Origin of the sequence: Micromonospora sp. NPDC049274, from assembly GCF_040678875.1 — a bacterium.
GTDB lineage: Bacteria > Actinomycetota > Actinomycetes > Mycobacteriales > Micromonosporaceae > Micromonospora.
This window is the reverse complement of sequence record NZ_JBFAQS010000002.1, coordinates 126,865-184,401: the sequence shown is the minus strand read 5'-3', so window position 1 is coordinate 184,401 and position 57,537 is coordinate 126,865. Positions and strand designations below refer to the sequence as shown.

Genomic DNA, 57,537 nt, shown 5'->3' with positions numbered 1-57,537 from the left:
CCCGAGGCGGCGTGGTCAGGGGGTTTGTTCGGCGTTGCGGGCGATGTTGCGGGCCATGCCGCCGAAGACCACCGCGTGGAACGGGGCCACCGACCCCCAGTAGGCGTGGCCGGCCAGCCCGCGGGGCAGGAAGACTGCGCGCTGCTGGTAGCGGCTGCGACCGCCGTCGACGGGCAGCGCCCGCATCTCCAGCCAGGCACGGCCGGGCAGTCGCATCTCCGCGCGCAGCCGCAGCAGCTCGCCCGGGACGATCTCCTCCACCCGCCAGAAGTCCAGCGCCTCGCCGACCTGGAGGCGATGCGGGTCACGCCGGCCCCGCCGCAGTCCCACCCCGCCGACCAGCCGGTCCAGCCAGCCGCGCACCGACCAGGCGAGGGGGAACGAGTACCAGCCGTGCTCGCCGCCGACGCCCTCGATGACCCGCCACAGCGCCGCCGGTGACGCGTCGACCGTGCGCTCCCGGACGTCGGTGTACGCGGTACCGCCGGACCAGTCCGGGTCGGTGGGCAGCGGCTCGGCCGGCGCGTCCGGGCCGCTCGCGTTCGACCAGCGGGTCTCCACCTGGGCGTCGCGCACCTTGGCCAGCGCCAGCGCCACCGCGTCGTCGAAGCCGGTGAGGCCGTCCGGTGGGTCGGGCACGTACCTGGCGATGTCGTGTTCGTGCGCCACGGCCTCGTGGATCAGGCTCTCCACGAGTGGGCGGGCGATGGCGTTCGGCACCGGGGTGATGAGGCCGACCCAGTGCGAGGACAGCGACGGGGTGAGCGGTCGGACCGGCACGATGATCCGTCGGCGCAGGCCGGCCACCCGGGCGTACCGCTGCATCATCTCCCGGAAGGTGAGGACGTCGGGCCCACCGATGTCGAAGCCGCGATTGACCTCGGGCGGCAGCGCGGTGCAGCCGGCCAGGTAGCGCAGCACGTCGCGGACCGCGATCGGCTGGATCCGGTTGCGGACCCACCGTGGGGTGATCATGGCGGGCAGCCGCTCGGTCAGGTAGCGCAGCATCTCGAACGACGCCGAGCCGGAGCCGATGATCACCGCGGCGCGGAGCACCGCGGTGGGCACCCCGCTGGCCAGCAGGATCCGACCGACCTCGGCGCGTGAGCGCAGGTGCGGCGAGGGGACCTCGGCGTCGGAGGCCGGCTCCGGGCCGCCCAGGTAGACGATCCGGCGTACGCCTGCCGCGCGGGCCGCCTCCGCGAAGTTGGTCGCCGCCGTCCGGTCTGCCGCCTCGAAGTCGGACCGGCCCAGCGAGTGCACCAGGAAGTACGCGACGTCCACGTCGGCGAACGCGGCGAGCAGGGTCTCCGGGCGGCTCAGGTCGCCCTCGACGATCTCGGCCGCCGAGGCCCAGGGCACGTCGCGCAGCCGTACCGCCTTGCGGGCGAGGCAGCGTACGGTGTGGCCGTCGGCGAGCAGCAGCGGCGTCAGCCGCCCGCCGATGTATCCGGTAGCGCCGGTGACGAGGCATCTCACAGCTCCCAGTCTGCGGCCCCCTAGACTCGTTCGCTGTGGAGACCGAGACGAGCACCTTCTGGGGGCCGGATTTCGCGCAGCTCAGGGCCACCGACCCGGAGATCGCCGGGGTGGTCCTCGGCGAGCTGGACCGGTTGCGCGGCGGCCTGCAGCTCATCGCGAGCGAGAACCTGACCTCACCGGCGGTGCTGGCCGCGCTCGGCTCGACGCTCACCAACAAGTACGCCGAGGGCTATCCGGGTCGGCGCTACTACGGCGGCTGCGCCGAGGTGGACCGGGCCGAGGAGATCGGCATCGCCCGCGCCAAGGAGCTGTTCGGGGCCGAACACGCCAACCTCCAGCCGCACTCGGGGGCGAGCGCCAACCTGGCCGCGTACGCCGCGCTGGTGCAGCCGGGCGACACGGTGCTGGCGATGGACCTGCCGCACGGCGGGCACCTGACCCACGGCAGCCGGGTCAACTTCTCCGGCAAGTGGTTCCGCCCGGTCGGTTACCCGGTCCGGCCGGACACCGAGCTGATCGACTACGACGAGGTTCGCGACCTGGCCCGGACGCACCGGCCCAAGCTGATCATCTGCGGTGCCACCGCGTACCCGCGCCTGATCGACTTCGCGCGCTTCCGGGAGATCGCCGACGAGGTCGGCGCGTACCTCATGGTGGACGCCGCGCACTTCATCGGCCTGGTCGCCGGGCGGGCGATCCCGTCCCCGGTGCCGTACGCCGACGTCGTCTGCGCCACCACGCACAAGGTGCTGCGCGGGCCGCGCGGCGGCATGATCCTCTGCCGCGAGTCGCTGGCCCAGCGGATCGACAAGGCGGTCTTCCCGTTCACGCAGGGCGGCCCGCTCATGCACGCGGTCGCGGCGAAGGCGGTCGCGCTGCGCGAGGCGGCCCAACCCGAGTTCCAGACGTACGCCGGCCAGGTGGTCCGCAACGCGCAGGCGCTCGCCGCCGGGCTGGCCGACGAGGGGATGCGCCCGGTGTCCGGCGGCACCGACACCCACCTCGCCCTGATCGACCTGCGGGAGCTGGGCGTGACCGGCGCGGAGGCCGAGGCCCGCTGCGACGCCGCCGCGATCACCCTGAACAAGAACGCCATCCCGTACGACCCGCAGCCGCCGCTGGTGGCCTCGGGGCTCCGGGTGGGCACGCCGAGCGTCACCACCCAGGGCATGCGCGAGGGTGAGCTGCGGCAGGTGGCCGCCCTGATCGCCCGCGCGGTGCGGACGGACCCGGGTGCGGCGGGCGGCGTCGACGAGCTGACCCGGATCGGCGCCGAGGTGGCCGAGCTGGCCGCAGCGTTCCCGGCGTACCCCCGTGGCTGAGCCCGGGGTGGTCGCGCCCGACACCGACCGGCGGTGGCGGTTGCGGCACCTGCCGGTGTTGCTGGGCGCGTCGGTGGGGCTGGCCGTGGTCGCCGCGGTGGTGGGCGCGGTGACCGGCGGCGTGACCGCCGCGCTCGGCGCGGCGGCCGGCGTGGGCGTCACGGTGTTCAGCTACACCCTCACCACTGTGGTGCTGGCCCGGGCCGACCAGATCAACCCCCAGTTGCTGCTGCCGCTCGGGCTGGGCCTGTACGTGCTGAAGTTCACCCTGTTGGGTGTCGTGCTGGTGGCGGTGGCCTCGACCGGCTGGACCGGGTTGATCCCTCTCTGCCTCGGCATCGTCGCCGGGGTGGCAGTGTGGACAGCGGTGCACCTCTGGTGGCTGACCACGGTGCACGCTCGTCGACCGCGGGGCTGACCTGCCGATCGGCCGGTCGTCCCACCCATCGGACGCGCGGGAACGTGTCGGCCTCCGGTCATTCACCGACGGGCGGAAGGGGAGTAGCGTGCCCACAGACGACGCGAGCCCCGAGATGCCCACACAACGATGGTTGTGCGGGGGGTGAGGCACAGCCTCGTCTTCCCGGCTGATATCGTTCGCCCCGTCATGGCTGATGACCAAACCCCCCGTCCCGCCGGTGAACCGGACGACTATCCGTCCGGCGCCGGTCAGGGTTGGACCGCGCTCAGCTACCTCGTCGGAGGCATGCTCGTGTGGGGTTTCATCGGCTGGCTGGTCGACCAGTGGCTCGACACCGGTGGCGTCGCCACCGGCATCGGCTTCGTGCTCGGCATGGCTGGGGGAGTCATCCTGGTCATCCGCCGACTCGGCACGCCTACTTAGGAAGGGACGCGGTGTTCGGACAGGCGAACGTCCTGGCAGCGGGCCAGGCGGAATTCCCACCCAGTGTGGAGGACTTCTACCTGCCCAGCATCCTGCCCTGGGGTGTAGAGAACTCGTATTGGTTCACCAAGTTCACGTTCATGATCTGGATCGCGGTCGGCGTCCTGATCATCTTCTTCCTGGCGACCTACCGGAACCCGAAGTTGGTGCCGACCAAGAAGCAGTGGTTCGCCGAGTCGATCTACGGCTTCGTGCGCAACAACATCTCGGTCGACATGATCGGGCACCAGGGCGTGCGGTTCGCTCCGTACTTCACGACGCTGTTCTGCTTCGTGCTGGTGACGAACGCGTTCGCGATCATCCCGTTGTTCCAGATCTCGCCGAACTCGCACATCGCCTTCCCGGCGATCCTCGCGGTGATCAGCTACGTGCTGTTCAACTACATCGGCATCCGGCACCACGGCTTCGGCAAATACTTCAAGCACGCCCTGATCCCGCCAGCACCGTGGTACATCCTGCCGCTGCTGGTCCCGATCGAGGCGTTCTCGACCTTCATCATCCGGCCGTTCTCGCTTGCCGTACGTCTCTTCGCGAACATGTTCGCCGGCCACATGCTCCTGCTGGTCTTCACGCTCGGCGGCTTCGCGATGCTGAGCGCCAACGCCTGGCTGGCACCGGTCTCGGTGGTGTCCTGGGTGATGACCGTGGCGCTGACCCTTCTCGAGGCGCTGGTAATCGTCCTGCAGGCCTACGTCTTCACGGTGCTGAGCGCCAGCTACATCCAGGGCGCGATCGCCGAAGAGCACTGATCCACGCACCAACCGTTGTCGTCCCGCGTGAGAGTCACGCGTGATAACCAGGAGGAACCACACCAATGGACGCTAGCGTTCTCGCCGAGGTCACCGGTAGCACCGCTGCCATCGGCTACGGTCTCGCCGCCATCGGCCCGGGCATCGGCGTTGGCCTGGTCTTCGCCGCCTACATCCAGTCGACCGCCCGCCAGCCCGAGTCCTCGCGGATGACCCTGCCGTACGTCTGGATCGGCTTCGCCGTCATCGAGGCGCTCGCGCTGTTCGGCATCGCCTTCGGCTTCATCTGGGCCGGCTCCGCAGCCTGATCCAGCCCTTTCGACCGGGAGGTCACCCATGTTGTTCCTCCTCGCCGCCGAGGGTGGTGAGTCAGACCACAACCCGATCATTCCGATCGGGCAGGAGATCGTGGTCGGCACGATCGCCTTCGCCGTGCTCTGCTTCGTGCTGATGAAGTTCGTCTTCCCGCGCATGGAGCAGACGTTCCAGGCTCGGGTCGACGCGATCGAGGGCGGCATCAAGCGCGCCGAGGCCGCCCAGGCCGAGGCGAACCAGCTGCTCGAGCAGTACCGTGCCCAGCTCGCCGAGGCTCGCACCGACGCCGCCAAGATCCGGGACGACGCGCGGGCCGACGCCGAGGGCATCCGGCAGGACATCCTCGCCAAGGCGCGGGAAGAGTCCGACCGGGTCATCCAGGCGGGCAAGGACCAGCTCGCCGCCGAGCGGGCCACCATCGTGCGCGAGCTGCGCGCCGAGGTCGGCACGATCGCGGTGGACCTGGCCAGCAAGATCGTCGGTGAGTCGCTTGCCGACGAGGCGCGGCGCAAGGGCACCGTCGACCGGTTCCTGAGCGGTCTCGAGAGCACGGGGGCCCGCTGATGCAGGCCGCCAGCCGGGAGTCGTACAAGGTCGCGGCCGAGCGCCTCGACGCGTACGTCCGCGGCGCGGAGCCGTCGGCGGTGACGTCCACCGCCGACGCCATCCTCTCCGTGGCGGGGCTGCTGCGGCGCGAGCCGCGGCTGCGCCGGGCCCTGTCCGAGCCGGCTCGCTCCGGCGCGGACCGGGGTGCCCTGCTCGGCGACATGCTGGGTGGGCGGATCGGCGCCGACGCGCTCGACCTGCTCGTGACGCTGGTGTCCGGCCGTTGGTCGGCACCGTCGGAGCTGCTCGACGGCGCCGAGCGCCTCGGCGTGGAGGCGCTGCTCGCCAGCGCCGACTCCGCCGGCGAGCTGGGCGAGGTCGAGGACGAGCTGTTCCGCTTCGGTCAGGTCGTGTCGGGTCAGTCGGCGCTGAGCAACACGCTTGCCGACCCGGTCGCCCCGGTCGAGCAGCGGGCCACCCTGGCCCGCGAACTGCTCGCCGACAAGGCCCGCCCGGTCACCGTCCGCCTCGTCGAGGTGGCGTTGGGCGGGTTCGGCGGTCGCTCCTTCAGCGGGGCACTCACCCGGCTGGTGGAGCTCGCCGCGGAGCGACGCGACCGGCAGGTGGCGTACGTGACCGTCGCGGCTCCGTTGAGTGACTCGGACGAGCGCCGGCTGGGAGCGAGCCTCAGCGCGATATACGGTCGAGAGGTCTCCATCAAGCAGACGGTCGACCCCCTCGTCCTGGGTGGCGTGAGCGTGCGGGTCGGCTCCGACCTGTACGACGGCACCATCCTTCGCCGCCTCAACGAGACCCGCAACGCGCTCGCGAAGCGCTGAGCGGCTTCGCCGCCCAGCAACGCGGTGGCTGCGCTACCTCAGCAATGCGGTGGCTTCGCCGCCTCGACGTTGGGGCGGCTCCGCCGCCGCAGCGCCCGGATTGACAGACGCCATTCGGACCGGTCGGTACTAGGTATCCCGGGCCCCTGAATTTTAAGGAAGCAGAGGATGGCCGAGCTGACCATCTCGACGGAGGAGATCCGCGGCGCCCTGGAGCGCTACGTCTCCTCCTACTCGTCCGACGTCTCCCGCGAGGAGGTCGGCACCGTCGCCGACACCGGTGACGGTATCGCCCACGTCGAGGGCCTGCCCTCGACCATGACCAACGAGCTCCTGGAGTTCGAGGACGGCACGCTCGGCGTGGCGTTGAACCTCGACGTCCGGGAGATCGGTGTCGTCGTTCTCGGTGACTCCGCCAAGTTGGAGGAGGGGCAGCGCGTCAAGCGCACCGAGCGGGTTCTCTCCGTTCCGGTCGGCGACGCCTTCCTCGGCCGCGTGGTCGACGCGCTCGGCCAGCCCATCGACGGGCTCGGTGACATCGCCAACGAGGGCTTCCGCGAGCTGGAGCTGCAGGCTCCGAACGTGATGTCCCGCCAGTCGGTGTTCGAGCCGCTGCAGACCGGCATCAAGGCCATCGACGCGATGACCCCGATCGGTCGGGGTCAGCGTCAGCTGATCATCGGCGACCGTAAGACCGGCAAGACCACTGTCGCCCTGGACGCCATCCTCAACCAGCGGGACAACTGGCGCACCGGCGACCCGAAGAAGCAGGTTCGCTGCATCTACGTCGCCATCGGCCAGAAGGCCTCCACCATCGCCTCGATCAAGGGGCAGTTGGAGGAGGCGGGCGCGATGGAGTACACGACCATCGTCGCCTCGCCGGCGTCCGACCCGGCCGGCTTCAAGTACCTGGCCCCGTACACCGGCTCGTCCATCGGGCAGCACTGGATGTACGGCGGCAAGCACGTCCTGATCGTCTTCGACGACCTGAGCAAGCAGGCCGAGGCGTACCGGGCCGTGTCGCTGCTGCTGCGTCGCCCGCCGGGCCGTGAGGCGTACCCGGGTGACGTCTTCTACCTGCACTCCCGCCTGCTGGAGCGCTGCGCGAAGCTCTCCGACGAGCTGGGTGGCGGCTCGATGACCGGTCTGCCGATCATCGAGACGAAGGCCAACGACATCTCGGCCTTCATCCCGACCAACGTCATCTCGATCACCGACGGCCAGATCTTCCTGGAGACGGACCTGTTCAACCAGGGCGTCCGGCCGGCCATCAACGTCGGCACCTCGGTGTCCCGGGTCGGTGGCGCCGCGCAGGTGAAGCCGATGCGCAAGGTCGCCGGTTCGCTGCGGCTCAACCTGGCCCAGTACCGCGAGCTGGAGGCGTTCGCCGCCTTCGCCTCCGACCTGGACCGCGCCTCGCAGAACCAGCTCAACCGTGGCGTCCGGCTGGTCGAGCTGCTCAAGCAGCCGAACTACTCGCCGTTCCCGGTCGAGCAGGAGGTCGTCTCGGTCTGGGCCGGCGTCGAGGGCAAGCTGGACGACATCCCGGTGGGTGACGTGCGGCGCTTCGAGGCGGAGTTCCTCCAGTACCTGCGGCACAAGCACGAGGGTGTGCTGGCCGGTATCGCCGACAACCAGTGGGGCGACGACATCGTCGGCTCCCTGGAGGCGGCGATCACCGAGTTCAAGCAGGTCTTCCTGGGCAAGGCCGACGAGCGCAAGGTCAACGACGCGCCGGCGCAGCCGCTGGAGGGCGACGAGAACCGCGAGACGGTGACCCGCTTCCGCGACAGCACTACCGACCGCCCGGCCGAGAGCTGATCCGATGGCGGCCCAGGTACGCGTTCTTCGTCAACGGATCCGCTCGGCGAAGTCGATGAAGAAGATCACCAAGGCGATGGAGCTCGTGGCGACGAGCCGGATCGCCAAGGCCCAGGCCCGGGTGCAGGCGTCCCTGCCGTACGCCCAGGCCATCACCGGTGTGCTCACGGCGCTGGCGTCCAACGCGCGGATCGACCACCCGCTGCTCACCCCGCGCGAGCGGGTGCGGCGGGCGGGCGTCCTGTTGGTCACCAGCGACCGTGGCCTGGCCGGCGGTTACAGCTCCAACGCGATCAGGATGGCGGAGTCGCTGATCGCCCGGCTGAAGGCGGACGGCAAGGAGCCGGTGCTCTACGTCATCGGGCGTAAGGGCGTCGGGTTCTACCGGTTCCGCGACCGGCCGATCGAGGCGAACTGGACCGGCTTCAGCGAGCAGCCGTCGTTCGAGGACGCCCGTGCCGTGGGTGAGACGCTGATCAAGGCGTTCACGGCCGGTGCGGACGACGCCGACGGCGGGGCCGGTGCGGACGGGGTGCTCGGCGTCGACGAGTTGCACATCGTCTACACCGAGTTCCACTCGCTGATGACGCAGAGCCCGGTCACCAAGGTGATCGGTCCGATGCAGGTCGAGGACCGGCCGCGCTCCGAGGGGCTGCTGCCGGCGTACGAGTTCGAGCCGGAGGCGGAGGCGCTGCTCGACGCGCTCCTGCCGAGGTACATCAACACGCGGATCTACGCGGCGTTGATCGAGTCGGCGGCGAGTGAGTCGGCGTCGCGTCGGCGGGCGATGAAGAGCGCCACCGACAACGCCGAGGACATGATCGAGAAGTACACGCGCGAGATGAACTCGGCTCGCCAGGCCGGGATCACCCAGGAGATCAGCGAGATCGTCGGCGGCGCCAACGCGCTGGCCGCGTCGGGAAGTGAAGTGTGATGACTGCACCAGTAGAGACCAAGACGGCCACGGGTCGCGTGGTCCGGGTCATCGGCCCGGTCGTCGACGCCGAGTTCCCGCGCGACGCCATGCCGGCCCTGTTCAACGCGCTCAACGTGACGGTGAACCTGTCCGGCGGTGAGAAGACGCTGACCCTGGAGGTCGCCCAGCACCTGGGTGACAACCTGGTCCGCGCCATCTCGATGCAGCCGACCGACGGCCTGGTCCGCGGCGCTGAGGTGACCGACCGCGGCGAGCCGATCACCGTTCCGGTGGGCGACGCCGTCAAGGGCCACGTGTTCAACGCGATCGGCGAGGTGCTCAACCTCAAAGAGGGCGAGACCCTGACCCCGGACGACCACTGGGGTATCCACCGCAAGGCCCCGGCCTTCGCGGACCTGGAGCCGAAGACCGAGATGCTGGAGACCGGCATCAAGGTGATCGACCTGCTCGCCCCGTACGTCAAGGGCGGCAAGATCGGTCTGTTCGGCGGTGCGGGCGTCGGCAAGACGGTGCTCATCCAGGAGATGATCACTCGGGTCGCCCGCAACTTCGGTGGTACCTCGGTGTTCGCCGGCGTGGGTGAGCGCACCCGCGAGGGCAACGACCTCATCGCCGAGATGACCGAGTCCGGCGTCATCGACAAGACCGCGCTGGTCTACGGCCAGATGGACGAGCCGCCGGGCACCCGGCTGCGGGTGGCGCTCTCCGCGCTGACCATGGCGGAGTACTTCCGGGACGTCAAGAAGCAGGAGGTGCTGCTCTTCATCGACAACATCTTCCGCTTCACCCAGGCCGGTTCCGAGGTCTCCACGCTGCTCGGCCGCATGCCGAGCGCCGTGGGTTACCAGCCGACCCTGGCGGACGAGATGGGCGAGCTCCAGGAGCGGATCACCTCCGTCCGGGGCCAGGCCATCACCTCCATGCAGGCGATCTACGTGCCGGCGGACGACTACACCGACCCCGCTCCGGCCACCACGTTCGCCCACCTGGACGCGACCACCAACCTGGAGCGGTCGATCTCCGACAAGGGCATCTACCCGGCCGTGGACCCGCTGGCGTCCTCGTCCCGGATCCTCGCCCCGGAGTTCGTCGGCCAGGACCACTTCCAGGTCGCCACCGAGGTGAAGCGGATCCTGCAGCGCTACCGCGACCTGCAGGACATCATCGCCATCCTCGGTATCGAGGAGCTCTCCGAGGAAGACAAGATCACCGTGCAGCGCGCGCGGCGGATCGAGCGTTTCCTCTCGCAGAACACCTACGCGGCGGAGCAGTTCACCGGCGTGCCGGGCTCGACGGTCCCGATCAAGGAGACCATCGAGGCGTTCCGCAAGATCAGCGAGGGTGAGTACGATCACTTCCCCGAGCAGGCGTTCTTCATGTGCGGCGGTCTCGAGGACCTGGAGCGCAAGGCTGAGGAGCTGATGAAGGGCTGACAGCCCGGATTCGTACCGCAAAAGACTGCCCTGGCAATGTCGGGGCAGTCTTTTGTTCATTTTCGCGTCTTACCATCGTCGCCGTCCGTTACCAGTGGTCGTCGGTCCGGCGGCACGCGAGATACGGTCGGGTCCGCGCGTTCACCAGAACGAGCGCTGACTTCTGCAACCTTTCGACGACGTGCGCCCGTCTCATGTCTGTGGGCGTAACGAACGGAGATGCACGTGGGTAAGGCCGGTAAGCGTGGCCGCAAGTCGTCCATCTGGCGGGGTGTGCCGCGCTGGGCCAAGGTGTGCACCGTCTTCGGCATGGTGCTGACCGTGCTCAGCGGCGGGGTGCTCGTCGGCACCGAGGTGCTGATGGCCCGCTACGAGGGCGCCGTCGGCAAGGCCGACCTCTTCGGTGACCAGGCGGCGGGCGCCAAGGAGAAGAAGAGCGAGATCAAGGGCCCGCTCAACCTCCTGCTTGTCGGCATCGACCCGCGTACGCCGACGGCGGCGCCGCTGGCCGACTCGATCATGGTGCTGCACGTGCCGGCCTCGATGGACCGGGCCTACCTGTTCTCGGTGCCGCGGGACCTCTACGTGCAGATCCCGGCGTTCAAGAAGGCCAACTTCTCCGGCGAGAAGACCAAGATCAACGCGGCGATGTCGTTCGGCAGTAAGGTGCCCGGCAAGAACCCCGATGCGGCGTGGGGCTTCGAGCTGTTGGCCACCACGGTGCAGAACGTGACAGGCATCAAGCGGTTCGACGGTGGCGCGATCATCAACTTCACCGGCTTCCAGAAGATCGTCGACGCGATGGGCGGCGTCGACATGTACGTCGAGAGGGAGGTGCGGTCCGAGCACAAGCAGCCGGACGGCACTGCGCGGCCTGGCAAGACGTACGGAGAGGGTTACGTCGGGCCGCAGGCGGTCTACACGAAGGGCACGCACCACCTGAAGGGGTGGCAGGCGCTGGACTACGTCCGGCAGCGGTACCCGAAGAACGGCGTTCCGGACTCGGACTACGGTCGGCAGCGCCACCAGCAGCAGTTCGTCAAGGCGATGGTCGGGCAGGCGTTCAGCGCCGACGTGGTTGCCAACCCGATCAAGCTGGACAAGGTGCTCCGTGCCGCCGGCCAGTCGCTGATCTTCAACGGTCGGGGCAACAGCGTTGTCGACTTCGGGCTCGCCCTGAAGAACATCCGCCCGAACACCATCCAGATGATCAAACTCCCCGGTGGTGGGGTCTTCGACGGCAAGACCTACAAGGGTGAGCAGTTCCAGGCAGGCGTCCCGGACTTCTTCACCGCCCTGCACAATGAACAACTGGACCCGTTCCTGCTGGAGCACCCGGAATTCCAGAACAAGACCAAGTAGCCGTGGCGTAGCTCTCCCCACCCGCCTTGGGGTCTGCTCGGCGTCACGACTAGACTTTCGGCAATCCGTCGCCGCAGCAAGGAGACAGCGTGGCACAGCAGCTTCACGTCGAGCTCGTCGCCGTCGAGGAGAAGGTCTGGTCCGGTGAGGCCGAGATGGTCGTCGCCCGGACCACCGAGGGCGAGCTCGGTGTCCTGCCGGGGCACGCGCCGCTGCTCGGCCAGCTCGCCGAGCCGGGCGAGGTCCGCATCAAGCTGGCCGGCGGCGAGCAGGTCGCGTACGAGGTGGCCGGTGGCTTCCTCTCGGTGAGCGCCGAGGGCGTCACCGTGCTGGCCGAGAGCGCAACCCCGGTCTCCGCGCAGAGCCGCTGAGTTCACACCGAGGATGGAGATCGTCGAAGGGTTCGGGATCGGCGTCGCCGTCATCCTCGTCGCGCTTCTCGTGCTCTTCGTCCGGCGGGCCGTCGTAACCCGCAGCGGTGGCATCATCCGGCTCAGCGTCCGGGTCACCACAGTCCTCGACGGGCGCGGCTGGTCACCCGGCTTCGGCCGGTTCGCGGGTGACGAGCTGCGCTGGTATCGGATGTTCAGCTTCGCGCTCCGCCCCAAGCGGGTTCTCCTCCGCAAGGATCTCGCGGTCGAGCGCCGGCGGTTGCCCGAAGGGCAGGAACGGCTCTCCATGCCAGCCGACTGGGTGATCCTCCGCTGTACGAGTCACCACGCACCGGTGGAGATCGCCATGGCGCGATCGACCGTCACCGGGTTCCTCTCCTGGCTCGAGGCCGCCCCTCCGGGGGCGGTCTCGCCGCGTATGGCCTCCCAGGACTGGCCGGCTGCCTGAGCGGCTTTTCTGTGGTCGCTCTTGTGGGTTTCCGGGGGAGCCCGGCCGGGCCGTCCGTGGTCGCTCTTGGGGGTTTCCGGGGGAGCCCGCCCGGCTCCGGGCGGTCAGGCTTGATCCCTGCGCCGGGCGGGCTCCCCCGGAAACCCGTCGTTGTCGCTGTGCGTCGCTCCGGCGCTGATGTCATCACCTGCCGTTACCGGTGTGGTTGAGTCGCGCCTTTTCGGCTTGATCGACTCGGTTTTCTTGAATTCGGGGTGTCCCTGTGGCTGGGAGGCCCCGATTTTCATGAACCCGAGTTGATCTTGGCGCTGATCGGCCGGCTGGTCGAGTCGATCACGCGCTGGTTACGCGTGGTTGTGACCAGATGGGGAACCCCACGACCGCACGGCGCTCATCTTCAGCGATTGCCGCCCGGCACCCATAGCACATCGCCTGCCGGATTTGCCGTTCTTGACAGGATGAAGAGCAGATCGGAGAGCCGGTTGAGATACTTTGCCGGGAGCGGGCTGGTCCGGTCCGGATCGTGGCTGACCAGCGCCCATGCCGCCCGTTCCGCACGCCGGGCGGTGGTCCGCGCCACGTGCAGCAGCGCCGCGCCCGCGGTGCCGCCGGGGAGGATGAAGGAGTCGAGCTTGCTCAGGCGTGCGTTGTACTCGTCGCACCAGCCCTCCAGGCGCTCGACGTACGCCTCGGTCACCCGCAGCGGCGGGTACTTCGGCTCCGGCTCGACCGGGGTGGACAGGTCGGCCCCGACGTCGAACAGGTCGTTCTGCACCGACGCCAGCACGCCCCGCAGTTCCTCGTCGAGTTGGCCCAGGGCGAGCGCGACGCCGATCGCCGCGTTGCACTCGTCGACATCCGCGTACGCGGCGATCCGTGGATCGGTCTTCGGAACCTGCTCGTTGTTGCTCAGCCTGGTCATGCCGGCGTCGCCGGCCTTGGTGTAGATGCGCGTGAGGTGGACGGCCATGACGCACAGCCTACGGATACCGGACCTGACGATCCCCGCGCGGCCGGACGCCACTGCCGGCTGGCCGGCGGTCGTGGGCCCCGGCGACGCCGGTGATCCGGCGATCCCCGATGTCGACGTCATCCGGATCTGCGGTGGGGCACGGCTGACCGGAACCGTGCACGTGGTCGGCGCCAAGAACTCCGCGCTGAAGCTGATGGCCGCCGCGCTGCTCGCACCGGGCCGCAGCGTGATCACCAACGTCCCGCGGATCACCGACATCGCGATCATGGGGGAGGTGCTGCGCCGGCTGGGCTGTGACGTCCGGTTCGACGCCGACGACCCCGTGGACCCGATGGTGGCACGGGGCGGAGTCGCCAGGTCCCGTTCAGTGACCATCGACGTACCCGAGCAACCGGGCGCGGACGCGGACTACGACCTGGTCCGCCGGCTGCGCGCGTCGATCTGCGTGCTGGGCCCGCTGCTGGCCCGCCGGGGGTACGTCCGGGTGGCCCACCCCGGCGGCGACGCGATCGGATCGCGCGGGCTGGACATGCACATCTCCGGGCTGACGCGGATGGGCGCGGAGATCTCCGGTGAGCACGGCTTCGTCATCGCCGAGGCCCCACACGGGCTGCGCGGCGCCGACATCGTGCTGGACTTCCCCAGCGTGGGTGCGACCGAGAACCTGGTGATGGCGGCGGTGCTCGCCCAGGGCACCACGATGATCGACAACGCGGCCCGGGAGCCGGAGATCGTCGACATCTGCACGATGCTCAACCAGATGGGCGCGCGGATCTCCGGTGCCGGTACGTCCACCCTGCGGATCACCGGTGTCGCCGGCCTGCACCCCGTGCGGCACGCCACGGTGGGGGACCGGATCGTCGCCGGCACCTGGGCGTTCGGTGCCGCCATGACGCGCGGCGACGTGACGGTGACCGGGCTGGACCCGGCCTACCTGGAGGTCGCCCTGGACAAGGTCGTCGCGGCCGGCGGCCTGGTCGAGACGCGAGGAGACGGCTTCCGGGTACGCATGGACGACCGGCCCCGGGCGGTGGACGTGGTGACGCTGCCGTACCCCGGTTTCGCCACCGACCTGCTGCCCATGGCGATCGGGCTGGCCGCGGTCAGCGACGGCGCATCCCTGATCACGGAGAACATCTTCGACGGCCGCTTCATGTTCGCCAACGAGATGATGCGGCTCGGCGCGGACATCAAGACCGACGGCCACCACGCCGTGGTCCGGGGGCGGGAGCGGCTGTCCGGCGCGCCGGTGCGAGCCACCGACATCCGCGCGGGCGCGGGGCTCATCATCGCGGGGTTGTGCGCGGACGGGGCCAGCGAGGTCTCCCACGTCCATCACGTCGACCGGGGCTACCCGGACTTCGTGGCCGACCTGCGTGCGCTCGGGGTGGCGGTCGAGCGGGGCACGACCCCGGAGGAGCCCGCTCTGGAGATCTGACGCCGCAGCCCGCCTGCCACCCCGGGAGCGGCGACAGTGATCGCGGTGTCAGGCGGCCTTCAGCGAGGCCCGCACGTGCCGTCGCGCGTCGTGGATGCGCGATTTCAACGTGCCGACCGGAATGACGAGATGCTCGGCGATCTCGTCGTAGGTCAACTGGCACAGGTCACGCAATACCAGAGGGGCAACGAGTTCGGGTCGGTGAGCCTCCAGTCGTTCCAGCGCATCCAGCAGGTCGAGCCGGGAGCCCGCGATGACGCTCGTCGTTCGCGGGTCGGCAGCATCGAGCGGAAGCAGTGGCGTGGACTGCTCGTCGGCCCGGCGCTTGAGGCTTCGGTACGTCTGGCGGGCGCAGTTGGCCGTGACGACGTACAGCCAGGTGGAGAACTTGGACCGTCCCGCGAAACCGCCTATGTTGCGGGCGACCTGCAGAAGGGCATCCTGGCACGCCTCTTCGGCGTCCTGCCGGCACGGGAGGAGGCGTAGACACTGCCGCATGACCTGCGGGCCGATCCTGATCAGCAGGGCATCAAGAGCCGCGGCGTCGCCCGTGGCGGCACGGCTGGCGAGTTCCTCGATTTCAAGATCTTTTGACATGCTCAGGCCCCGTTCCTCAGCGTTGCGTCGGTCATACTACGGGCGTGTCAGTGCCCGACAAGATCGGCCGATACCGCGTTCTGCGGCGTATCGGTTCCGGAGCGTTCGCTACGGTGTGGCTCGGCGCCGACGATGCTCTGGACGCCTCGGTGGCGATCAAGGTGCTGGCGGACAACTGGTCCTACCATGCCGATCTGCGGGAGCGCTTCGAGCAGGAAGCGCGGATAATGCGGCGGACGGATTCCAGTTCGCTCGTACGTGTGCTCGACGTCGGTGAGCTGTCTGACGGCCGGCCGTACCTGGTGATGCCGTACGCGGCCGGTGGCACTCTCGCCGATCGGCTCGTCTCGGGGCCGCTGCCGGTACGGGAGGCACTGCTCGTCGCGGCGGACATCGCCAGCGCGGTCACGGTGCTGCACGAGGCCGGTGTGCTGCACCGCGACCTCAAACCGTCCAATGTGTTGTTCCAGCCGGCTCCGGACCGGGATCGGGTGCTCGTCGCCGACCTCGGCCTGGCCAAGGCGCTCGCGAACGCGTCCGGGTTCACCATCGCCGCCGGCACACCCGGCTACATGCCGCCGGAGCAGGCCACGCCCGGTGGCGGCCTGGACATCCGCGCCGACGTGTACGCGATCGGCGCGACCCTGTACCACATGTTGACCGGGAACCCTCCCGACCGGGCCAGCCGTGCGGGCAGGGGTGGGCGGTCGTTGCCCAGGCCGTCTCAGGTACGGACCGGCATTCCGTCCACCGTGGATGATCTGGTGCGACGGGCGCTGCATCACGATCCCCGGCAACGCTGGCCGTCCGCGGCGGCCATGGCCGAGGAGCTGCATCGGGTCATCGCGTCGATCGATCGGGACACGGGCCGTGGCCGGTTCGTGCGGCAGTTGGCGCGGGTTGTCGGCGTCGGGGTGGCACTGATTGCGCTACTGGCGACGGCGGCATCCAGTTCCACGTGGCCGGCACGGTCGGGCTGGGTACGCGTGGACGATGTCTCCGGTGCCCTTTCCATCGCGGTGCCACCGAGCTGGGCCGGCGAGCTGAAGGACGCCGGCTGGGATCCGGTGGCGCTGCGACTTCCCGCGGGCCACGCGCCGGGTCTCGTGGTCGCCCCGGACCTGACTGCCTGGCCGGACCCGGCGAGCGGGATACCCGGTGTGTTCGTCGGTGTGAGCAAAGCCCTGCTTGCCGGTGGCACGGCACCCGCGCTGCCCAGTCACATCTCCTGCGTTCAGCAGCCCGACCGGACCGTGAACGTGGGCGGCAACCCGGCGCGGGTACGACGGTGGACATCGTGTGGCGCCTCGGTCTCGTTCAGCGAGGTGGTGCTCTCCGTGCCGCAGCGCAGCTACGGCGTCTACCTGCAGATCAAGCAGGTCGGCGATGCCGACCTGACCGACGAGCTCCTGGCCGGCCTGCGGATGTCCAACTCGCTGGTGCCGCAGGCCGGCCGGGTCGCGTCCGCTTACTCGTAGCAGTTCTGGTTCGCGTACTGAAGAGTCAGCTCGGTGACGGTGCCGTTTCTCGTCGCGATGCGGTAGACGGCCTTGTCGTTGCCGGGGGTCTTTACGGAGCCGCGCCCGTTTGCCGCGTCTCCGTCGGCCACCTTCCACCCCGGGTAGATCCGAAGCATCCCGGCGCTCGACATGCCGATTCGTGCTCCCTCGGGCGTCTCGATGCTGCCGTACGCGTCGATGGTGGCGATCCCCAGAGTTCGGGAGAGGTTGACATTTCCCTTGTCGGTCGGGGCGGACCGTAGTTGTGCCGGCGCGCACTCGTCCCGGTAGTCGGCGATCGGGCGGAGCATCCCTGTCGCCGTGGCCTGCTGACGGGACATTCCGAGCTTCAGCGAGCCGAGCCCGTTCGGGCCCAGGACGAGGGCGGTGCTGGTGGCGCCGCCGGACGGCCGCGCGGACGGCGAAGACGACGTGGGCGAAGACGACGTGGGCGACGCCGGCGTTCCGGTGGTGGGCGCGCTGGTCGTCTGCTCCGGCGAACCGGCCGGTGCCGCGTCGCCGCTCCGGTGCGCGGGTGACGAGCACGCCCCCACGAGCAGGAGGCAGGTGATAGTTCCGACCACAGGCATTGCACGCATCGTTGGCTCCTGGCTCATTCCACTGGGTTGTTGTCGTAGGGTTCGATGCGCCCGGACGGGATTTTGTTCGCGGCGCGGAGTCGTGAATCCGTCATCCCAGCGCGGCATCATGTCACGGCCGGAGTCGGCCTGACGCGGCCCGTTTTCTGGCCGCCGCTCAGTGCCCGCACGTCTGCACCGTCGGTCACCCTCCGGTGCGTGTCGGGCTGTTCGGCGATGGCACGCCCCTGCGGGTGAGGCGTCGAGGCGTCAGGAGCCCTTAGCCGTCGTTCAGGCTCGCCGACTAGGGTGCAGGCAGGCACTCAATCGCAGCGAGGGAGAAGCAGATGGCGGGTCGACTCGCGGTCGTCGGGGCCGGGCTGATGGGCTCCGGCATCGCCCAGGTGGCGGCGCAGGCGGGCTGGCAGGTGACACTGCGCGACCTGGACGACGCGGCCACCACCCGAGGGCTCGGCGGCATCCGGAAGTCGCTGGAGAAGTTCGCCGAGAAGGGCAAGATCGAGGCGTCCGACGTCGAGGCGACGCTCGCCCGGATCACCCCGACCACCGACCTGGAGGCGGCGGCGGACGCGGACATCGTGGTCGAGGCGGTCTTCGAGCGGCTGGAGATCAAGCACGAGGTGTTCCGCGCCCTGGACAAGATCTGCAAGTCCGACGCGGTGCTCGCCACCAACACGTCGGCAATCCCGGTCACGCAGATCGCCGCGGTCACCGAGCGGCCCGAGGCCGTCGTCGGCACCCACTTCTTCTCGCCGGTGCCGATGATGCAGCTCTGCGAGCTGGTGCGCGGCTACAAGACCAGCGACGCCACGCTCGCCACCGTGCGGGCCTTCGCCGAGGAGATCGGCAAGACGGTAGTGGTGGTCAACCGGGACATCGCCGGCTTCGTCACCACCCGGCTGATCTCCGCCCTGGTGGTGGAGGCGGTCAAGCTGGTCGAGGCGGGCGTGGTGTCGGCCGAGGACCTGGACACCGCCTGCCGCCTGGGCTTCGGGCACGCCATGGGCCCGCTGGCCACCACCGACCTGACCGGCGTGGACGTCCTGCTGCACGCCTCGAAGAACATCTACACCGACACGGCGGACGAGAAGTTCTTCCCGCCGGAGCTGCTCCAGCGCATGGTCACCGCCGGTGACCTGGGCCGTAAGACTGGCAAGGGCTTCTACACCTACTGAGAGTGACGTCGACCGGGGCGGCTGCCCGCCCCGGTCGACCCTCAGCCGTCGCGCTTGGTGGTCCAGCGGAACGTGGTCAGGCAGAGCGCCAGGCCGATCACGCACCACAGGGCGAGCACAAGCGCCACCCGGCCCAGCTCGAACGACCCGCCCGGCTCCTGGGCGCCGAAGCTCTCCGGCAGGAAGACCGCGCGCAGCCCCTGGCACATCCACTTGAGTGGGAACAGCGCCGCCACCTGCTGCATCCAGGTGGGCAGGTCGGTAAAGACGAAGAACACCCCGGAGATGAACTGGAGCACCAGGGCCACCGGCGTGACCACCGCCGAGCCGCTGCGGGCGCTGCGGGCAAGCGACGAGATGGCGATGCCGCACAGGGTGCACGCGGTCACCCCCAGCATGGACACCCAGCCGAAGGTGAGCCACCTCCCGGCGGTGCCGGGTAGGTCGAGGTCGAACAGCGCCACCGCGACGGCCAGCAGCAGCGCCGTCTCGGCGATGCCGATCGCCACCACCATGAGCACCTTGCCGGCGAACCAGACCCACTTCGGCATGGGCGTGCCCCGGTAGCGCTTGAGCACGCCCCGGTCCCGCTCGACCGGGATCCAGATGCCCAGGTTCTGGAAGCTCACAGTCATCAGGCCGGTCGCGATCATGCCGGTGATGAAGTATTGGGTGAACTTGACACCGCCGCCGATCGTGCCGTGGAAGATCGACGCGAAGATCACGATCATGATGATGGGGAAGCCCATCGTGAAGACCACGGACTCCCGGCTGCGCAGGAACTGGGTGATCTCCAGGCGGCCCTGGCGCAGGGCGAGGCTGCCGGCGCCCGGCCGCCGGCCGGGGCTAGCGGTGACAGGCGTCGCCGGCTTCGTCGTGGTCGTCATCGCGCGTGTCCGATCATGGTGAGGTAGACGTCCTCCAGGGTCGGCCGGGTCACGGTGAGCCCGGGGACCTCGCCGTCGTGGCGCGCGGCCAGGTCGGCCACGAGGGCCGTCGGCGTCGCGGTTTGCGCAAGCTCCAGCGTGCCTTCCGGGGTACGCCAGGAGACCGTCGCGAGGGCCTCCTGCCGATTGCCCAGCAGGTTCGGGGCAGCGACCTCGACCAGACGGCCGCCCGCGATCACGCCGACCCGGTCGGCGAGGGCCTCGGCCTCGTCCAGGTAGTGGGTGGTCAGCACGATCGTGGTGCCGGCCGCGGCGAGGTCGCGGATCAGCTCCCAGAACTCGCGGCGGGCCTCCGGGTCGAAGCCTGTCGTCGGCTCGTCGAGGAAGAGCAACTCGGGGCGACCGATGATGCCCAGCGCCACGTCCAGGCGGCGCTTCTGCCCGCCGGAGAGGGTGTGCGTACGGGCCTTCGCCTTGCCGGCAAGCCCGACCCGCTCGATCACCTTCGCCGGGTCGTCGGCGTCGGGGTAGAAGCCGGAGAAGTGCCGGACCACCTCGGCAACTGTCAGTTCGTCGAACTCGCCGGTGCCCTGCAGCACGATGCCCACCCGGGACCGCCAGCCCGCGTCGGGATGGGCCGGGTCCGTGCCGAGCACGGAGACCTCGCCGGCGTCGCGACGCCGGTAGCCCTCCAGGATCTCCACGGTGGTGGTCTTGCCGGCGCCGTTCGGGCCGAGCAACGCGAACACCTCGCCGCGGTGGACGTCGAGGTCCACGCCCGCCACCGCCACGTTCTCGCCGTACGCCTTGCGTAACCCCCGGACGGAGATCGCCAGCTCGTCATCCATGCCGTCAAGTGTGCGCCCTGGACCGGCCGCTCCGGTGCCCCGGGGTGTGGCGACGCGCGCCACTGTCGGCAGTTCGCGCCTGGACGTCCGCGACATGGACCTGTGTGGTTTTCCACAACCCGATCTACTGAACGGTAACTTAGACTCCGGCCATGGATGAGACGCCGAGCCGGTTGCCCGAGCGGGACCGCCCGTGGGTGATGCGCACGTACGCCGGCCACTCGTCGGCCGCGGCGACCAACGCCCTCTTCCGCCGCAACCTCGCCAAGGGCCAGACCGGCCTGTCGGTCGCCTTCGACCTGCCCACCCAGACGGGGTACGACCCGGACCACGAACTCGCCGCCGGTGAGGTCGGCCGGGTCGGCGTGCCGGTGGCACACCTGGGCGACATGCGGGCGCTCTTCGACGGCATCCCGCTCGCCGAGATGAACACCTCGATGACCATCAACGCTCCGGCGATGTGGCTGCTGGCCCTGTACGACACGGTCGCCAGGGAGCAGGGCTGGACCGTCGACATGCTCTGCGGGACCACGCAGAACGACATCATCAAGGAGTACCTGTCGCGGGGCACGTACATCTTCCCGCCGGCCGCCTCGCTACGGCTCACCGCGGACGTCATCGCCCACACGCTGAAGACCATGCCGCGGTGGAACCCGGTCAACATCTGCTCGTACCACCTCCAGGAGGCCGGCGCCACGCCCGTGCAGGAGGTGGGTTTCGCGCTGGCCACCGCCGTCGCCGTGCTCGACGCGGTCCGTGACTCCGGTCAGGTGCCCGCCGAGCGGATGGGCGACGTGGTGCAGCGCGTCTCGTTCTTCGTCAACGCCGGCGTGCGTTTCGTCGAGGAGATCGCCAAGATGCGCGCGTTCGTCGGGCTCTGGGACGAGATCACCCGGGACCGGTACGGGGTGACCGATGCCCGGCAGCGCCGGTTCCGCTACGGCGTGCAGGTCAACTCGCTCGGCCTCACCGAGGCGCAGCCGGAGAACAACATCCAGCGCATCGTGCTGGAGATGCTCGGCGTGACGATGTCCCGCGACGCCCGGGCCCGCGCCGTGCAACTGCCCGCCTGGAACGAGGCGCTCGGCCTGCCCCGCCCCTGGGACCAGCAATGGTCGCTGCGGATGCAGCAGGTTCTGGGGTACGAGTCGGACCTGCTCGAATACCCCGACCTCTTCGCCGGCTCGCACGTGATGACCGCGCTCGTCGACGAGATTGTCACCGGAGCGCGCGTCGAGCTGGCCACGGTGCTGGAGCTGGGCGGGGTGGTCGCCGCCGTGGAGACCGGCTACCTCAAGAGCGCCCTGGTCGCCTCGCTGGCCGAACGCCGCCGCCGGATGGAGTCCGGTGCCGACGTGGTGGTCGGCGTCAACAGGTACGCCGAGACCGAACCCTCCCCGCTGACCGCCGCCGGAGCGGAGGTCGTCGAACAGGTCGACCCCGCGGTCGAGGCGGCGGCCGTCGCCTCCGTACGCCAGTGGCGTGCCGGCCGGGACGACGCGGCGGTCGACGCGGCACTGGCCCGGCTCCGCGCGGACGCCGCGACCACGACGAACCTGATGCCCGCCACCCTGGAATGTGTACGCGCCGGGGTGACCACAGGTGAGTGGGCCGGCGCGCTGCGCCAGGTCTTCGGCGAGTACCGGGCGCCCACCGGCCTGGCCGGCGCCACCGGCAGCGGCGGCGACCCCGGCCTCGCCGCCGTCCGCGAGCGGGCCACCGCCACCGCCCGCGAGCTGGGTCGCGGCCGGCTCCGGCTGCTGGTCGGCAAGCCCGGCCTGGACGGACACTCCAACGGCGCGGAACAGATCGCGGTACGCGCCCGCAACGCCGGCTTCGAGGTCGTCTACCAGGGCATCCGGTTGACCGCCGGGCAGATCGTGGCCGCCGCCGTCGAGGAGGACGTCGATCTGGTCGGGCTCTCCGTGCTGTCCGGCTCACACCTGGCCGCGGTACCCGCTGTGCTCGACGGGCTGCGCGCCGCCGGCCGGCCGGACCTGCCGGTGGTGGTGGGCGGCATCATCCCCGCCTGCGACGCCGACACTCTGCGGGTCGCCGGGGTGGCCCGGGTCTTCACCCCGAAGGACTTCGCCCTCACCGGCATCATCGACGACCTGGTGACGGTCATCCGGCACGCCAACGACCTGCCCTGACCGATCCGCCGGCCGGTGCTCGCCGTGGTCGGTCAGCGACCGGCGTACGTCATGCAGTCGGCCATGTCGTTGTCCGGGCCGACCTTGATCGAAGACGCGTGGCACTCCAGCTGCTCGTTGTGCCGGCAGTCGGAACGCTGGCAGGCGCCCACCTGGGCGGTGAGGCCGTCCACGCCGCCACGAACCGGTGACTCGACGAAGGTGTGGCAGTGCGCGTGGTCCATGCTGCCGATGGTGATCGCGAAGGCGTGGCAGTCACCGCCCTGGTTGTACGCACACGCCGCGACCACACACTCCTGGACCCGGGGCATCTCCATCGCTGTGGTCATGCCAACCTCCTCTAGGCTCTTGCCCCGATCCTAGGCATTTGCCGGTCTCCGGAGACCTGATATGTCCGCCCGCCGATCAGTCCCGGCGGCAGCGCTGATCGGGCCGTCCGCGCTGTCCCGATGGAGTCGTCAGGTTAAGCGTGATCAACACGAGTGCACCGATGTCGGGGTGTCCTGGCGTCCCGGATCACCCGATATCGGCGAACTCGTGTCGATCACCGCCCGACCGCCCGGTACGACCGTCACCGGTGCCCAGCCAGCGCATCGGCCAGCCCGTCCCGGAAGGCCGAGCGGGTCAGACGCGGAAGCCTGCGGCGCGGGCGGCCTCGCGTTCCCTACGGCGAACGGATCGTCGCCGAAGGAACCAGTAGACGAAGACGACCAGGCCCACCAGGACGGCGAGCACCAGAACCGGCAGGATGATCGCGATCAGGGAGACGATCACGCTTGTCGCGTCCTCGGCGGTGCTGGCGACCGGGGCGCCGAACCCGGCGGTGGTCGCGTTCACGACTGGCCGCGCGGCGGACTTGAGCAGGTGTACGCCGAAGGCGAGCAGGACGCCGGTGGCCACTGGCACCCACTGGTGGGAGGTGAAGAAGCTCCCCGGGTCGCTCACGGTCACGGTCTCCGAGGATGACCCGGCGCCGAAGGCGAGGCCACCGGCGGTGGGTCGAACGACGGTCTGCACCACGTCGTTGATGTGGTCGACCACTGGCACCTTGTCCGCCACCATTTCGACGGCGAGTAGGACGGCCAGGATGACGATGACCCAGCCGTTGCCGAGCCACGTCCAGCCGCTGGGTAGGTCGATGAGGTCGCTGTAGCGGGCGAGGAGGCCGAGGATGAGCAGGGGTATGTAGGCGTTCAGCCCCGCTGAGGCGGCGAGGCCGGTGCCGGTGAGGACTTCGAACACCGTCTCAGCATCGCACCGACGCGCCAGTGCCGCTCGGTGGTGGTCGGCGAGTGCTCGGCTACCCTCGTCGGGTGCGGTTGGTCATTGCGAAGTGCTCGGTGGACTATGTCGGACGGCTCTCGGCTCATCTGCCGCCGGCCACCCGGTTGTTGATGGTGAAGGCGGACGGGTCGGTGTCCATCCATGCCGACGATCGTGCGTACAAGCCGCTGAACTGGATGAGCGCGCCGTGTCGGCTGGAGGAGGCCCCCGGCGTGTGGCGGGTGGTCAACAAGGCCGGCGAGGAGCTGCGGATCACCCTGGAGGAGGTCTTCCAGGACACCTCGTACGAGCTGGGTGTGGATCCCGGCCTGCGCAAGGACGGGGTGGAGGCGCACCTGCAGGAGTTGCTGGCGGCCAACCCGGGTGTGCTCGGCGAGGGGTACACGTTGGTGCGCCGCGAATACATGACGGCGATCGGGCCGGTGGACCTGCTGTGCCGGGACGCCAACTCCGGCGCCGTCGCCGTCGAGATCAAGCGGCGTGGTGAGATCGACGGGGTGGAGCAGTTGACCCGCTATCTCGAACTGATGAACCGTGATCCGCTGCTCAGCCCGGTCACCGGGGTCTTCGCGGCTCAGGAGATCAAGCCGCAGGCCCGGGTGCTCGCCGCCGATCGGGGCATCCGGTGCGTGGTCGTGAACTACGACCGGCTGCGCGGCATCGAGAAGGACGAGCTGACCCTCTTCTGACCGGACCCGGACCCCGGACTTGCCGGTCACGCCCCGGTTCGGACCGCGATAAGCGATTTCGGCAGGCCGACCACCCGCTCGACGAGCATCCGCGAGTCGGGGAAGTAGTGGCGCATCTGCGAGCGGTCCAGCAGTTCCGTCCACAGCACCTGGTGGATGGCGGCTTCGTGGCTGCGGGTCGGTTTGTGCCCGAGGGGCCAGCGGCGGGCGAGCGCGGTGCGCAGCCGGACCGGCAGGAACTGCATTCCGGGTGCGATCCAGTGTGGCTCGATGGGGAAGTAGCGGTAGGGCGTCTGCACCCAGTGGCGATCGGCGAGCGACCGGGCGGCGGCGGCGAACCGTAGCCGACGTTCGTGCCCGCCGACGTGCTCCAGCACGGAGTTGGAGAAGACCAGGTCGTAGGTGCCGTTGGCGACGTGGGGTGGCAGGTCGCAGGCATCGGCCTGTTCGACGTGGGCCCATTCCGGCACGCTGGCGGGCGGCTGTTCCAGGTTGACCACCGTCACCCGGGCCGGTCGGACGGTGGCGCGGTGCCAGGTGCCGAGCCGGCCGCCGAGGTCGACGACGTGCATGTCGCCTATGTCGGGGAAGGTGCGCGCCAGCCAGTCCGAACGACGACGCCGCTGCCGGGCGCTCCACGACTGGTCACTGTCAACAAGGCGGTGGCGCAATCGATTGTGGCCCATTTAACGCAATGTACCGCCGGAAGTGCGGCGTATAAACATGTGGATACGCCTATCGGCCTCCAGATCGGCTATCCGACACTCATCTGCCGTACATCACCTTGATGGCCTTGACGAGGCGCGCCATGTCGGTCGGAGTGCGTTCGAAGGTCATCGACGGCAGCAGCGATCGCGCCCGGCGCCGGGTGATGGCCTTGGCACTGCCGAATTCGCGCAGGCCGTCCTCGCCGTGGATCCGCCCGAAGCCGGAGTCACCGACACCACCGAACGGCAGGGTGGACATCCCGGCGAAGGTGAGGGTGGAATTGATCGAGGCCATCCCCGAACGCAGGCGCCGCGCGATGGCGAGCGCCCGCTGCCGGCCGAAGACCGAACCCCCCAGGCCGTACGACAGGGCGTTGGCGCGGGCGACGGCCTCGTCGGCGTCGCGGACCCGGCTGATGGTAAGCGTCGGGCCGAAGGTCTCCTCGCGGACGGCGGCCGACTCCTCCGGGACGTCCACCAGCACGGTTGGATGCACGTACGGGGGTCGCACCGCATCGGGGCCGCCGAGCACGGCGCGACCGCCGGAACTGACCGCGCTCTCGATGTGCCGGCGGATCACCTCGACCTGGGCGGGCATCGTGATCGGGCCGATGTCGGCACCCTCCGGGCCCACGGTCAACCGGCTGGCCCGCGCGACGACCTTGTCGACGAAGGCGTCGAAGACGGGGTCGACGGCGTAGACCCGCTCGATACCGATGCAGGTCTGGCCGGCGTTGGTCATGGCGCCCCAGACGCACGCCTCGGCGGCGGCGTCCAGGTTGGCGTCGCTGTCGACGATCATGGCGTCCTTGCCGCCGCCCTCGATCAGCACGGGGGTCAGCGTCTCGGCGCAGGCGGCCATCACCTTCCGCGCGGTCGCCGTGGAGCCGGTGAAGGCCACCTTGTCGACCCCGGAGCGGCACAGTGCCGCGCCCACGTCACCGAGGCCGTGCACGGCGGCGAACACCTGCTGCTCGGGCACCACCTCGGCGAAAGTGTCGACCAGCCACTGGCCGACGACGGGCGTGTACTCGCTGGGCTTGAGCACGACGGCGTTGCCGGCGGCCAGGGCGTACGCGGCGGAGCCGAGCGGGGTGAAGACCGGATAGTTCCACGGGCCGATCACACCGACCACGCCGTACGGCTGGTATTCCAGGTGCCCGGAGAACTCGGCGAGGATGAGTCGCGACCGGACCCGGCGCGGGCCGAGCACCCGGCCGGCGTTGCGGGCCGCCCAGTCGACGTGCTCGATCGCGGTGACGATCTCGACGATGGCGTCGTTGACCGGCTTGCCGCCCTCGACGTGCATCAGTTCGGCGAGCTGCTCGATCCGTTGGGCGAGCAGCGCCCGCCAGCGCAGCAGCCGTTGCCGGCGGCCGGTGAAGCCCAGGCCGGCCCACCATTCGCTGGCGACGCGCGCCTGGTCGACGGCCTGCCGCACGGCCGCCTCGGTGGCGACCGGAAGGCGGCCGGCTTCGATGCCGGTGGCCGGACTGGTGGAGACCAGCTCGTCCGCCTCGACGAGAGGGGTGCCGGGGGCATGCACAGCCGTCATGGCGGAAGTCTAGACCCGAAGATTACTCATCGGTAGGCCGCGATTCCGGCTACCCGGGGCGGGAGTCGCGTCGGCCCTCCCACTCGTTGATCAGTGCAGGTCAGACCCTGGGTGCCGGAGGCCGACCGCCCGAACCGTCGAACGACGGGTGGCCGGGAGGTGGCGAGGAGGTGACCGGCCGGTCGGTATTGACGATTACCGTCTGATGGCAGGCTGACGCGCGGAGTAACGGTGTGGGGTGGAGGGCTGACTGTCCATGGAGGAACATCCGGAACTGCTGCCGTTGTTGACGGTTGCCGCTGGGCCGATGCGCGGGGCGAGCTTTCGCTTACGGGCGGACCCTCAGGTGATCGGTCGAGCACCGAGCGGGCACGTGGTCATCAACGATCCGCACCTGAGCCGCCGGCACGCCGAGGTGTGGCTGGCCCCGGAGGGCGCGTCACTGCGTGACCTGGGCTCCACCAACGGCACCTGGCTCAACGACCGCCGGATCACCGAGGTGGAGCGCCTCTCCGACGGCGACGTGATCCGGCTCGGCCGCACCGAGCTGCGCCTGTTCGACCCGGGGGTCGCGCACACGGATCCGGTCGGGCTCAGCTTCGGCCCGTCCCGGCGCGACGTCCGGCCGACGCTGCCGCTGCCGCTGGCCACGCCGCCGAGCGCACGCCGCTGACCGTCGGGGCCGTCGCCGTCGTCGACGCCGGGCCGCGTGGCGGTCGACCACACCGGGCGGCGTCGCCGAGTGGCTGACCGGCACCTGGCCCGGCGGAGAACGGCGTGGCAGCATGCCGCGGATGGAGAGCGAGCAGCGGGTCGTCACGGCGAACGGCACCACCCAGGCGGTACGGGTGGCCGGCCCGCCGGACGGCACTCCGGTGCTCCTGATCCATGGCAACTGCTCGTCCTCGCTGTTCTGGGAACCACTGCTCCGGCGGCTGCCGCCGACGCTGCGGGTCGTGGCCCCCGACCTGCGGGGGTACGGCGACTCCGCGACCGCCCCGGTCAACGCCACGCGGGGCCTGCGGGACTTCGCCGATGACATCGCCGCCCTACTGGACGACCCGACGCTCTTCCCCAGCGCCAGCGCCCACGCCAGCGTCGCCGGCAGCACCGGCACCGTAAGCGGCGGCAGTGGCCTGCCCGTGGTGGTCGGGCACTCCCTCGGCGGGGGAGTGGCGATGCAGTTGCTCGTCGACCATCCGCACCTGGTGGGCGCGCTGCTGCTGGCCGCGCCGGTGTCGCCGTACGGCTTCGGTGGCACGCGCGGCCTGACCGGCACGCCGACCACCCCCGACTTCGCCGGCACCGGCGCGGGCACCGCAAACCCGGACTTCGTCGCGCGGCTCGCCGCCGGTGACCGTGACGCCGACGCGCCGGCCAGCCCGCGCGCCGTGCTGCGGGCCACCTACGTGGCCGATCCGGCCGCGCTGGGTACGGACGAGGAACTGCTGCTGGACAGCCTGCTCTCCACGGCGACCGGCGACGACAACTACCCCGGAACCGCGGTGCCGTCGCTGAACTGGCCGGGCACCGCGCCGGGGGAGCGGGGCGTCCTCAACGCGCTCGCCCCGACGTGGTTCCGGCTCGCCGACGAGCTCGTCGCCGTCGTCCAGAAGCCGCCTGTCACCTGGGTACGCGGGGACGCCGACGTGATCGTCTCGGACACGTCGCTGTTCGACCTGGCGTACCTGGGTTCGCTGGGTGTCGTGCCCGGCTGGCCGGGTGAGGAGTTCTGCCCGCCGCAGCCGATGGTCGGCCAGACCCGTGCGGTGCTGGAGCGGTACGCGGCGGCCGGCGGCGCGTACCGCGAGGTGGTGCTGCCCGGCTGCGGGCACAGCCCGCACCTGGAACGTCCGGCGGAGTTCGTCGCGGAGCTGCTGGCGCTGACCGGCGTGCCGGCCGTCTAGGGCCTGTGCCGTGGGCGGTGAAATATGCCACGGCGTCTCGACAGCCGAGCGTCACGTGGCAGACTCGCGCGCATAACCTTAGCGGTCGTTCAGTGGCCGTGGCGGAGCGTTTGGGGAGGCCGATCGTGGCGCGCGAGTTCAGCACCGTGGGTGTGGTGGGGCTGGGCACCATGGGTGCCGGCATCGTCGAGGTCTTCGCCCGCAACGGCATCGACGTGCTCGCGGTCGAGATCTCCGAGTCGGCGCTGGAGCGTGGCCGGGCCATCCTCACCGGCTCCACCGATCGCGCGGTCGCCAAGGGCAAGCTCGCCGAGGCGGACCGGGACGCGCTGCACGAGCGGGTGCGCTTCGCGGTGGGGCTGGACGCCCTGCACTCCGTGGACCTGGTGATCGAGGCGGTGCCCGAGCACCTGGACCTCAAGCAGCGGATCTTCGCCGAGCTGGACCGGGTCTGCCGACCGGACACCATCCTCGCCACCAACACCTCGTCGTTGAGCGTCACCGAGATCTCGGTCGCCACCACCCGGCCCAACCAGGTGATCGGCATCCACTTCTTCAACCCCGCGCCGGTGATGAAACTGGTCGAGGTGGTCCGCACCGTCGTCACCGCGCCCGAGGTGGTCGCCGACGTCGAGGCGCTGTGCGCCCGGCTGGGCAAGGTCGACGTCACCATCAGCGACCGGGCCGGCTTCATCGCCAACGCGCTGCTCTTCGGCTACCTCAACCACGCGGTCGCCATGGTCGAATCGCACTACGCGACCCGGGAGGACATCGACGCGGCCATGAAACTCGGCTGCGGCCTGCCGATGGGTCCGCTGGCGCTGATGGACCTGATCGGCCTGGACACCGCGTACGAGATCCTGGACACGATGTACCGGCGCGGCGGGCGGGACCGCCGGCACGCCCCCGTGCCGCTGCTCAAGCAGATGGTGACGGCGGGGCTGCTCGGTCGGAAGTCCGGCCGGGGTTTCTACACCTACCAGCGGCCGGGCTCCCCTGTCGTCGTACCGGATGAGGCGACGCCGCCCGCGGCGGAGGCGGCGCTCGCCGACGGCGCGCGCGCCATCACGAAGGTCGGCATCGTGGGTTCCGGGACGATGGCCACCGGGATCATCGAGGTGTTCGCGAAGGCCGGGTACGAGGTCGTGTCGGTGACCCGGGGCGCGGAGAAGTCCGCGGCGGTCTGCGAGGCGGTGAAGACCTCGCTCAACAAGGGCGTGGTGCGCGGCAAGCTCGCCGAGGCCGACCGCGACGCCGCGCTCGGCCGGATCAGCTGGTCGGCCACGCTCGACCACCTCGCCGACGTCGACCTGGTGGTCGAGGCGGTCGTCGAGGAGCTGAGCGTGAAGAAGGCGCTCTTCGCCAGCCTCGACGAGATCTGCAAGCCGGGCGTGGTGCTGGCCACCACCACCTCGTCCCTGCCGGTGATCGACGTGGCGATGGCCACCCAGCGGCCGGCCGACGTGGTGGGCCTGCACTTCTTCAACCCGGCGCCGGTCATGCCGCTTGTCGAGGTCGTCCGGACCATCCGCACCTCCCCGGAGGCCACCGCCACCGCGCGGGCGGTCTGCGCCGCACTGGGCAAGACCGGTGTGGTGTGCGGCGACCGGTCCGGGTTCATCGTCAACGCGCTGCTCTTCCCGTACCTGAACGACGCGGTGAAGATGTTGGAGGCCAGCTACTCCACCGCCGACGACATCGACCACGCCATGAAGCTGGGCTGCGGCTACCCGATGGGCCCGTTCGAGCTGCTCGACGTCGTGGGGCTGGACATCGCGGTGGCCATCCAGCGCGAGCTGTACCTGGAGCTGCGCGAGCCGGGCTTCGCGCCCGCGCCGCTGCTGGAGCACCTGGTCACCGCCGGCTACCTGGGCCGCAAGACCCGCCGCGGCTTCCGCGACCACTCGCACCGCTGACCGGGTCAACGCCGGGGGGTCCCGGCCGCGTCTGCATGGTGTGACCTTCGAGGAGTACGTCGCCAGCCGAGGCCCGGCCCTGGTCCGGCTGGCGCGACTGTTGACCGGCGACGAGCACCGGGCCGAGGACCTCACCCAGGACACGCTGTCCCGGGCGTACGTGCACTGGCGCCGGATCTCCCGGGCCGACCGGCCTGACGTGTACGTGCGCCGGATGCTTGTCAACGCCAACAACTCCTGGTGGCGCCGCAGGTCAAGCCGCGAGCTGGCCGTCGACACCGTCGTCGACCGACCACAGCGCGGCGACCTCGGCGGCGAGGTGGCCGACCGGGACGAGATGTGGCGGCTGATCCTCGGCCTGCCGGAGCGCCAGCGGGCGGTGCTGGTGCTGCGCTACTACGAGGACCTCGACGACGCGACGATCGCCCAGATCCTCGACTGCTCGCCGGTCACCGTCCGCACCCATGCGATGCGGGCCTTCGCGAACCTCCGGGAGCGCTGCGGTGCCCCGACCACGAACGGGAGCCGGCCGTGATCGACCTCGACGAACAGATCGCCCAGACTCTGCGGGAGCATGCCGAGGGCGACGTGGACACCCACCGGCTGCTGCGGGCGTCGCGCGCTCGCGGCCGTCGCCGCCAACTCCACCGCCGGGTCGCCGCAGGGACCGCGTTGTCCCTGGTCGGCGTGCTCGGCATCGTGGGCGTGACCGGTACCGGCCTCGACGGTGTGACCGACCGCCTCCCCTGGAGCGCCGCCACTTCGACCGGGGTCACGCCGGTGCCGCCCCGCGTCGCCGGGGTGCCCGGGGCCGCCGCCGACCCGGCGCTGGTCGGCAGCGACCCGAACGTGCTGCACTTCGGCCTCGACCCGTCCCAGGCCCGTTATCTGGGCTGGTCGGTCGTCAGGGGCCACCTCGAGTCGGTACGGCTCAGCGTGCGGGACGGCCAGCAGGTATACGTCGAGGTGACCAGGACGGCGGGGGATCTCTCCAGCAGCGTCGAATTCGACAACGTCGAGGTTGACGTGACCGGCCCAGGGGTCCAGTCCTTCGACGGCACGATCCACCCGCTGAACGGCGGAACGAGTGGGATGGTCACGTCGTGGCATCCCGCGCCGAGCCTGTATGCCCGTGCCGTCATCCTCAACGGGGACGGCGCCGGGCTGGAGCAGGCGGTCGAGGCGCTGCGCTGGAACGAGGCCCGCTCGTGCGCCGTGCCGCTGCGGCTCGACGCCCTGCCCGAAGGCGCACCGATCAACAACTGCTCGGTCGACGTCAGCTCGTACCCGAGACTCGTCACCTCCGACTTCACCATCGGGCGGGCGGCGACCCAGGTCATGTTCGTCAACTACCAGTACGCGAGCGGGGCCGGCACCCGTACCGCGGGAAACCGGACCATCGCTGGCCGGCCCGCGTACCTCTCGCCGGACGGGACGACCCTTGATCTGCTCGGCACCCCCAGGACGGAGGTGCGTGCCGTCTTCGCCTGGGGCTGGGACGGCAAGCAGCCGATCGGTGCCGAGCCCGGCGCGTCGAGTGGCTTCACCGAGGCCGACGCGACGACCGTGCTGGCGGGGGCGCGGGTCGTCGACGACCCGACACGGCCGCAGAGCTGGAAGTGAGCGCAGCCGTCGGCCGGGCCGCACGGGGCTGGTCCCCCCGACGCCCCGTACGCTTGGTGACTGTGAGCCCCCGTCGCAACCGCCCTCGTCGGGACGAGAACGCCAACCTGGACGCCGACCGGGTCCGGCAGGGCGTCGCCTCGGTGCAGCAGTGGACCGACGGCGCCTGGCAGGTCCGCGGCATCGGAGCGGGGGCGTCGGTCAAGACGTACCGCTGCCCCGGTTGTGACCAGGAGATCCGACCCGGAGTGGCGCACCTGGTGGCCTGGCCGGCCGACGGCCTGGGTGACCTGACCGACCGCCGCCACTGGCACAGCGGCTGCTGGCGTGCCCGGGAGCGGCGCGGCCCGGCGGTGCAGCGCGGCCGGGGCACGCCGCGCTACTGAGCGACCTGGATCACCCTGTTCGTGCCTGGGCGGGCGGCGACGGCGAGTTCGCGACAGACTTGGGCGGTGAGCACAGCGATCCGCGCGTCGTCGATCCTGCCCGGCCGCCGGGAGGACATCGAGCTGCACACCGCCGACGGCCTGCGGCTGGTCGGCGAGCTGGCCCTGCCGGCCGAACGGCCGCCGGTGGCCACCCTCGTCTGCCTGCACCCGCTGCCCACCCACGGCGGAATGATGGACAGCCACGTGTTCCGCAAGGCGGCGTGGCGGCTGCCCGCGCTTGCCGATCTGGCCGTGCTCCGGTTCAACACCCGGGGCACGAGCAGCGTGCGCGGCACCAGCGAGGGGGCCTTCGACGGCGCGGTGGGCGAGCGCTACGACGTGGCCGCCGCCATCGAGTACGCGGAGTTCGCCGAACTGCCCGACATCTGGCTCGTCGGCTGGTCGTTCGGCACGGACCTGACCCTGAAGTACGGGTGCGACCCGGCTGTCGCGGGGGCGATCCTGCTCTCCCCGCCGCTGCGCTTCTCCGCCCCGGAGGACCTGGCCACCTGGGCCGCCTCGGGTCGGCCGCTGACGGCGCTGGTGCCGGAGTTCGACGACTACCTGCGCCCGGAAGAGGCGCGGGAGCGGTTCGCGGCGGTGCCGCAGGCCGAGGTGGTCGGGGTGCCCGGCGCGAAGCACCTCTGGGTCGGCGACGCGGAGACGGTGCTCGACGAGATCGTCAAGCGGGTCAACCCGGCGGTCGAGGTGCCGCTGCCGACGACCTGGGACGGGCCGATGGAGGCCGGGGACGTCAGCGCGTACGCCGACCGGACGGTGGCCGCCTTCGCGGACACCCCCGTCCCGGGGCCGGCCGTCGACTGACGCTCAACGGCGCTCCTGGCGAGGGAGCACCACCTCGCGCAGGATCAGTTGCAGCGCGGCCACCGTGGGGATGGCGATCAGCGCGCCCACCACGCCCAGCAGCGCCACCCCGAGCAGCGCGGCCAGCAGGGCGGCGACCTCGTTGACCTCCACCGAGCGCCGCATCACCTTCGGGTAGATCAGGTAGTTCTCGACCTGCTGGTAGATCAGGAAGAAGACCGCGCAGGCGATGCCTGTGGGCAGGCCGGCGGCGAAGCCGACCAGGCTCACGATCACCGCGCCGAGGGTCGCGCCGATCTGCGGGATCAGGTCGGTCACCGCGACGACCACGGCCAGCGCGAACGGGTACGGCAGCCCGACGATCAGCGCGAACACGAAGGTGGTCGCGCCGGCCAGCACGGCGATGCTCAGCGCGCCGACCATGTAGGCGCCGACCTTCGCCAGGATCTCGTCGCCGATCAGCTGCACCCGCTCCCGCCGCGACCGGGGCACCAACGAGTAGCCCAGGGTGCGCAGCTTGTTGAAGTAGGCCAGGAAGTAGATGGTCAGCACCAGCACGGTCAACGTCCGGAACACCGTGCCGAAGATCAGTTGCGCGCCGCCGAGCACCCCGCCGAGCGCCCGGCCGATGGTGTCCGCGTTGGCCGCGCCCTGCACCCGCTCCACCACGTCGTACCGCTCCACCAGGTCGTTGACCGTCGGATTGCGGCGCAACTCGTCGAGCAGGCTCGGAATCTGGTCGATGAACTGCCCGGACTGCGTCACGATCGGCGGGACCAGCGCCACGATGCCACCGCAGAGCAGCAGCACCACCGTCAACGCCACCAGCGTCACCGCCAGGCCGTGGGGCACACCCCAGGTGCGCAGGCGCACCACCGCCGGGTTGAGGCCCACCGCGAGGAAGAGCGCGATCACCACCAGCACCAGGATGCCGCCGGCATTGCGAATCCCCAGATACAGGGTGTACGCCAGCAGCACGCCCAGCGCGCCCGTGAAGCCGATCAGGAAGCTGCTGCGTCGCAGCGGACGTCCCGGCGTGCCGAACTTCCCCGACGGCACCGCAGGCGGCTCCTCCGGGTCGACTCCCGGGGCAGGAACCGGCACCGGCGGCGGAGTCTCCTCCGACGGTGGCGTCTGCGCTGGTGGGGGACTCGGGGTCGTGCCCGGGTCGTCGGCCGACGGGTCGTGCTGTGGCACCAGGGGCCTCCCGGCTCAGGCGGTCCGACGACGGGCGACGGCCACGAACGCCCGCCAGGCGGGCGGCGCGAACACCAGCACCGGACCGGACGGATCCCTGCTGTCGCGCACTCCCACCACCCCGGGCAGATTGTCCGCCATCTCGACGCACTCACTGTTACCGCTGCGAGTGGAGGTGCGCCAAACTGCGCCGCTCAGGTGCATGAACCCACTGCTTCCTTCACGAGGTCGATCGAGTGCCGATGAGAGAGCGAACCGTCTCCCATCGTGAGAGCAGCGTAGCCACGTCACCATCCAGGACTGATCCACTCGGCTTGCAGGAAATCGGGGTGTCCGGGGTAGCCGGACACCCCGATTTCGCTGATGTCGTGTCGATCTTGAGGCCACAGTGGCCTGGTGGCGTACCCGTCAGTCCTTTTCGACCGTGACCTTGCTGGGCTTGGCGCTGCGCTCGTCGGTGGTCGGCTTGCTGGGCCGCTTGCCGTTCTCACCGGTGCTGGTGATCTTCGTCGGCTTGGCGCCCCGGCCACCCTCGCCCGGAACGGCCGCCACGGTGGGCTCGCCGTCCACCCCGGCGCTGGCTGTGCCGCCGTCGACAGTGGTCATCGGCTCGGCCACCGGGCGGGTCGTGGACTGCCCGGACTCGCTGCCCGCCGAGGCGTTCGCCGGCTGCCGGGCGTCGTCGGGCTCACCCGTGCGACCGTTCACGCTGCCGGCATCGGCAAGCACGCCGGCGTCGTCGGGCTCGCCCTTGCGACCGCTCGCCGCGCCGGCGTCGGCGGGTGCGGTAGTCCCGTCGTCACCGATGCCCGACCCGGTCGCGGCCTCGCCGCCCGTCGGCGCGGACACGGACGCGGTCCCGGACGGCGCGTCGCGGCGGCCGTCCGTGGCCGGTGCCGTCGGGCCGTCGATCGGGCCGGTGGTGCCGCGCAGCCGCACCTCGGCCATCTGCCGTTCGAGCTCGTCGGACTCCTGCCGCGCCTTCCAGGTCTCCTGCCGCAGGTCGGCGAGCTGCTGCTGAGCCTGGGCGATCTCCAACATCACCTGGGCGAGCTGCTGTCGGCCGGCCGCCGACTCCTGCTGGGTGGCCGCCAGGTGCTGCTGCGTGGTCGCCAGGTGCTGCTGGGTGGTGGCCGCGTACTCCTCGAACTGGCGGCGCGAGGCCGCGACGTGCTCGTCGGCCTTGCGACGCTTGTCGCCCGCCTCCGTCTCGGCGCGGCGCAACAGCTCGGCCGCCTCCGTCTCGGCGCGCTCGCGCAGGCCCGACGCATCCCGCTCGGCCGCCAGGCGGATCGCCTCGGCACCCTGCTCGATCTCGTTCTTGCGAGCGGTGTACTCGGTCTCCAGCGCGTCCTTGCGGGTCGAGTAATCGGTCTCCAGCTCATCGCGCCGGGCGGTGAAGCTCGACTCCAGCTCGGTGCTGCGCGCGGTCCAGCCCGACTCCAGCTCCTGCTGGCGGGACTCGTGCTGCTTGTCCAGCTCGTCGCGGCGCTTGGCGAACTCCTGCTCGGCGGTGGACCGCAGCTGGGCCAGCTCGCGATCGGCCGCCTCGCGCCGAGAGTTGACCTCCTGCTCCACGCCGGCCCGCCAGGCGCCCAGCTCCTGCTGGGTCTGCGCCCGGGACTGCTGCACGTACGCCTCGGTCTCGCTGCGCATCCGCTGCACGTACGCCTCGGTCTCGGCGCGGCTGCGCTTGGCCGACTCGGACGCCTGCGTGGTCAGCCGCTCGGCCTCCTGCTGAGCCTTGGCGCGCGTGGCCCGGCCGGCCATCGACGCGTCGTCGATGATCTGCTTGGCCTCCTGCTGTGCCTTGGCGTGAGTCGCCCGGCCCGCCTCGGTCGCCGTGTCGGTGAGCCGCTTGGCCTCCTGCTGTGCCTTGGCGTGCACCTCCTTGGCCGCCTCGCGCAGCTCACCGGCCTCCTGCCGGGCGGTGGTCAGCGCCTCGCGGGCCGCCTCGCGCAGCTTGGTGGCCTCCTGCTGCGCGCGGGTGTGGATCTCCTTGGCGGTGTCCCGCAGGTGGGTGGCCTCCTGCTGTGCCTTGGCCAGCTCGTCCTGTGCGGCCTTGCGCAACTTCGCCGACTCGTCCTTGGCCGACCGCAGGGTCTCGTCCGCCTCCGCGCGACGGGAGGCGCTGTGCCGCTCCTCCTCCTGGCGTCGGGCGGCGAGAGCGATCTCGAAGTCCTTCAATGCCCGCGCGGCCTGCTCGCGGGCCTCTTCGATGATGTGCTCGGCGGTGGCGCGACGGGCGTCGATCTCCTCGTTGGCCGCGGACAGGATCTGCTCGGCCTGCTCCTCGGCGAGGGTGAGGATCGACTCGACGCGGGGGCCCAGGTGCCGGAAGGAGGCCCGGTCCACCACGTTCATCTGCTTGCGGACCTGGGTCAGGTCCCGTTGCAGAACCTCGACCTGGCCGGCGAGCTTGTGGATCTGTGTATAGGCCTGTTCCCGTTCGGCGGCGAGGGTCGCGATCTCGTGCTCCGCACGCGCGACGTACCGGTCAACCTGTTTCTTCTCGTACCCCCGCAGAGCGGACTCGAAGCTGGGCTCCGTGGTCACGTCCCCGCCGAGAGCGAACAGTTCCTCGCCGTGCGACATGCCCCCATCCTCACACGCATCGCCCCCTGCTGGGGCGATACGGACGGCCCTTGTGGGACCTACTTCACTCCGTGGCGAGGGCACCACACCAAGGGTTGGGAAACGCACACGGCGCGAGGTCACACCGGTTACCCAGTGTCACCTCGCGCCGTCGATGCCCCAACCTGACGCCTCGCCTCAGCCGGCGGTCTCCGCGGTCACCCGCTCCTGACCACCGTCGGTCTTCTTCGCCTCCGGCTTGGCCGCCGGGGCAGCCGCCGCCGGCACGCCGGGCACGATGCCGGCGAGCCCGGAGAGCATCTGACCGAGCTGCGAGGTGACCGCGTCCTTCTGCCGAGTGAGGTCGTCGACCTCGCGGCGGGCGGCCTGCGTGGTCAGCTCGGCCTCGGTGCGGGCCTCGGTGAGCAGTCGCTGCGACTCGGCCTTGGCCTCGTTGAGCGTCTTCTCGGAGTGCGCCTTGGCCTTGTCGACCGTCTCGGCGGCGTTGCGCTCCGACTCGACCCGACGAGCCTCGGCGCGCTGCTCGATCTCCTTCGCGCGCTCCTGGGCGGCGCGGGCGCGCTGCTCGGCCTCGCTGACCATCTTCTGGGTCTGCGCGACCTGGGCGGCGTGCCGCTCGGACTCCTCGCGCTCGGCCTTCTCGCGCCGCTCGGCCAGCTGCAGCTCCAGTGCCTGGAGGTCCTTGTCGCGCTTGTCCCGCGCGTCGGTGAGCAGCTTGGTGGCCTCGGCGCGCTTCTCCTCGGCCTCGCGGGCGGCCTTGGCCCGCTGCTGGGTGATCTCCCGCTCGGCGGTGGCTCGAAGGGTGGCCACCTCCCGCTCGACTGTCGACTTCAGCTCGGCCACCTCGTGCGCGGTGACCGTACGCAGCTGCTTGGTCTCGCGGTCGGCGTCGGCGCGCAGCGTGTCGGCCTCGCGGCGGGCCTGCACGCGGACCTCGGCGGCCTCACGCTCGGCGGCGGTGCGCAGGTTGCCGGCCTCGCGCTCGGCGCTGGCCTTCATCGCGGCGGCCTCGGCGCGAGCCTTGTCCGTGATCTCGCGAGCCTCGAGGCGGGCGGCGGAGAGGATGCCCTCCGACTCGCGCTTGGCCTCGTTGCGGTGGTCGTTGGCCTGCTCCTCGGCGAGCCGGAGGATCTGCTCGACGCGGGTGCCGAGCCCCGAGAGGGTGGGCCGGCTGTTCTCTTCGAGCTGCTTGTTCGTGTCGGTGAGCTTCTGCTCCAGCGCACTCATGCGCTGTTCGGCCTGGCGGAGGCGACGCTGGGCGTCGTTCATCCGCTGCTCAGCCTCGGCACGGGCCTGCTCGGACTGGGTCAGCGCGGCGGTCATCCGGCCGATGAAGTCATCGACCTGGTGAGTGTTGTATCCGCGCAGGCCAACGGTGAAATCTGGCTGCGAGTTCGCGTTATCGAAGAACGCGAGAGGGGAGGACTGCTGCTGGGGCATTGGGACATACTGGCAGACGCCCCAGGGTGCTTCGCAAGAGCGGTACGGAGCTTTCGTGCCCTCATTACATGGTCAACTGCCCTGGCCGCCGAGGCCGGACCAATCGGCGATCTTGGCAGGTCCCGGGCGGGACGGACGCCACGCAGCGTGACGCGAAAAAGGGCCACGGGTACGCCCCGTGGCCCTTTGTTCGATCCGGATGGGTTTCCGCAAATGGGGTGGGAAGAACAATGGCCGATCACCGCATTGGCCACCGGGCGCTCATCCGTCCGGCCGGTGGCCCGCTCAGTGCCCCCGGAACCTGTTGATCGCTTCCTCGTGCCGCGCCCGCAGCTCCCCGTCGCGGACGCCCAACCCGTCGGTGGGCGCGAGGCAACGGACCCCGACCTTGCCCTGGTGGGCGTTGCGGTGCACCTCGTACGCGGCCTGACCGGTCTGCTCCAACGGGTAGGTGCGCGACACCGTCGGGTGCACCTTGCCGAGCGCGACCAGACGGTTGGCCTGCCACGCCTCGTGGTAGTTCGCGAAGTGGCTGCCCACGATCCGCTTCAGGTGCATCCACAGGTAGCGGTTGTCGTACTGGTGCTGGAACCCGCTGGTGGACGCGCAGGTGACGATGGTGCCGCCACGGCGGGCCACGTAGACGCTCGCGCCGAACGTCTCCCGGCCCGGGTGCTCGAAGACGATGTCCGGGTCCTCGCCCCCGGTCAGCTCGCGGATCCGCTCGCCGAAGCGCCGCCACTCGTCCTGGTCCTGGGTCTGCTCGTCGGTCCAGAACCGGAAGTCCTCGGCCGCCCGGTCGATGACCAGCTCCGCGCCCATCCGGCGGCACAGCTCGGCCTTCTCCGGCGAGGAGACCACGCAGACCGGGATCGCGCCTCCGTTGAGGGCCATCTGGGTGGCGTACCCGCCGAGGCCGCCGGACGCGCCCCAGATCAACACCACGTCACCCTGCTTCATGTTGGCGCCGTGGTGCGAGACGAGCTGGCGGTACGCGGTGGAGTTGACCAGGCCGGGGCTGGCCGCCTCCTCCCAGCTCAGGTGCCGCGGCTTGGGCATCAGCTGGTTGGCCTTGACCACGGCCAGCTCGGCCAGCCCGCCGAAGTTGGTCTCGAAGCCCCAGATCCGCTGCTGCGGGTCGAGCATGGTGTCGTCGTGCCCGGCGGCGTCCTCCAGCTCGACCGAGAGGCAGTGCGCGACGACCTCGTCGCCGGCAGCCCACCGGGTCACCCCCGGGCCGGTCCGCAGCACCACGCCCGCGGCGTCCGAGCCGACGACGTGGTACGGCAGGTCGTGTCGGCGGGTCAGCTCGGAGACCCGACCGTAGCGTTCGAGGAAGCGGAAGGTGGACACCGGCTCGAAGATGCTTGTCCACACCGTGTTGTAGTTGATCGCGCTGGCCATCACGGCGATCAGCGCCTCGCCCGGCGCCAGCTCCGGCGTCGGCACCTCCTGCACGTGCAGCGCCTTGCGGGGGTCCTTGTCCCGGGTGGCCATGCCGTCGAACATCCGGGACTCCTCGGCGCGGACGACCACGCCTCGGTAACTCTCCGGCACGGGCAGTCCGGCGACGCCCGCCAGCTCACGGTCCGGGTCGTTCGATTCCTCCGCTGCCATGATCGCTTCGAGGATGTCCTGCACGGTGACCTCCGGTTCGTCCCCGCACCCGCACCCGCACGGGCCCGGGTGCTGCCATCGTCGGCGCCGGCGGACACGACCACCATGTCGTCATTCGACACATCCGGCCCGGTCGCGCCCCTGTGGGCCGGGACGTTACTGAACGGTAGCTAGGGCCGGAAGTGCTCTGTGAAAAACTGCATCGGCCGATGCGTGAAGGTGTCCGACCACCCCGCCAACCACGCACAGAAGTGCGCGCGGGAGGCGGGAGGCGCGGTCGGGCGCGCGAGGCGGCCGGGCGCGAGGCGCGGTCGGGCGCGGGAGGCGGCAACTTCGGGGATGTTGCTGCCTCAGGTGCGGCGGAGGCAGCAACATCCCCGAAGTTGCGCGGATCTTGCCGGCGGCGGCGGCGGCGCCGGCGCCGGGCGCCAGCGAGGTGGGGCGGGGTGGGGACTCAGTGTGCGGCGGGGGCCGGTTGGACCAGTTCGATCAGGACCCCGCCGGCGTCCTTGGGGTGCACGAAGTTGATCCGGCTGTCGGCGGTGCCACGGCGTGGAGCGTCGTAGAGCAGCCGCATCCCCCGCTCGCGCAACGCCGCGCAGGCCACGTCGATGTCCGCCACCGTGTACGCGACCTGCTGCACGCCCGGCCCGTTGCGGTCGAGGAACTTCGCGATCGTCGACTCCGGGGTGAGCGGGGCGAGCAGCTGCACGCAGCCGCCCTCGGCGGTCGGCCCGACGGTAAGCATCGCCTCCCGTATGCCCTGCTCGGCGTTGGTCTCGGTGTGTACGCAGCGCATCCCGAACGTCCGCTGGTAGAAGTCGATCGCGGCGTCCAGGTCGGCCACGGCGATGCCCACGTGGTCAATCTTGCGAAGCCCGATGTCTGTGACGTAGTCCGCACCGGGCTCGGCGGGGGAGTTCTCAGCCATGGCGCTAGTCTGGCCGAACAATCGTTAAGGCGTACAGCTCGGCACCCCCTCGGAGGCAGGCATGGCTTCGGTGATCGTCAGCGGCGCGCGGACCCCGATGGGCCGGCTGCTGGGTAACCTCAAGGACCTTCCCGCCACCAAGCTCGGCGGTATCGCCATCAAGGCGGCCCTGGAGCGGGCCGGTGTCAGCCCGGACCAGGTCCAATACGTGATCATGGGGCAGGTGCTCCAGGCGGGCGCCGGGCAGATCCCGGCACGGCAGGCGGCGGTCGAGGCCGGCGTGCCGATGTCGGTGCCGGCGCTCACCATCAACAAGGTCTGCCTCTCCGGTCTGGACGCGATCGCCCTGGCCGACCAGCTCATCCGGGCCGGCGAGTTCGACATCGTGGTGGCCGGCGGCATGGAGTCGATGACCAACGCCCCGCACCTGCTGATGGGGCAGCGCACCGGCTACAAGTACGGCGACGTGGTGGTCAAGGACCACATGGCCCACGACGGGCTCAGTGACGCCTGGGACTGCTGCTCGATGGGTGAGTCGACCGAGCGGCTCGGCACGAAGCACGGCATCTCGCGCGAGGAGCAGGACGCCTTCGCCGCGGCCAGCCACCAGCGGGCCGCGGCCGCGCAGAAGAACGGCCACTTCGCCGAGGAGATCACCCCCGTGCTGATCCCGCAGCGCAAGGGTGACCCGCTGGTGATCAGCGACGACGAGGGCATTCGCCCGGACACCACTGTCGAATCGCTGGCCCGGCTGCGTCCCGCCTTCGCCAAGGACGGAACGATCACCGCCGGCAGCTCCTCGCCGATCTCCGACGGCGCGGCCGCGGTGGTCGTCATGAGCATGGCGAAGGCCAAGGAGCTGGGATTGACCTGGCTGGCCGAGATCGGCGCGCACGGCAACGTGGCGGGCCCGGACAATTCGCTGCACTCGCAGCCGTCCAACGCGATCAACCACGCCCTGAAGAAGGGCGGCCTGAGCATCGAGGACCTGGACCTCATCGAGATCAACGAGGCGTTCGCGCAGGTCGGGATCCAGTCCACCCGCGACCTCGGCATCAGCTCCGACAGGGTCAATGTCAACGGTGGCGCGATCGCGCTGGGGCACCCGATCGGCATGTCCGGTGCGCGTCTCGTCCTCACCCTCGCCCTGGAGCTGAAGCGGCGCGGCGGCGGCACCGGCGCGGCCGCTCTCTGTGGCGGCGGCGGCCAGGGCGACGCGCTGATCATCCACGTGCCGGGCAAGGCTGAGTCCGACAAGTGAGCCAAGAAGGCACCACGTCGGTGCGCCGGAGCCGGGACGTGGCGATGCTTGTCGAGCGGGCCCGCACCGGTGATCCACGGGCGGTGGCCCGCCTGATCACCCTGGTGGAGAACGGCGACACCCTCCTACCGGACATCGCGGCCGCGCTGGCCCCGTACGCCGGGCAGGCCCAGGTCGTCGGGCTCACCGGCTCACCCGGGGTGGGCAAGTCCACCACCACGAACGAGCTGGTCCGCGCGCTGCGGGCGCGTGGGCACCGGGTCGGCGTGCTGGCGGTCGACCCGTCCAGCCCGTTCACCGGTGGGGCGATCCTCGGTGACCGGGTGCGTATGCAGGACCACGCCACCGATCCGGGCGTCTACATCCGGTCGATGTCCAGCCGGGGACACCTCGGCGGGCTGGCGGCGGCGACGCCGCAGGCGGTCCGCGTGCTGGAGGGCGCCGGCTGCGACGTGGTGCTGGTCGAGACCGTCGGCGTCGGGCAGGCCGAGGTGGAGGTCGCCTCGCTTGCCGACACCACGCTCGTGCTGCTCGCCCCCGGGATGGGTGACGCGATCCAGGCGGTCAAGGCGGGCATCCTGGAGATCGCCGACGTGTTCGTGGTCAACAAGGCCGACCGGGACGGGGTCGACGCCACCGTCCGTGACATCCAGGGCATGATCGCCCTCGGGGAGCGCGGCCCGGGGCAGTGGCGGCCGCAGGTGGTCCGCGCGATCGCGTCCCGGGGCGAGGGCATCGACGACATCGCCGCCGCCATCGACAAGCACCGGGGCTGGCTGGTCGAGCACGGCGAGCTGCGCCGCCGCCAGGAGGCGCGGGCCGCCGCCGAGATCGAGGCCATCGCGCTCGGCGCCCTCCGCGCCCGGATCGGCTCACTGCGCGACGGTACGGAGCTGAGCACGCTCGCCGCCAAGGTGGCCGAGGGTGGCCTCGACCCGTACGCGGCGGCGGACACCCTGCTCGCCCAGCTGGCCCGCTGACCGTCCACCGGGGACAGCCTCGCGCTACCCGACCCTTGTAGGCTCGCACCGCCCCACGGCGGTGGGGCCGGCGTGAGGAGCAGGGGAGTGGGCATGGATCACGAGGCGACCCAGGAGCTGAGCGCGGCGTCGGTTCCGGCCGGCGGCACGACGCACGTCTCCGACGAGGTGATCGAGAAGATCGCCGTCGCGGCGGCCCGCGCGGTGCCCGGGGTGGCCGAGCTGGGCGGGGACGTGGCCCGGTTCTTCAACTCCGTCCTCGACCGGGTCGGGCTGGACCAGGTGGGCGACGCCCGGCGCGGCTGCTCGGCACACGTGACAGGCGACGCCGCGGTGGTCAACCTGGTGTTGGTGATCGAGGCCGGTCGTGCGGTGCCGGAGATCACCGCCGAGGTGCGGGCCCGGGTCACGGAGGCCGTCGAGGCGTACGGGCTGCGGGTCGACGAGGTCAACATCCGGGTCGACGACGTGGCGATGGGCGCTCCCGCCGTCTGACCTGGTTACCCGCCGGTACGGTCTTACTTAGCGATCGTTCAGGCGAGGGCTCTACACTCGACGTGCAGTCGAGGAACCGAGGAGGAGCCCTGCGCATGGACGCCGACGAGATCGACGCCGGACGGGCACGCTGGCAGGCCCGGTACGACTCCGCGCGCAAGCGGGACGCCGACTTCACCACGCTCTCCGGGACGCCTGTGGAGCCGGTCTACGGGCCGCCGGAGGGCAGCGCGTACCCGGGCTTCGAGCGGATCGGCTGGCCGGGCGAGTACCCGTACACCAGGGGTCTTCATCCGACCGGCTACCGCGGGCGGACCTGGACGATCCGGCAGTTCGCCGGCTTCGGCAATGCCCAGCAGACGAACGAGCGCTACAAGATGATCCTCGGCGCCGGCGGCGGTGGCCTCTCGGTCGCTTTCGACATGCCGACCCTGATGGGCCGCGACTCCGACGACCCGCAGGCGCTCGGCGAGGTCGGCCACTGCGGCGTCGCCATCGACACCGCCACCGACATGCAGGCGCTCTTCGACGGCATCGACCTGGCCGACGTCACCACCTCGATGACCATCTCCGGCCCGGCCGTGCCGGTGTTCTGCATGTACCTGGTCGCCGCCGAGCGGCAGGGCGCCGACCTGTCCAAGCTGGACGGCACCCTGCAGACCGACATCTTCAAGGAGTACATCGCGCAGAAGGAGTGGCTCTTCGACCCGGAGCCGCACCTGCGCCTGATCGGCGACCTGATGGAGTACTGCGCGGCCGAGATCCCGCGCTACAAGCCGCTGTCGGTCTCCGGCTACCACATCCGCGAGGCCGGCTCGACGGCCGCGCAGGAGCTGGCGTACACCCTGGCCGACGGGTTCGGCTACGTGGAGCTGGGCCTGTCGCGCGGCCTGGACGTGAACGTCTTCGCGCCGGGGTTGAGCTTCTTCTTCGACTCCCACCTCGACTTCTTCGAGGAGATCGCCAAATTCCGCGCCGCACGCCGGATCTGGGCCCGCTGGCTGCGCGACGTCTACGGCGCGACCAGCGAGAAGGCCCTCTGGCTGCGGTTCCACACGCAGACCGCCGGGGTGTCGCTGACCGCGCAGCAGCCTGTCAACAACGTCGTACGCACCGCCGTGGAGGCTCTCGCGGCGGTGCTGGGCGGCACCAACTCGCTGCACACCAACGCGCTGGACGAGACCCTGGCGCTGCCCACCGACGAGTCGGCCGAGATCGCCCTGCGCACGCAGCAGGTGCTGATGGAGGAGACCGGCGTGGTCAACGTGGCCGACCCGCTCGGCGGCTCCTGGTACGTCGAGGCGCTGACCGACAAGATCGAGGCCGAGGCGGAGGAGATCTTCGCCCGCATCCGGCAGCTCGGCGGGGATGGGCCGCACCAGATCGGCCCGATGACCTCGGGCATCCTGCGCGGTATCGAGGACGGCTGGTTCACCGGGCACATCGCCGAGTCGGCCTTCGTCTACCAGCAGGCCCTGGAGAAGGGCGACAAGAAGATCGTCGGCGTCAACTGCCACACCGGCACGGTCGCCAAGGAGCTGGAGATCCTGCGCATCTCGCACGAGGTGGAACTGGAGCAGCGCCGGGTGCTCGCCGAGCGCAAGAGCGCGCGGGACGAGCCGGCGGTCCGGGCGGCTGTCGCGCGGATGGTCGAGGCCAGCCGCACCGACGAGAACATGATCCCCGCCATGCTCGATGCCGTCCGCGCCGAGGCGACCCTGGGCGAGATCTGCGACGCCCTGCGCGCCGAGTGGGGCACCTACCGCGAGCCCGCCCGCTTCTAACCTCGTCGATCGTGCGCTTTCTGTCCTGCCGAACGGGGTCGATGCCGCGTTTCGGCGACAGAAAGTGCACGATCGCGGGGGGTGGGGTGGGGCGTGAGAGTTGCAACGTCGGAGTTGTGGGTGAGCCGGTAATCCGTGCTCGCGTGCGAGACTAGGTAACCATGAGCGACCCACGGATCACCTCGTCGATCTTCACCCGCGGCGCGGTCGACCTCAGCACGCTGCGCGGCCCCGCACCAGCCAGTTCCCGCCCCGGCACACCCCCGCAGGGCGGCCCGTCGGCCGGCGTACCCGGCGCGCCGAGCGCCGGCGGCAACGCCGCCATCGTCGACGTCACCGAGGCGACCATCCAGGCCGATGTGCTCGAACGGTCGATGGCCATGCCCGTCATCGTCTTCTTCGGCGCGGCCGGCTTCCCGGAGAGCGACGAGTTCGCCCCGGTGCTGGAGCGGCTGGCCGCCGAGAGCGGTGGCACCTGGGTGCTCGCCCGGGTCGACGTGCAGGAAAACCCGCGGATCGCCCAGATGTTCCGGGTCCAGGGCATCCCCATGGTCTACGCCGTCGTCGGCGGCCAGCCGATCGACGCCTTCTCCGGTGTGGTGCCCGAGGCACAGCTTCGCCAGTGGATCCAGGCCGTGCTCAAGGCCGGTGGCGTGGCCGTCGCCGAACCGGAGGACCCGCGCCTCGACGAGGCCGACGACGCGCTCATGAGCGGTGACCTGGACGCCGCCGAGCAGGCGTACCGCAAGATCCTCGCCGACGCACCGGCGGACGCCGCGGCCACGGCGGGCCTGGCCCAGGTCGGCGTGGCCCGCCGGGTGGCGGGCGCCGACCCGGCCACCGCGCTGGCCGCCGCCGAGAGCGCCCCCGACGACGTCGCGGCCCAACTGCTGGCCGCCGACATCGAGGTGCTCAGCGGCCTGGCCGAGCAGGCGTACGCCCGGCTCGTCGGCCTGGTCCGGCGCACCGCCGGCGAGGACCGCGAGGAGGTCCGCCAGCACCTGGTGTCGCTGTTCTCCATCGCCGGCCCGGACGACCCGGCGGTCGCCTCGGCCCGGCGGGCCCTGGCCAGCGCCCTGTTCTGAGTTCAATGAGTTCGTAGCACGCCAGCGCGGGCCGGCGAACCGCCGGCCCGCCCGACCACCGAGGACGGGAGCTCATGATGCGCCGGATCGCCGTCCTCGACGCGCCGACAAATCTCGGCCTACGGCCGCCGACGTCCACCTCGGTGCCCGGCTGCGCCAAGGCGCCCGGCGCGTTGCGCGACCACGACCTGCTGGCCCGGCTGCGGGCCCGCGACGCCGGCTGCGTCACCCCACCGCGGTACGACCCCGGCGACTGGCGGCCCGGCGACGGCGTCTGCCATGCCCGGGAGATCGCCGACTACTCCCTCGCCCTCGCCGAGCGGATCGGCTCGATCATCGACCGGGGCGAGTTCCCTGTGGTGCTGGGCGGCGACTGCTCCGTGCTGCTGGGCTCCGCGCTGGCCATGCACCGCCTCGGCGAGGCGGTCGGCGGGCGGATCGGGCTGGTCTTCGTCGACGGGCACTCCGACTTCCGGCACCCCGGCAACGCCTCCTACGTCGGCGCGGCCGCGGGGGAGGACCTGGCCCTCGTCACCGGGCGCGGGCAGGCCGACCTGGCCGCGCTGGAGGGCCGCCGGCCCTACTTCCGCGACATCGACGTGGTGGTGCTCGGCATCCGCGCGCAGGACGAGTACCGCCTCGACCTGCAGGCCGCGGGCATCACCACCCGACCGGTGCCGGCGCTGCGCGCCGAGGGCGCCGCCCGGACGGCCCAGTGGGCGCACGAGCAGCTCGCCGACTGCGCGGGCTACTGGGTGCACATCGACGTCGACGTGCTCGACCCTGCGGTGATGCCGGCCGTGGACGCCCCCGACCCGGGTGGCATCGCCTTCGCCGAGCTGGAGATCCTGCTCGCCGGCCTGGTCGACACCCCACACTGCCTGGGTGTCGAGCTGACCGTCTTCGACCCCGACTACGACCCGGACGGCTCGTACGCCGCCGAGATCGTCAACACGGTGGTCGCCGGTCTGGCCCCGGTCACCGCCCCGGAGGCGGTGCCGCCCCGACTGCTGTCGCCCCGGCCGACGCCCTCGCCTCGGCGCGGCAACGGTCGGGCCGCGACCACCACCGAGCGTTCCGACCGGCTCAGCGCGCTCGACGGGCTTGATCGTGCCGCGCTTGGTGGGCTTGATCGTGCCGCGCCTGGTGGGCTTGATCGTGCCGCGCGCGATGGGCTTGATCATGTCGCGCCTGGTGGGCTTGATCGTGCCGCGCCTGGTGGGCCTGCCGGCAGCGGTCGGGGTGACGAGCGCGGCGACGACGATGATCTTCCCGATGTCGAACCCGCCGACGCCCAGTCGCCTGGCGGCGGGTCTGCCGGTACCGGTCCCTCGGGCGGCGGTTCTGCCGGTGGCGGCGGTTCTGCCGGCGTCGGTCCCTCGGGCGGCCGTTCGTCGCTGAGCGCGGTGCCGGACGGCGTCGCGGCCGAGGCGGAGCCGCCCGGCATGCGCGTTCTGGCCCCGTCCGAGCCATCGGGCGTCGCGGCCCAGATCGCGGCCACGGTCGAGCGCGAACCGGTCGGCCCACCCGCGTCGGCCGGTCCGGGTCTGCTCCGACGAGCGTCTCCGCCGGTTCAGGAACCGCCGGACAGGCACGAAGCCGACACGGCCTGACCAGCCTCGGCCCACCTCGTCGTCAGTCTCCGGCCGACCTCTTCGTCAGTCTCCGGCCGACCTCGTCGTCAGCCTCGGGCCGACCTCGTCGTGATCGACTCGGTTTCAGCGAAACTGCGGTGTCCGGATGGCTCGGACACCGCGGTTTCAGCGAAACCGAGTCGATCACGCGGCACGGCGCACGCGGCACGGCGCACGCGCACGGCGCACGGGGCACGGCGGGCGCTCGCCGCCCGCGACTAGCGGAGGGCGCGGAGGAAGCGCTCGGCGATCGGGACGGCCGAGGAAGTGCTGGCCCCGCCGTTCTCCACGAACACGGCGAACGCGACGTCACCCTGCCAGCCGACGAACCAGGCGTGCGTGTGGGCCGGGTTGTCGTCGTACTCGGCGGTGCCGGTCTTGCCGTACACCTCGCCGCCCGGAACGTCCTTGAGCGCGCTGCCGGTGCCGGCGGTGACCACCTCGCGCATCATCGTGCGCAGCGCCGTGACGGACTCCGGCTTGAGCTGCTCGCCGGGCGGGGCCGGCTTGGCCGGCGCCGGGTCGACCAGCAGCTTCGGCTGCTCGAAGCGGCCCCGGGCGACGGCCGCGGTGGCACCGGCCATGGCCAGGGGGCTGACCAGCGTGGTGCCCTGGCCGAACGAGGCGGCTGCCTGCTCGGCGGGGCTGCCGCCGGTCGACACCTTGCCGGTGAAGGCGTCCGTGCCGAGATCCCACTGCCCCTCCAGGCCCAGCGAGCGGCCGGCTGCGGCCAGCCCGTCGCCGCCGAGCTTCGGGGCCAGCGACGCGAAAGCCGTGTTGCAGGACTTGGCGAAGTCGGTGCGGAACGGCACCGAGCCCAACTCGAAGTTGTCCGAGTTCTTGAAGGACCGGCCATCGACGGTGAAGGTCTTCTTGCACTCCACCGGCCCGTCCAGCGTGACCGCGCCCCGGTCCAGCAGACCCAGCGCGCTGACCATCTTGAACGTGGAGCCCGGCGGCACCTGCGCGGTGAAGGCCAGGTTCTCGCCGGTCGAGCCGGGACCGTTGGCGGCGGCGAGGACCGCGCCGTCGCTGACGCGGACCGCGACCAGCGCGGCTCGGTGCGACTCGGCGCGCAGGGCGCCGTCGGCCGCGTTCTGGGTGGCAACGTCCAGCGTGGTCTTGAGGGCCTGACCGGGCTTCGGCTCCTGGCGGAACAGCTCGGTGCCGGTGGATGCCAGCTTGCCGTCCTCGTCGGGCCGCTCCACCACGACCGTCAGGCCGGGGGCGCCGCGTAGCTGCTCGTCGTAGCGGCCCTGCAATCCGCCGTGCCCGACCAGGTCGCCGGTGACGTACCGGTCCGGGTGGGCGGCGAGGTCGTCGGCCTGCGCCTGGTCGACCGAGCCGAGCAGCGCGCGGGCGAACTCCCGGGTCGGGGCCAGGTCGAGCTTGTCGGACACGAACTTGGTGCCGGGCAGGTCGTAGATCCGGGGCTTGATCTGGCGGTACGCCGGGTCGCGCAGGGTCACCACCTCGACGAGAGCGCCCGGGTCGGCCGCGGCCACCCGCTTGGGCAGGTCCGACAGGTCGACGGCGGGAACGAGGGCCGGCCGGATGGCCTTGAAGGCAGCGTCGAGATCCTTGACCAGCTTCTTGATGTCGGTGACCTGGTTCGGTTGCACACCCACCCGCACGACCGGGCGGGGCGACACGATCGGCTGGCCGGCCGCGTCCAGCACGCCGGCCCGGGCGCCGGTGTCGCGGCGCAGCCCCAGTCGGTCACCCTTGGCGAGCTGCTCGTGGATCACCCGCGGCTCCCACATCACCTGCCACTGGTCGTCGTCGCCCTGGACGAGCCGCAGCTCCCGGTCGTACGTCCAGTGGGTCCGGCCTGGCAGCGTCCAGTCCACCCTGATAGTGGTGGTCGCGATGTTCTTGGTGATCTTCGGCTCGCCCTGTCGGGTCAGCGTGGGCGGGGTGGCCGCCAACTCGCCGGACAGCTCCTTGATCTCCTTGGTCACCTCGGTGGCCGGCAGCTTGGCGCCTGTCGTGTCGACCATCGCGACCGCCTGCAGGTCGCCACTGCGCCAGCCGCTGAGGAAGGCGTCGACGCCGCGCTCCGGCCCGTCGTCGCCGGAGCACGCCGCCAGGACGCCGGCGGTGAGCAGGGCCGCGGTGATCGCCGCGACCCGCCGGGCGCGGTTCGGCCGGTGGGGCCGGGGGTAGGACAAGGTCATGAAGCGGTCCTTCCGGTCTCGGGCTGCTCTGCACGGTAGTACGCGGAGGCTGTCCCGAACGTCCCGTGGAGGGCTCGACGTGCGGAAAGACGGTCCGGGCCGGTGTGATGAACATCGCGGGGCGGGGTATCCCGCAAGCGGCCAACCTCGGACCCACAACGGGTGAAAGGACAAAGTCCCGATCCGGACGTCCGGCCAGTGGTCCGCCGACCAAGGCGGGGAACGACAGGCTTACGCTGGGCGGCAGAGTGACCCACAACGCGGTGGGTCGAGGGGAGTGGCACCGATGGACCGGCGTCCGGCGATCAAACCGGAACCCGACCTCCGGCAGGATGACACCGGCCGGGACGAGGACAGCTTCGATTCGGCGACCGACGGGGACGGCTACGGCCGGCTCGACACGGGCGTCACAGGGCTGACCGGGTCGAGCATCGACACCATCTACGATCTGGGCCTGCCGACCGAGGCGTTGGCCGACGACGTGGAGGACGCCGAGCTCGACGAACCGGTCCCCAACGCGGAGCGCCTGGTTGCCCAGGCTGTCGCACTCGCCGGGGACGACCACGATGCGGCGACCCTGGTCGGTCGCTTCTGGCGGTTCGCCCCGGACGAGGAGCTGGTCGGCTTCACGGCGGAGGAGATGCTCGACGCGGCCCGGGCGCACCGGGACCTCGCCCAGCAGCGGGTGCCCGGCGAGTTGAAGCTGCGCATCCACGAGCCGTACGCCGACCAGCACCACACCGTCGTCGAGATCGTCACCGACGACATGCCGTTCCTGGTCGACTCGGTGACCGCGCTGCTCAACTCGTACCACCTGGACGTGCACCTGCTGGTGCACCCGCTGGTGGTGGTCCGGCGCGAGCCGCTGGGCCGCCTCACCGAGGTTTCGGCGGACGTGGAACCGGACGACGCGATCGCCGGGGACATCATCGAGAGCTGGATGCGGATCGAGATCGACCCGGTCCGGGACGCCGCCGAGCGCGACCGCCTGCGCGGTGAGCTGCAACGAGTGCTCACCGACGTGCGGGAGGCCGTGGAGGACTGGCCGAAGATGCGTCAGCGGGCGCTCGCGCTCGCCGACGAGCTGGCGTCGGCCCGCACCTCGGAAAACCGTCCGCCGGTGCCGGAGAAGGACATCACCGACTCGGTGGAGCTGCTGCGCTGGCTGGCGCACGACCACTTCACGTTCCTCGGCTACCGCGAGTACCGGCTGGTGGACGCCCCGGACGGGAACCCGTCCGACCCGGTGGACGGCAAGGCGCTGGAGGCGGTGCTCGGCACCGGCCTGGGCATCCTGCGCTCGGACTCCCCGGAGGCCCGATCGCTGTCGTCGATGACGCACGAGGCACACGAGAAGGTGCTGGAGAAGCGTCTGCTCATCATCACCAAGGCAAACTCGCGGGCCACCGTGCACCGCTCGGCGTACCTGGACTACATCGGGTTCAAGATCTTCAACGAGGTCGGCGAGGTCATCGGGGAGCGGCGCTTCCTGGGCCTGTTCTCCACCGCGGCGTACCGGACCAGTGTCCGCGAGCTGCCTGTGGTACGTCGGAAGGTCGCGGAGGTGCTCGACCGCTCCGGCCTGAGCCGGCGCAGCCACTCCGGCAAGGATCTGCTGCAGATCCTGGAGACCTACCCGCGCGACGAGCTGTTCCAGATCAAGACCGACGACCTGTACCACGCGGTGATCGGTGTGCTGCGGATGGCGGGCCGCCGGCAGTTGCGGGTGTTCCTGCGCCGCGACGCGTACGGGCGGTTCATCTCCTGCCTGATCTACCTACCCCGGGACCGGTTCACCACCCAGAACCGGCTGCGCATGCAGGACATCCTGCTGCGTGAGCTGAACGGCGTCGGGGTCGATTACACCACCCGGGTCACCGAGTCGATGCTGGCCCGGATCCACTTCATCGTCCGCACCGACCCGACCCGGCCGCCCGGCGACATCGACGCCGACCTGCTGGCCGAGGAGCTGGCCGACGCGACCCGGCTCTGGGACGACGACTACCGCCTGGTGCTGGAGCGCAAGCTCGGCGACGAGCAGGCCAAGCACCTGTTCGCCAGGTACGCCGACGCGTTCCCGGAGGGTTACAAGGACGGGCACACGCCGTACGAGGCGATGAAGGACCTGGCCAAGCTCGAGCTGCTGGAGGAGCCCGGCCAGCTGGAGATGCACCTGTTCCGCAAGCAGCTCGCGCCGAGGCCGGGCACCCGCGTGCCCGGCGCGGACCTGGCCGACAGCATGAACGTGCGGTTCAAGGTCTACCGGTACGGCGAGCCGATGATGCTCTCCGCCGTGCTGCCGGTGCTGCACTCGCTCGGCGTCCGCGTGGTCGACGAGCACCCGTACGAGGTGGACCGGATCGACGGTCGGGTCTACCTGTACGACTTCGGCCTCATGCTGCCCGAGGGGCACCACGAGCTGTCCGAGGTACGCCCGCACGTGGAGAACGCGTTCGCGGCGGCGTGGCGCGGCGAGGCCGAGGTGGACCGGTTCAACGAGCTGGTGCTGCGCGCCGGGCTGACCTGGCGGCAGGTGGTGGTGCTGCGGGCGTACGCGAAGTACCTGCGGCAGGCCGGGACGGTCTTCTCGCAGGACTACATGGAGCAGACCTTCATCGCGTACCCGAAGCTCGCCAGCCTGCTGGTGGAGCTGTTCGAGACCCGGTTCGCGCCGGGCGAGTTGACCGCCGAGCAGCGGCAGCAGCGCAGCGGCGAGCTGGTGGAGACGATCCGGGGCGCGCTTGACGACGTGGCGAGCCTCGACCAGGACCGGATCCTGCGCTCGTACCTGACGCTGATCGAGGCGACCCTGCGGACCAGCTTCTACCAGAAGCCGGTCGGCGGGCGTCCGAAGGCGTACGTGGCGTTCAAGCTCGACCCGCAGGCCATCCCGGACCTGCCGGCGCCCCGGCCGAAATTCGAGATCTTCGTCTACTCGCCCCGGTTCGAGGGCGTACACCTGCGGTTCGGGCCGGTGGCCCGGGGTGGGTTGCGCTGGTCCGACCGTCGGGAGGACTTCCGCACCGAGGTGCTCGGCCTGGTCAAGGCGCAGATGGTGAAGAACACCGTGATCGTGCCGGTGGGCGCCAAGGGCGGCTTCGTGCTGAAGCAGAAGCCGGGCGACCGGGACGAGGCGGTCGCCTGCTACCAGGAGTTCGTCGGTGCCATGCTGGACGTCACGGACAACATCGTCAGCGGGCACATCGTGCCGCCCGAGGACGTGGTCCGGCACGACGGCGACGACCCGTACCTGGTGGTGGCCGCGGACAAGGGAACGGCGACGTTCTCCGACATCGCCAACGAGATCTCCGTGGCGCACAACTTCTGGCTGGGCGACGCGTTCGCCTCCGGCGGTTCGGCCGGCTACGACCACAAGAAGATGGGCATCACCGCCCGAGGTGCGTGGGAGTCGGTCAAGCGGCACTTCCGGGAGTTGGGTCTGGACACCCAGGCCCAGGACTTCACCGTCGTCGGCGTCGGCGACATGTCCGGCGACGTGTTCGGTAACGGGATGCTGCTCTCCGAGCACATCCGGCTGGTGGCCGCCTTCGACCACCGGCACATCTTCCTCGACCCGGAGCCGGACGCGGCCACCTCGTACGCCGAGCGTCGCCGGCTGTTCGACCTGCCCCGGTCCTCGTGGGAGGACTACAACCCGGAGCTGATCTCGGCCGGGGGCGGCATCTTCCCGCGTACCGCGAAGTCCATCCCGCTCACGCCGCAGGTCCGGGCGGCGATCGGCCTGGACGACGACGTCACGCAGCTCTCGCCGCAGGAGTTGATGAAGGCGATCGTCACCGCCCCGGTGGACCTGTTCTGGAACGGCGGCATCGGCACGTACGTCAAGGCGTCCACCCAGACCAACGCCGAGGTGGGCGACAAGTCCAACGACGCGATCCGGGTGGACGGTCGCAGCCTGCGCTGCCGGGTGGCGGGCGAGGGCGGCAACCTGGGCTGGACCCAGCTCGGCCGCATCGAGTACGCGTTGACAGGTGGCCGCATCTACACCGACTTCATCGACAACGCGGCCGGGGTGGACACCTCCGACCACGAGGTGAACATCAAGATCCTCCTGAACACCGCTGTCGCTGACGGTGAGCTGACCACTGCCGAGCGGGACGAGTTGCTGGCCGGGATGACCGAGGAGGTCGCCGAGCTGGTGCTGCGGGACAACTACGACCAGGCCCGGGCCATCAACAACGCCCAGGCCCAGGCCGCCTCGCTGCTTCCCGTGCACCGTCGGATGATCAACGAGTTGGAGCGTTCCGGCGCGTTGGACCGGTCGCTGGAGGCGCTGCCGCCGGACGAGGAACTGGCGGTGCGCAGCGAGTCCGGGCTGACCGCGCCGGAGTTCGCGGTGCTGCTCGCGTACGTCAAGATCGTCCTGGAGCGGGAGATCCTCACCGAGGGATTGGCCGACGAGGAGTGGACGACCGAGGTCCTGGTCAACTACTTCCCGACGCCGATGCGCGAGCGGTTCGCCGACCGGATGGGCAGGCAGCGGCTACGCCGGGAGATCGTCACCACGGTGCTGGTGAACGAGGCGGTCAACCGGGGCGGTATCTCGTTCATCTTCCGGGTGGTCGAGGAGACGGCGGCCAGCGCGGCCGACGTGATCCGGGCGTACGTGGTGGTCCGCGAGGTGTTCGGGCTGCGCGAGGTGTGGGACGCGGTGGAGGCGTTGGACAACAAGGTCTCCCCGGAGCTCCAGACCAGCGTCTACCTCGACACCCGTCGACTGCTCGACCGCGCGGTGCGCTGGCTGGTCACCAACCGGCGCTCGCCGATCGACGTGCCGACCGAGATCGCGCGGCTGCGCGACGGGGTGGCCCGGCTGCTGCCGGGGCTGGAGGACCTGTTCTACGGCGGTGAGCGGCAGGCCATCACGGCGCACATCGACTCGATGATCGACCGTGGGCTGCCCCGCGAGCTGGCGGAGCGGGCGACCCGACTGATGTACAGCTTCGGCCTGCTGGACGTCGTGGAGACCGCGACCCGCAGCGGACGGGACGTCGGCGAGGTGGCCTCGGTCTACTTCGTGCTCTCCGACCTGTTCCGGGTGGACTCGCTGCTGTCGAAGATCTCCCTGCTGCCGCGGGAGGACCGCTGGCAGACACTCGCGCGGATGGCGCTGCGCTACGACCTGTACGCCGCGCTCGCCGCGCTCACCGCCGAGGTGCTCGACTCCACGCCGGAGGACCAACCGCCGCACGAGCGGGTGCAGCAGTGGGAGCAGTCGAACGCCACGTCGATCCACCGCGCCCGCCGGGCGATGGGGGAGTTCGACGAGTCGCGGGCGGATCTCGCCGCCCTGTCCGTGCTGCTGCGTCAGATCCGCACCCTGGTGCGGACCTCCGCCGCCGCCTGATCCGATACGCCGAAAGCGGTCCGGCCGATCGGGAAACCCCGACCGGCCGGACCGCTTCCGTGTACGCCCCGGGTTCACGCCACCAGGGTGGCGAAGACGACCACGTTGTCGTCGTAGCTCCTGGCCGCCTCGTCGAACTGGCCACCGCAGGTGACGACCCGCAGGCCGGGCCGGTCGTTCGGCCCGTACACCAGCTCGGTGGGGAAGGACGTCTTCGGGTACGACTTCACCGAGTCGACCCGGAACGTCGCCGGCTGGCCGTCCGCCCGCTGCACGGTGATCGTGTCTCCGGGCACGAGCGAGCCGAGGTCGAAGAAGACTGCCGGGCCCAGCTTCGCCGAGTCCACGTGCCCCACGATGACCGCGTTACCGGTCTCGCCTGGACTCGCCCCCGGCTCGTACCAGCCGGCCCGGTCGGCCTGCTCCAACGGGGGGACCTGGACGGTGCCGTCCGGGTTGGTGCCGAGCGACATGACCGGCGCGTGGACGCCTATGCGGGGGATTTCGATGGTGGTCGGAGCGGCCCGGTCCAGGCTGGCTGCAACGTCGCCGCGCTCCCCGTCGTCCGGCGCCGTGGCGGTGCTCCCGGTGACCGTCGGCCCGGAGACCTCGGGGCCGGCCTGGGCGAGCGGCTGCGGGGGGCGGGGAGCTGGCCGGTCCTGCAACGAGGCGCCGATCATGCCGGCGCCGATCATGGCCAGGGTGACGACGACGGCCGCGCCGGCGGCACGCCACGGTCTCCCGTGACGGCCGCCGGCCCGTGTCGTCGTCACGTCAGACGAGCGAACCATCGGTCCGCCGACGACGCATCAGAACGATCCCACCCAGCGCGGCAGCGCCGAGCAGGCCCGCGCCACCGGTGGCCAGACCACGGTCGGTCCCGGTGCTGGCGCCACCGTCACCACCGTCGACCCCGCCGTGGGGCAGTACGACCAGTTCGCCCTCGCCGCACGAGCCCTTGAGCTCGTAACGACCCGGCTTGGCGTCCTTGTCGACCTTGGCGTCGCCGTAGTACACGAACTCGCGCTCGTCATCCGAGCCGTGCTCGTCCTTGGACTCCCAGTCCTTGCTGTCTTCGTCCTTGGACTCCCAGCTCTTGCTGTCTTCGTCCTTGGACTCCCAGCCCTTGTCCGAGCCGTACTCGTCGCCCTCGTCGGAGCCGTGCTCGTCCTTGGAGCCGTGCTCGTCCTTGGATTCCCAGCCCTTGTCGGAGCCGTACTCGTTGCCCTCGTCGGAGCCGTGCTCGTCCTTGGAGCCGTGCTCGTCCTTGGATTCCCAGCCCTTGTCGGAGCCGTACTCGTTGCCCTCGTCGGAGCCGTG

General features: G+C 70.7%; 49 protein-coding genes and 2 pseudogenes. 32 read left to right on the top strand and 19 right to left on the bottom strand.

Annotation, left to right across the window (positions count from 1 at the left end):
* Window positions 1–15: 15 nt before the first annotated feature.
* The gene (locus AB0K10_RS04395) at window positions 16–1,479 is read right to left on the bottom strand and encodes an SDR family oxidoreductase (RefSeq protein WP_363679885.1); all 1,464 of its coding nucleotides are present in this window, start codon (window positions 1,477–1,479) and stop codon (window positions 16–18) included.
* Window positions 1,480–1,514: 35 nt separating this feature from the next.
* Between AB0K10_RS04395 and glyA the strand changes: the two genes are divergently transcribed.
* From glyA to AB0K10_RS04330, 13 genes are all read left to right on the top strand, one after another.
* Window positions 1,515–2,804 (top strand): serine hydroxymethyltransferase, encoded by a 1,290-nt coding sequence (glyA, locus tag AB0K10_RS04390; RefSeq protein ID WP_363679883.1) that lies wholly within the window; start codon window positions 1,515–1,517, stop codon window positions 2,802–2,804.
* Window positions 2,797–3,222, top strand: a complete 426-nt coding sequence (locus AB0K10_RS04385; protein ID WP_363679881.1) for a hypothetical protein — start codon at window positions 2,797–2,799, stop codon at window positions 3,220–3,222. The genes glyA and AB0K10_RS04385 overlap by 8 nt, the downstream gene beginning before the upstream one ends.
* A gap of 189 nt (window positions 3,223–3,411) precedes the next feature.
* Window positions 3,412–3,648, top strand: a complete 237-nt coding sequence (locus AB0K10_RS04380) for an AtpZ/AtpI family protein (RefSeq protein WP_266245732.1) — start codon at window positions 3,412–3,414, stop codon at window positions 3,646–3,648.
* 11 nt (window positions 3,649–3,659) lie between these two features.
* Window positions 3,660–4,457 carry a F0F1 ATP synthase subunit A gene (gene atpB / locus AB0K10_RS04375; protein WP_363679879.1) on the top strand — a complete coding sequence of 266 codons (798 nt, stop codon included), beginning with the start codon at window positions 3,660–3,662 and terminating at the stop codon, window positions 4,455–4,457.
* Between the two features lie 65 nt (window positions 4,458–4,522).
* Window positions 4,523–4,765 (top strand): ATP synthase F0 subunit C, encoded by a 243-nt coding sequence (locus AB0K10_RS04370; protein ID WP_358107021.1) that lies wholly within the window; start codon window positions 4,523–4,525, stop codon window positions 4,763–4,765.
* 31 nt (window positions 4,766–4,796) lie between these two features.
* Window positions 4,797–5,336 (top strand): F0F1 ATP synthase subunit B, encoded by a 540-nt coding sequence (locus AB0K10_RS04365; RefSeq protein ID WP_358142798.1) that lies wholly within the window; start codon window positions 4,797–4,799, stop codon window positions 5,334–5,336.
* Complete coding sequence (locus AB0K10_RS04360; protein WP_363679877.1) at window positions 5,336–6,157, top strand: F0F1 ATP synthase subunit delta; 822 nt, start codon at window positions 5,336–5,338, stop codon at window positions 6,155–6,157. The genes AB0K10_RS04365 and AB0K10_RS04360 overlap by 1 nt, the downstream gene beginning before the upstream one ends.
* Before the next feature lie 168 nt (window positions 6,158–6,325).
* A complete protein-coding gene (atpA, locus tag AB0K10_RS04355; RefSeq protein ID WP_363679875.1) occupies window positions 6,326–7,978 on the top strand; it encodes a F0F1 ATP synthase subunit alpha in 1,653 nt (550 codons plus the stop codon).
* Window positions 7,979–7,982: 4 nt separating this feature from the next.
* Window positions 7,983–8,912, top strand: coding sequence for a F0F1 ATP synthase subunit gamma (locus tag AB0K10_RS04350; RefSeq protein ID WP_363679873.1), 930 nt, complete (start codon window positions 7,983–7,985; stop codon window positions 8,910–8,912).
* Window positions 8,912–10,348 carry a F0F1 ATP synthase subunit beta gene (gene atpD / locus AB0K10_RS04345; RefSeq protein WP_363679871.1) on the top strand — a complete coding sequence of 479 codons (1,437 nt, stop codon included), beginning with the start codon at window positions 8,912–8,914 and terminating at the stop codon, window positions 10,346–10,348. Before AB0K10_RS04350 ends, atpD begins: the two co-directional genes overlap by 1 nt.
* 219 nt (window positions 10,349–10,567) lie before the next feature.
* Window positions 10,568–11,710, top strand: a complete 1,143-nt coding sequence (locus tag AB0K10_RS04340; protein WP_363679869.1) for an LCP family protein — start codon at window positions 10,568–10,570, stop codon at window positions 11,708–11,710.
* Between the two features lie 89 nt (window positions 11,711–11,799).
* Window positions 11,800–12,081, top strand: coding sequence for a F0F1 ATP synthase subunit epsilon (locus AB0K10_RS04335; protein ID WP_363679867.1), 282 nt, complete (start codon window positions 11,800–11,802; stop codon window positions 12,079–12,081).
* A gap of 13 nt (window positions 12,082–12,094) precedes the next feature.
* Entirely contained in the window at window positions 12,095–12,550 is a 456-nt protein-coding gene (locus AB0K10_RS04330; RefSeq protein ID WP_363679865.1) for a DUF2550 domain-containing protein, read from the top strand.
* A gap of 397 nt (window positions 12,551–12,947) precedes the next feature.
* Here the strand turns inward: AB0K10_RS04330 and AB0K10_RS04325 are convergent, their stop codons facing one another.
* Window positions 12,948–13,520, bottom strand: coding sequence for a cob(I)yrinic acid a,c-diamide adenosyltransferase (locus AB0K10_RS04325; protein ID WP_363679863.1), 573 nt, complete (start codon window positions 13,518–13,520; stop codon window positions 12,948–12,950).
* On the opposite strand from AB0K10_RS04325, the gene murA reads away from it, so the two are divergent.
* The gene (gene murA, locus AB0K10_RS04320; RefSeq protein ID WP_363679861.1) at window positions 13,519–14,961 is read left to right on the top strand and encodes a UDP-N-acetylglucosamine 1-carboxyvinyltransferase; all 1,443 of its coding nucleotides are present in this window, start codon (window positions 13,519–13,521) and stop codon (window positions 14,959–14,961) included. The two genes, AB0K10_RS04325 and murA, sit on opposite strands and share 2 nt — an antisense overlap.
* A 48-nt stretch (window positions 14,962–15,009) precedes the next feature.
* Here the strand turns inward: murA and AB0K10_RS04315 are convergent, their stop codons facing one another.
* Window positions 15,010–15,558 (bottom strand): RNA polymerase sigma factor, encoded by a 549-nt coding sequence (locus tag AB0K10_RS04315; RefSeq protein WP_363679859.1) that lies wholly within the window; start codon window positions 15,556–15,558, stop codon window positions 15,010–15,012.
* A gap of 44 nt (window positions 15,559–15,602) precedes the next feature.
* Between AB0K10_RS04315 and AB0K10_RS04310 the strand changes: the two genes are divergently transcribed.
* Window positions 15,603–17,036: a serine/threonine-protein kinase gene (locus AB0K10_RS04310; protein ID WP_363679857.1), complete on the top strand. Its 1,434-nt coding sequence runs from the start codon at window positions 15,603–15,605 to the stop codon at window positions 17,034–17,036.
* On the opposite strand, the gene AB0K10_RS04305 is transcribed toward AB0K10_RS04310, so the two are convergent.
* Entirely contained in the window at window positions 17,027–17,656 is a 630-nt protein-coding gene (locus AB0K10_RS04305) for a hypothetical protein (protein WP_363679855.1), read from the bottom strand. The genes AB0K10_RS04310 and AB0K10_RS04305 overlap by 10 nt on opposite strands.
* Before the next feature lie 326 nt (window positions 17,657–17,982).
* Between AB0K10_RS04305 and AB0K10_RS04300 the strand changes: the two genes are divergently transcribed.
* Window positions 17,983–18,831 (top strand): 3-hydroxyacyl-CoA dehydrogenase family protein, encoded by an 849-nt coding sequence (locus AB0K10_RS04300; protein WP_363679853.1) that lies wholly within the window; start codon window positions 17,983–17,985, stop codon window positions 18,829–18,831.
* A gap of 41 nt (window positions 18,832–18,872) precedes the next feature.
* Here AB0K10_RS04300 and AB0K10_RS04295 read toward each other — a convergent pair whose 3' ends face one another.
* Together AB0K10_RS04295 and AB0K10_RS04290 are read right to left on the bottom strand one after the other, a co-directional pair.
* Window positions 18,873–19,718: an ABC transporter permease gene (locus AB0K10_RS04295; RefSeq protein WP_363679851.1), complete on the bottom strand. Its 846-nt coding sequence runs from the start codon at window positions 19,716–19,718 to the stop codon at window positions 18,873–18,875.
* Window positions 19,715–20,566, bottom strand: coding sequence for an ABC transporter ATP-binding protein (locus AB0K10_RS04290; protein ID WP_363679849.1), 852 nt, complete (start codon window positions 20,564–20,566; stop codon window positions 19,715–19,717). The genes AB0K10_RS04295 and AB0K10_RS04290 overlap by 4 nt, the downstream gene beginning before the upstream one ends.
* Before the next feature lie 152 nt (window positions 20,567–20,718).
* Here AB0K10_RS04290 and AB0K10_RS04285 point away from each other — a divergent pair, with 152 nt between their 5' ends.
* A complete protein-coding gene (locus AB0K10_RS04285) occupies window positions 20,719–22,719 on the top strand; it encodes a protein meaA (RefSeq protein WP_363679847.1) in 2,001 nt (666 codons plus the stop codon).
* A 32-nt stretch (window positions 22,720–22,751) separates the two neighbouring features.
* Here the strand turns inward: AB0K10_RS04285 and AB0K10_RS04280 are convergent, their stop codons facing one another.
* Both AB0K10_RS04280 and AB0K10_RS04275 read right to left on the bottom strand, forming a co-directional pair.
* Complete coding sequence (locus AB0K10_RS04280) at window positions 22,752–23,048, bottom strand: DUF1540 domain-containing protein (protein WP_355063537.1); 297 nt, start codon at window positions 23,046–23,048, stop codon at window positions 22,752–22,754.
* A 295-nt stretch (window positions 23,049–23,343) separates the two neighbouring features.
* Window positions 23,344–23,961, bottom strand: coding sequence for a DUF4126 domain-containing protein (locus AB0K10_RS04275; protein WP_363679845.1), 618 nt, complete (start codon window positions 23,959–23,961; stop codon window positions 23,344–23,346).
* A 71-nt stretch (window positions 23,962–24,032) separates the two neighbouring features.
* On the opposite strand from AB0K10_RS04275, the gene nucS reads away from it, so the two are divergent.
* Window positions 24,033–24,692: an endonuclease NucS gene (gene nucS / locus AB0K10_RS04270; RefSeq protein ID WP_363679843.1), complete on the top strand. Its 660-nt coding sequence runs from the start codon at window positions 24,033–24,035 to the stop codon at window positions 24,690–24,692.
* A 26-nt stretch (window positions 24,693–24,718) separates the two neighbouring features.
* On the opposite strand, the gene AB0K10_RS04265 is transcribed toward nucS, so the two are convergent.
* Complete coding sequence (locus AB0K10_RS04265) at window positions 24,719–25,378, bottom strand: class I SAM-dependent methyltransferase (protein WP_363679841.1); 660 nt, start codon at window positions 25,376–25,378, stop codon at window positions 24,719–24,721.
* 79 nt (window positions 25,379–25,457) lie between these two features.
* Window positions 25,458–26,954, bottom strand: coding sequence for an aldehyde dehydrogenase family protein (locus AB0K10_RS04260; protein ID WP_363679839.1), 1,497 nt, complete (start codon window positions 26,952–26,954; stop codon window positions 25,458–25,460).
* 256 nt (window positions 26,955–27,210) lie between these two features.
* Between AB0K10_RS04260 and AB0K10_RS04255 the strand changes: the two genes are divergently transcribed.
* The 7 genes from AB0K10_RS04255 (at window position 27,211) to AB0K10_RS04225 (ending at window position 33,653) form a co-directional block, all read left to right on the top strand.
* Window positions 27,211–27,627: an FHA domain-containing protein gene (locus AB0K10_RS04255; RefSeq protein ID WP_363679837.1), complete on the top strand. Its 417-nt coding sequence runs from the start codon at window positions 27,211–27,213 to the stop codon at window positions 27,625–27,627.
* Window positions 27,628–27,739: 112 nt separating this feature from the next.
* Entirely contained in the window at window positions 27,740–28,861 is a 1,122-nt protein-coding gene (locus AB0K10_RS04250; RefSeq protein WP_363679835.1) for an alpha/beta hydrolase, read from the top strand.
* 125 nt (window positions 28,862–28,986) lie between these two features.
* Window positions 28,987–30,777 carry a 3-hydroxybutyryl-CoA dehydrogenase gene (locus AB0K10_RS04245; protein ID WP_363679833.1) on the top strand — a complete coding sequence of 597 codons (1,791 nt, stop codon included), beginning with the start codon at window positions 28,987–28,989 and terminating at the stop codon, window positions 30,775–30,777.
* 40 nt (window positions 30,778–30,817) lie between these two features.
* On the top strand, window positions 30,818–31,312 hold the full coding sequence (locus AB0K10_RS04240) for a SigE family RNA polymerase sigma factor (protein WP_363679831.1): 495 nt from the start codon (window positions 30,818–30,820) through the stop codon (window positions 31,310–31,312).
* Window positions 31,309–32,400, top strand: a complete 1,092-nt coding sequence (locus AB0K10_RS04235) for a hypothetical protein (protein ID WP_363679829.1) — start codon at window positions 31,309–31,311, stop codon at window positions 32,398–32,400. Before AB0K10_RS04240 ends, AB0K10_RS04235 begins: the two co-directional genes overlap by 4 nt.
* 62 nt (window positions 32,401–32,462) lie before the next feature.
* Entirely contained in the window at window positions 32,463–32,786 is a 324-nt protein-coding gene (locus AB0K10_RS04230; protein WP_231640156.1) for a hypothetical protein, read from the top strand.
* Between the two features lie 66 nt (window positions 32,787–32,852).
* Complete coding sequence (locus AB0K10_RS04225) at window positions 32,853–33,653, top strand: alpha/beta hydrolase (protein ID WP_363679827.1); 801 nt, start codon at window positions 32,853–32,855, stop codon at window positions 33,651–33,653.
* Between the two features lie 3 nt (window positions 33,654–33,656).
* On the opposite strand, the gene AB0K10_RS04220 is transcribed toward AB0K10_RS04225, so the two are convergent.
* From AB0K10_RS04220 to mce, 6 genes are all read right to left on the bottom strand, one after another.
* Window positions 33,657–34,757: an AI-2E family transporter gene (locus AB0K10_RS04220; RefSeq protein WP_363680491.1), complete on the bottom strand. Its 1,101-nt coding sequence runs from the start codon at window positions 34,755–34,757 to the stop codon at window positions 33,657–33,659.
* Window positions 34,758–34,865: 108 nt separating this feature from the next.
* Window positions 34,866–35,054: a DUF397 domain-containing protein gene (locus AB0K10_RS04215; protein ID WP_363679825.1), complete on the bottom strand. Its 189-nt coding sequence runs from the start codon at window positions 35,052–35,054 to the stop codon at window positions 34,866–34,868.
* A 204-nt stretch (window positions 35,055–35,258) separates the two neighbouring features.
* Complete coding sequence (locus AB0K10_RS04210) at window positions 35,259–37,445, bottom strand: hypothetical protein (protein WP_363679823.1); 2,187 nt, start codon at window positions 37,443–37,445, stop codon at window positions 35,259–35,261.
* A gap of 177 nt (window positions 37,446–37,622) precedes the next feature.
* Window positions 37,623–38,885: a cell division protein DivIVA gene (locus tag AB0K10_RS04205; RefSeq protein WP_363679821.1), complete on the bottom strand. Its 1,263-nt coding sequence runs from the start codon at window positions 38,883–38,885 to the stop codon at window positions 37,623–37,625.
* Window positions 38,886–39,170: 285 nt separating this feature from the next.
* The gene (ccrA, locus tag AB0K10_RS04200) at window positions 39,171–40,526 is read right to left on the bottom strand and encodes a crotonyl-CoA carboxylase/reductase (protein WP_363679819.1); all 1,356 of its coding nucleotides are present in this window, start codon (window positions 40,524–40,526) and stop codon (window positions 39,171–39,173) included.
* 430 nt (window positions 40,527–40,956) lie between these two features.
* A complete protein-coding gene (mce, locus tag AB0K10_RS04195) occupies window positions 40,957–41,433 on the bottom strand; it encodes a methylmalonyl-CoA epimerase (protein ID WP_363679817.1) in 477 nt (158 codons plus the stop codon).
* Window positions 41,434–41,494: 61 nt separating this feature from the next.
* Between mce and AB0K10_RS04190 the strand changes: the two genes are divergently transcribed.
* From AB0K10_RS04190 to AB0K10_RS04165, 6 genes and pseudogenes are all read left to right on the top strand, one after another.
* Window positions 41,495–42,694 (top strand): acetyl-CoA C-acetyltransferase, encoded by a 1,200-nt coding sequence (locus AB0K10_RS04190; protein WP_363679815.1) that lies wholly within the window; start codon window positions 41,495–41,497, stop codon window positions 42,692–42,694.
* A gap of 44 nt (window positions 42,695–42,738) precedes the next feature.
* Entirely contained in the window at window positions 42,739–43,674 is a 936-nt protein-coding gene (meaB, locus tag AB0K10_RS04185; RefSeq protein WP_363680489.1) for a methylmalonyl Co-A mutase-associated GTPase MeaB, read from the top strand.
* A gap of 93 nt (window positions 43,675–43,767) precedes the next feature.
* Entirely contained in the window at window positions 43,768–44,169 is a 402-nt protein-coding gene (locus AB0K10_RS04180; RefSeq protein ID WP_363679813.1) for an Asp23/Gls24 family envelope stress response protein, read from the top strand.
* Between the two features lie 95 nt (window positions 44,170–44,264).
* A complete protein-coding gene (locus AB0K10_RS04175) occupies window positions 44,265–45,953 on the top strand; it encodes a methylmalonyl-CoA mutase family protein (protein WP_363679811.1) in 1,689 nt (562 codons plus the stop codon).
* Between the two features lie 161 nt (window positions 45,954–46,114).
* Window positions 46,115–47,038, top strand: coding sequence for a tetratricopeptide repeat protein (locus tag AB0K10_RS04170; RefSeq protein ID WP_363679809.1), 924 nt, complete (start codon window positions 46,115–46,117; stop codon window positions 47,036–47,038).
* Window positions 47,039–47,112: 74 nt separating this feature from the next.
* Window positions 47,113–48,081 (top strand): annotated as a pseudogene (locus AB0K10_RS04165) (arginase family protein); the annotation flags it as partial.
* 809 nt (window positions 48,082–48,890) lie between these two features.
* On the opposite strand, the gene AB0K10_RS04160 reads toward AB0K10_RS04165, so the two are convergent.
* Window positions 48,891–50,849: a penicillin-binding transpeptidase domain-containing protein gene (locus tag AB0K10_RS04160; protein WP_363679807.1), complete on the bottom strand. Its 1,959-nt coding sequence runs from the start codon at window positions 50,847–50,849 to the stop codon at window positions 48,891–48,893.
* A 286-nt stretch (window positions 50,850–51,135) separates the two neighbouring features.
* Here AB0K10_RS04160 and AB0K10_RS04155 point away from each other — a divergent pair, with 286 nt between their 5' ends.
* On the top strand, window positions 51,136–56,217 hold the full coding sequence (locus AB0K10_RS04155) for an NAD-glutamate dehydrogenase (protein ID WP_363679805.1): 5,082 nt from the start codon (window positions 51,136–51,138) through the stop codon (window positions 56,215–56,217).
* Between the two features lie 74 nt (window positions 56,218–56,291).
* On the opposite strand, the gene AB0K10_RS04150 is transcribed toward AB0K10_RS04155, so the two are convergent.
* Both AB0K10_RS04150 and AB0K10_RS04145 read right to left on the bottom strand, forming a co-directional pair.
* Window positions 56,292–56,990, bottom strand: coding sequence for a class F sortase (locus AB0K10_RS04150; RefSeq protein WP_363679803.1), 699 nt, complete (start codon window positions 56,988–56,990; stop codon window positions 56,292–56,294).
* A 1-nt stretch (window position 56,991) separates the two neighbouring features.
* A pseudogene (locus tag AB0K10_RS04145) lies at window positions 56,992–57,537 on the bottom strand (hypothetical protein); the annotation flags it as partial.

What these genes read in the sequence shown, in the direction of transcription:
- AB0K10_RS04380 (WP_266245732.1), top strand. Translation starts at nt 3,412, where the DNA reads ATGGCTGATGACCAAACCCCCCGTCCCGCCGGTGAACCGGACGACTAT.
- AB0K10_RS04370 (WP_358107021.1), top strand. Translation starts at nt 4,523, where the DNA reads ATGGACGCTAGCGTTCTCGCCGAGGTCACCGGTAGCACCGCTGCCATC.
- AB0K10_RS04360 (WP_363679877.1), top strand. Translation starts at nt 5,336, where the DNA reads ATGCAGGCCGCCAGCCGGGAGTCGTACAAGGTCGCGGCCGAGCGCCTC.
- atpA (WP_363679875.1), top strand. Translation starts at nt 6,326, where the DNA reads ATGGCCGAGCTGACCATCTCGACGGAGGAGATCCGCGGCGCCCTGGAG.
- AB0K10_RS04350 (WP_363679873.1), top strand. Translation starts at nt 7,983, where the DNA reads ATGGCGGCCCAGGTACGCGTTCTTCGTCAACGGATCCGCTCGGCGAAG.
- atpD (WP_363679871.1), top strand. Translation starts at nt 8,912, where the DNA reads ATGACTGCACCAGTAGAGACCAAGACGGCCACGGGTCGCGTGGTCCGG.
- AB0K10_RS04340 (WP_363679869.1), top strand. Translation starts at nt 10,568, where the DNA reads ATGCACGTGGGTAAGGCCGGTAAGCGTGGCCGCAAGTCGTCCATCTGG.
- AB0K10_RS04330 (WP_363679865.1), top strand. Translation starts at nt 12,095, where the DNA reads ATGGAGATCGTCGAAGGGTTCGGGATCGGCGTCGCCGTCATCCTCGTC.
- murA (WP_363679861.1), top strand. Translation starts at nt 13,519, where the DNA reads ATGACGCACAGCCTACGGATACCGGACCTGACGATCCCCGCGCGGCCG.
- AB0K10_RS04325 (WP_363679863.1), bottom strand. Translation starts at nt 13,520, where the DNA reads ATGGCCGTCCACCTCACGCGCATCTACACCAAGGCCGGCGACGCCGGC.
- AB0K10_RS04315 (WP_363679859.1), bottom strand. Translation starts at nt 15,558, where the DNA reads ATGTCAAAAGATCTTGAAATCGAGGAACTCGCCAGCCGTGCCGCCACG.
- AB0K10_RS04305 (WP_363679855.1), bottom strand. Translation starts at nt 17,656, where the DNA reads ATGCGTGCAATGCCTGTGGTCGGAACTATCACCTGCCTCCTGCTCGTG.
- AB0K10_RS04300 (WP_363679853.1), top strand. Translation starts at nt 17,983, where the DNA reads ATGGCGGGTCGACTCGCGGTCGTCGGGGCCGGGCTGATGGGCTCCGGC.
- AB0K10_RS04295 (WP_363679851.1), bottom strand. Translation starts at nt 19,718, where the DNA reads ATGACGACCACGACGAAGCCGGCGACGCCTGTCACCGCTAGCCCCGGC.
- AB0K10_RS04290 (WP_363679849.1), bottom strand. Translation starts at nt 20,566, where the DNA reads ATGGATGACGAGCTGGCGATCTCCGTCCGGGGGTTACGCAAGGCGTAC.
- AB0K10_RS04285 (WP_363679847.1), top strand. Translation starts at nt 20,719, where the DNA reads ATGGATGAGACGCCGAGCCGGTTGCCCGAGCGGGACCGCCCGTGGGTG.
- AB0K10_RS04280 (WP_355063537.1), bottom strand. Translation starts at nt 23,048, where the DNA reads ATGACCACAGCGATGGAGATGCCCCGGGTCCAGGAGTGTGTGGTCGCG.
- AB0K10_RS04265 (WP_363679841.1), bottom strand. Translation starts at nt 25,378, where the DNA reads ATGGGCCACAATCGATTGCGCCACCGCCTTGTTGACAGTGACCAGTCG.
- AB0K10_RS04260 (WP_363679839.1), bottom strand. Translation starts at nt 26,954, where the DNA reads ATGACGGCTGTGCATGCCCCCGGCACCCCTCTCGTCGAGGCGGACGAG.
- AB0K10_RS04255 (WP_363679837.1), top strand. Translation starts at nt 27,211, where the DNA reads ATGGAGGAACATCCGGAACTGCTGCCGTTGTTGACGGTTGCCGCTGGG.
- AB0K10_RS04250 (WP_363679835.1), top strand. Translation starts at nt 27,740, where the DNA reads ATGCCGCGGATGGAGAGCGAGCAGCGGGTCGTCACGGCGAACGGCACC.
- AB0K10_RS04215 (WP_363679825.1), bottom strand. Translation starts at nt 35,054, where the DNA reads ATGCACCTGAGCGGCGCAGTTTGGCGCACCTCCACTCGCAGCGGTAAC.
- AB0K10_RS04210 (WP_363679823.1), bottom strand. Translation starts at nt 37,445, where the DNA reads ATGTCGCACGGCGAGGAACTGTTCGCTCTCGGCGGGGACGTGACCACG.
- AB0K10_RS04205 (WP_363679821.1), bottom strand. Translation starts at nt 38,885, where the DNA reads ATGCCCCAGCAGCAGTCCTCCCCTCTCGCGTTCTTCGATAACGCGAAC.
- mce (WP_363679817.1), bottom strand. Translation starts at nt 41,433, where the DNA reads ATGGCTGAGAACTCCCCCGCCGAGCCCGGTGCGGACTACGTCACAGAC.
- AB0K10_RS04190 (WP_363679815.1), top strand. Translation starts at nt 41,495, where the DNA reads ATGGCTTCGGTGATCGTCAGCGGCGCGCGGACCCCGATGGGCCGGCTG.
- meaB (WP_363680489.1), top strand. Translation starts at nt 42,739, where the DNA reads ATGCTTGTCGAGCGGGCCCGCACCGGTGATCCACGGGCGGTGGCCCGC.
- AB0K10_RS04180 (WP_363679813.1), top strand. Translation starts at nt 43,768, where the DNA reads ATGGATCACGAGGCGACCCAGGAGCTGAGCGCGGCGTCGGTTCCGGCC.
- AB0K10_RS04175 (WP_363679811.1), top strand. Translation starts at nt 44,265, where the DNA reads ATGGACGCCGACGAGATCGACGCCGGACGGGCACGCTGGCAGGCCCGG.
- AB0K10_RS04170 (WP_363679809.1), top strand. Translation starts at nt 46,115, where the DNA reads ATGAGCGACCCACGGATCACCTCGTCGATCTTCACCCGCGGCGCGGTC.
- AB0K10_RS04160 (WP_363679807.1), bottom strand. Translation starts at nt 50,849, where the DNA reads ATGACCTTGTCCTACCCCCGGCCCCACCGGCCGAACCGCGCCCGGCGG.
- AB0K10_RS04155 (WP_363679805.1), top strand. Translation starts at nt 51,136, where the DNA reads ATGGACCGGCGTCCGGCGATCAAACCGGAACCCGACCTCCGGCAGGAT.